The 57,671-nt window shown below is 68.0% G+C and carries 47 protein-coding genes (1 of these 47 only partly in view); 17 read left to right on the forward strand and 30 right to left on the reverse strand.

All coding sequences use genetic code 11. The features are described 5' to 3' along the window. The first annotated feature begins 157 nt into the window (after positions 1-157). From AB0J95_RS46200 to AB0J95_RS46215, 4 genes are all read left to right on the forward strand, one after another. Positions 158-1,243 carry an FAD-dependent oxidoreductase gene (locus AB0J95_RS46200; protein ID WP_364772544.1) on the forward strand — a complete coding sequence of 362 codons (1,086 nt, stop codon included), beginning with the start codon at positions 158-160 and terminating at the stop codon, positions 1,241-1,243. A gap of 76 nt (positions 1,244-1,319) precedes the next feature. Then, complete coding sequence (locus AB0J95_RS46205; protein WP_364772547.1) at positions 1,320-1,682, forward strand: hypothetical protein; 363 nt, start codon at positions 1,320-1,322, stop codon at positions 1,680-1,682. A gap of 19 nt (positions 1,683-1,701) precedes the next feature. Next, complete coding sequence (locus tag AB0J95_RS46210; protein ID WP_364772548.1) at positions 1,702-2,712, forward strand: LLM class flavin-dependent oxidoreductase; 1,011 nt, start codon at positions 1,702-1,704, stop codon at positions 2,710-2,712. Positions 2,713-2,779: 67 nt separating this feature from the next. Next, a complete protein-coding gene (locus AB0J95_RS46215) occupies positions 2,780-3,562 on the forward strand; it encodes an MBL fold metallo-hydrolase (RefSeq protein ID WP_364772550.1) in 783 nt (260 codons plus the stop codon). A 167-nt stretch (positions 3,563-3,729) separates the two neighbouring features. On the opposite strand, the gene AB0J95_RS46220 is transcribed toward AB0J95_RS46215, so the two are convergent. The 5 genes from AB0J95_RS46220 to AB0J95_RS46240 form a co-directional block, all read right to left on the reverse strand. Beyond that, positions 3,730-6,486: a hypothetical protein gene (locus AB0J95_RS46220; protein WP_364772552.1), complete on the reverse strand. Its 2,757-nt coding sequence runs from the start codon at positions 6,484-6,486 to the stop codon at positions 3,730-3,732. Then, positions 6,486-9,662 carry a tubulin-like doman-containing protein gene (locus AB0J95_RS46225; protein ID WP_364772554.1) on the reverse strand — a complete coding sequence of 1,059 codons (3,177 nt, stop codon included), beginning with the start codon at positions 9,660-9,662 and terminating at the stop codon, positions 6,486-6,488. The genes AB0J95_RS46220 and AB0J95_RS46225 overlap by 1 nt, the downstream gene beginning before the upstream one ends. A 10-nt stretch (positions 9,663-9,672) precedes the next feature. Beyond that, positions 9,673-12,078, reverse strand: coding sequence for a vWA domain-containing protein (locus AB0J95_RS46230; RefSeq protein ID WP_364772555.1), 2,406 nt, complete (start codon positions 12,076-12,078; stop codon positions 9,673-9,675). Then, positions 12,075-12,413, reverse strand: coding sequence for a hypothetical protein (locus AB0J95_RS46235; protein ID WP_364772556.1), 339 nt, complete (start codon positions 12,411-12,413; stop codon positions 12,075-12,077). The genes AB0J95_RS46230 and AB0J95_RS46235 overlap by 4 nt, the downstream gene beginning before the upstream one ends. Positions 12,414-12,532: 119 nt before the next feature. Next, on the reverse strand, positions 12,533-12,961 hold the full coding sequence (locus AB0J95_RS46240) for a hypothetical protein (protein WP_364772557.1): 429 nt from the start codon (positions 12,959-12,961) through the stop codon (positions 12,533-12,535). On the opposite strand from AB0J95_RS46240, the gene AB0J95_RS46245 reads away from it, so the two are divergent. From AB0J95_RS46245 to AB0J95_RS46255, 3 genes are read left to right on the forward strand one after another with little or no spacing between them, the layout of a single operon-like run. Continuing rightward, entirely contained in the window at positions 12,953-16,627 is a 3,675-nt protein-coding gene (locus AB0J95_RS46245) for a WD40 repeat domain-containing protein (protein WP_364772558.1), read from the forward strand. The genes AB0J95_RS46240 and AB0J95_RS46245 overlap by 9 nt on opposite strands. Next, positions 16,627-17,430 carry a serine peptidase gene (locus AB0J95_RS46250; RefSeq protein ID WP_364772560.1) on the forward strand — a complete coding sequence of 268 codons (804 nt, stop codon included), beginning with the start codon at positions 16,627-16,629 and terminating at the stop codon, positions 17,428-17,430. Before AB0J95_RS46245 ends, AB0J95_RS46250 begins: the two co-directional genes overlap by 1 nt. Positions 17,431-17,465: 35 nt before the next feature. Then, entirely contained in the window at positions 17,466-18,350 is an 885-nt protein-coding gene (locus AB0J95_RS46255) for an alpha/beta hydrolase (RefSeq protein WP_364772561.1), read from the forward strand. Here AB0J95_RS46255 and AB0J95_RS46260 read toward each other — a convergent pair. The 4 genes from AB0J95_RS46260 to AB0J95_RS46275 all read right to left on the reverse strand — a co-directional run bounded on the left by AB0J95_RS46260 (position 18,313) and on the right by AB0J95_RS46275 (position 24,186). After that, positions 18,313-19,215, reverse strand: coding sequence for a glycosyltransferase (locus AB0J95_RS46260; protein ID WP_364772563.1), 903 nt, complete (start codon positions 19,213-19,215; stop codon positions 18,313-18,315). The two genes, AB0J95_RS46255 and AB0J95_RS46260, sit on opposite strands and share 38 nt — an antisense overlap. Next, positions 19,212-20,840 (reverse strand): glycosyltransferase, encoded by a 1,629-nt coding sequence (locus AB0J95_RS46265; protein ID WP_364772565.1) that lies wholly within the window; start codon positions 20,838-20,840, stop codon positions 19,212-19,214. Before AB0J95_RS46265 ends, AB0J95_RS46260 begins: the two co-directional genes overlap by 4 nt. Positions 20,841-20,944: 104 nt before the next feature. Continuing rightward, on the reverse strand, positions 20,945-22,876 hold the full coding sequence (locus AB0J95_RS46270; protein WP_364772567.1) for a DUF6541 family protein: 1,932 nt from the start codon (positions 22,874-22,876) through the stop codon (positions 20,945-20,947). Positions 22,877-22,944: 68 nt separating this feature from the next. Then, entirely contained in the window at positions 22,945-24,186 is a 1,242-nt protein-coding gene (locus tag AB0J95_RS46275) for an acyltransferase (protein ID WP_364772568.1), read from the reverse strand. A gap of 106 nt (positions 24,187-24,292) precedes the next feature. Here AB0J95_RS46275 and AB0J95_RS46280 point away from each other — a divergent pair, with 106 nt between their 5' ends. Continuing rightward, positions 24,293-25,276: a lysylphosphatidylglycerol synthase domain-containing protein gene (locus AB0J95_RS46280; protein WP_364772570.1), complete on the forward strand. Its 984-nt coding sequence runs from the start codon at positions 24,293-24,295 to the stop codon at positions 25,274-25,276. A gap of 16 nt (positions 25,277-25,292) precedes the next feature. Continuing rightward, positions 25,293-26,453 carry a glycosyltransferase gene (locus tag AB0J95_RS46285; RefSeq protein WP_364772571.1) on the forward strand — a complete coding sequence of 387 codons (1,161 nt, stop codon included), beginning with the start codon at positions 25,293-25,295 and terminating at the stop codon, positions 26,451-26,453. A 59-nt stretch (positions 26,454-26,512) separates the two neighbouring features. Here AB0J95_RS46285 and AB0J95_RS46290 read toward each other — a convergent pair whose 3' ends face one another. Continuing rightward, a complete protein-coding gene (locus AB0J95_RS46290; protein ID WP_364772573.1) occupies positions 26,513-27,238 on the reverse strand; it encodes a hypothetical protein in 726 nt (241 codons plus the stop codon). Positions 27,239-27,398: 160 nt separating this feature from the next. Between AB0J95_RS46290 and AB0J95_RS46295 the strand changes: the two genes are divergently transcribed. From AB0J95_RS46295 to AB0J95_RS46305, 3 genes are all read left to right on the forward strand, one after another. After that, positions 27,399-28,622, forward strand: a complete 1,224-nt coding sequence (locus AB0J95_RS46295; RefSeq protein WP_364772575.1) for a glycosyltransferase family 2 protein — start codon at positions 27,399-27,401, stop codon at positions 28,620-28,622. Between the two features lie 154 nt (positions 28,623-28,776). Continuing rightward, complete coding sequence (locus AB0J95_RS46300; RefSeq protein WP_364772576.1) at positions 28,777-29,223, forward strand: winged helix-turn-helix domain-containing protein; 447 nt, start codon at positions 28,777-28,779, stop codon at positions 29,221-29,223. 16 nt (positions 29,224-29,239) lie between these two features. Continuing rightward, complete coding sequence (locus AB0J95_RS46305) at positions 29,240-29,842, forward strand: DsbA family protein (protein ID WP_364772578.1); 603 nt, start codon at positions 29,240-29,242, stop codon at positions 29,840-29,842. 9 nt (positions 29,843-29,851) lie between these two features. Here the strand turns inward: AB0J95_RS46305 and AB0J95_RS46310 are convergent, their stop codons facing one another. Then, complete coding sequence (locus AB0J95_RS46310) at positions 29,852-30,250, reverse strand: hypothetical protein (RefSeq protein WP_364772580.1); 399 nt, start codon at positions 30,248-30,250, stop codon at positions 29,852-29,854. A gap of 40 nt (positions 30,251-30,290) precedes the next feature. Beyond that, positions 30,291-30,635 (reverse strand): STAS domain-containing protein, encoded by a 345-nt coding sequence (locus tag AB0J95_RS46315; RefSeq protein WP_364772581.1) that lies wholly within the window; start codon positions 30,633-30,635, stop codon positions 30,291-30,293. Between the two features lie 363 nt (positions 30,636-30,998). On the opposite strand from AB0J95_RS46315, the gene AB0J95_RS46320 reads away from it, so the two are divergent. Further along, the gene (locus AB0J95_RS46320; RefSeq protein ID WP_364772582.1) at positions 30,999-31,919 is read left to right on the forward strand and encodes an acetoacetate decarboxylase family protein; all 921 of its coding nucleotides are present in this window, start codon (positions 30,999-31,001) and stop codon (positions 31,917-31,919) included. Here the strand turns inward: AB0J95_RS46320 and AB0J95_RS46325 are convergent. The 5 genes from AB0J95_RS46325 to AB0J95_RS46345 all read right to left on the reverse strand — a co-directional run bounded on the left by AB0J95_RS46325 (position 31,879) and on the right by AB0J95_RS46345 (position 37,116). Further along, positions 31,879-32,730, reverse strand: a complete 852-nt coding sequence (locus AB0J95_RS46325; protein ID WP_364772583.1) for a helix-turn-helix transcriptional regulator — start codon at positions 32,728-32,730, stop codon at positions 31,879-31,881. The genes AB0J95_RS46320 and AB0J95_RS46325 overlap by 41 nt on opposite strands. Positions 32,731-32,835: 105 nt before the next feature. Then, the gene (locus AB0J95_RS46330) at positions 32,836-33,336 is read right to left on the reverse strand and encodes a thioesterase domain-containing protein (protein ID WP_364772584.1); all 501 of its coding nucleotides are present in this window, start codon (positions 33,334-33,336) and stop codon (positions 32,836-32,838) included. Then, positions 33,333-34,694: a lipopolysaccharide biosynthesis protein RfbH gene (gene rfbH, locus AB0J95_RS46335; protein WP_364772585.1), complete on the reverse strand. Its 1,362-nt coding sequence runs from the start codon at positions 34,692-34,694 to the stop codon at positions 33,333-33,335. Before rfbH ends, AB0J95_RS46330 begins: the two co-directional genes overlap by 4 nt. Continuing rightward, positions 34,636-36,066, reverse strand: a complete 1,431-nt coding sequence (locus AB0J95_RS46340; protein WP_364772587.1) for a nucleotide disphospho-sugar-binding domain-containing protein — start codon at positions 36,064-36,066, stop codon at positions 34,636-34,638. The genes rfbH and AB0J95_RS46340 overlap by 59 nt, the downstream gene beginning before the upstream one ends. Positions 36,067-36,225: 159 nt before the next feature. Next, positions 36,226-37,116: a PTS transporter subunit EIIC gene (locus tag AB0J95_RS46345; protein ID WP_364772588.1), complete on the reverse strand. Its 891-nt coding sequence runs from the start codon at positions 37,114-37,116 to the stop codon at positions 36,226-36,228. A gap of 105 nt (positions 37,117-37,221) precedes the next feature. Between AB0J95_RS46345 and AB0J95_RS46350 the strand changes: the two genes are divergently transcribed. Further along, a complete protein-coding gene (locus tag AB0J95_RS46350) occupies positions 37,222-37,797 on the forward strand; it encodes a DUF742 domain-containing protein (protein WP_364772590.1) in 576 nt (191 codons plus the stop codon). Here AB0J95_RS46350 and AB0J95_RS46355 read toward each other — a convergent pair. Genes AB0J95_RS46355 through AB0J95_RS46375 form a run of 5 tightly spaced genes read right to left on the reverse strand, consistent with a single transcriptional unit; the run spans position 37,750 to position 42,849 of the window. Next, the gene (locus AB0J95_RS46355; protein WP_364772592.1) at positions 37,750-38,922 is read right to left on the reverse strand and encodes an MFS transporter; all 1,173 of its coding nucleotides are present in this window, start codon (positions 38,920-38,922) and stop codon (positions 37,750-37,752) included. The genes AB0J95_RS46350 and AB0J95_RS46355 overlap by 48 nt on opposite strands. Then, entirely contained in the window at positions 38,909-39,397 is a 489-nt protein-coding gene (locus AB0J95_RS46360) for a GNAT family N-acetyltransferase (RefSeq protein ID WP_364772593.1), read from the reverse strand. Before AB0J95_RS46360 ends, AB0J95_RS46355 begins: the two co-directional genes overlap by 14 nt. Next, positions 39,394-40,566: a type III PLP-dependent enzyme gene (locus tag AB0J95_RS46365; RefSeq protein WP_364772595.1), complete on the reverse strand. Its 1,173-nt coding sequence runs from the start codon at positions 40,564-40,566 to the stop codon at positions 39,394-39,396. Before AB0J95_RS46365 ends, AB0J95_RS46360 begins: the two co-directional genes overlap by 4 nt. Continuing rightward, the gene (locus AB0J95_RS46370; RefSeq protein WP_364772596.1) at positions 40,566-41,831 is read right to left on the reverse strand and encodes a DUF6271 family protein; all 1,266 of its coding nucleotides are present in this window, start codon (positions 41,829-41,831) and stop codon (positions 40,566-40,568) included. The genes AB0J95_RS46365 and AB0J95_RS46370 overlap by 1 nt, the downstream gene beginning before the upstream one ends. Before the next feature lie 4 nt (positions 41,832-41,835). Then, on the reverse strand, positions 41,836-42,849 hold the full coding sequence (locus AB0J95_RS46375; RefSeq protein ID WP_364772597.1) for a phytanoyl-CoA dioxygenase family protein: 1,014 nt from the start codon (positions 42,847-42,849) through the stop codon (positions 41,836-41,838). A 585-nt stretch (positions 42,850-43,434) separates the two neighbouring features. Here AB0J95_RS46375 and AB0J95_RS46380 point away from each other — a divergent pair. Beyond that, on the forward strand, positions 43,435-46,965 hold the full coding sequence (locus AB0J95_RS46380) for a BTAD domain-containing putative transcriptional regulator (protein ID WP_364772598.1): 3,531 nt from the start codon (positions 43,435-43,437) through the stop codon (positions 46,963-46,965). Here AB0J95_RS46380 and AB0J95_RS46385 read toward each other — a convergent pair. Next, positions 46,958-47,578, reverse strand: coding sequence for a response regulator transcription factor (locus AB0J95_RS46385; RefSeq protein ID WP_364772600.1), 621 nt, complete (start codon positions 47,576-47,578; stop codon positions 46,958-46,960). The two genes, AB0J95_RS46380 and AB0J95_RS46385, sit on opposite strands and share 8 nt — an antisense overlap. Before the next feature lie 276 nt (positions 47,579-47,854). Between AB0J95_RS46385 and AB0J95_RS46390 the strand changes: the two genes are divergently transcribed. Beyond that, positions 47,855-50,764: a BTAD domain-containing putative transcriptional regulator gene (locus AB0J95_RS46390; protein WP_364772601.1), complete on the forward strand. Its 2,910-nt coding sequence runs from the start codon at positions 47,855-47,857 to the stop codon at positions 50,762-50,764. On the opposite strand, the gene AB0J95_RS46395 is transcribed toward AB0J95_RS46390, so the two are convergent. From AB0J95_RS46395 to AB0J95_RS46420, 6 genes are all read right to left on the reverse strand, one after another. After that, a complete protein-coding gene (locus tag AB0J95_RS46395; RefSeq protein ID WP_364772602.1) occupies positions 50,744-52,903 on the reverse strand; it encodes a heavy metal translocating P-type ATPase in 2,160 nt (719 codons plus the stop codon). The two genes, AB0J95_RS46390 and AB0J95_RS46395, sit on opposite strands and share 21 nt — an antisense overlap. After that, entirely contained in the window at positions 52,903-53,706 is an 804-nt protein-coding gene (locus AB0J95_RS46400; protein ID WP_364772604.1) for a hypothetical protein, read from the reverse strand. Before AB0J95_RS46400 ends, AB0J95_RS46395 begins: the two co-directional genes overlap by 1 nt. After that, positions 53,703-53,912, reverse strand: coding sequence for a heavy metal-associated domain-containing protein (locus AB0J95_RS46405; RefSeq protein ID WP_364772607.1), 210 nt, complete (start codon positions 53,910-53,912; stop codon positions 53,703-53,705). Before AB0J95_RS46405 ends, AB0J95_RS46400 begins: the two co-directional genes overlap by 4 nt. Positions 53,913-54,088: 176 nt before the next feature. Further along, entirely contained in the window at positions 54,089-54,292 is a 204-nt protein-coding gene (locus AB0J95_RS46410; protein WP_364772608.1) for a DUF6186 family protein, read from the reverse strand. Further along, positions 54,289-54,861 (reverse strand): hypothetical protein, encoded by a 573-nt coding sequence (locus tag AB0J95_RS46415; RefSeq protein WP_364772609.1) that lies wholly within the window; start codon positions 54,859-54,861, stop codon positions 54,289-54,291. Before AB0J95_RS46415 ends, AB0J95_RS46410 begins: the two co-directional genes overlap by 4 nt. A 220-nt stretch (positions 54,862-55,081) precedes the next feature. Beyond that, complete coding sequence (locus tag AB0J95_RS46420; protein ID WP_364772610.1) at positions 55,082-56,425, reverse strand: MFS transporter; 1,344 nt, start codon at positions 56,423-56,425, stop codon at positions 55,082-55,084. 313 nt (positions 56,426-56,738) lie between these two features. On the opposite strand from AB0J95_RS46420, the gene AB0J95_RS46425 reads away from it, so the two are divergent. After that, entirely contained in the window at positions 56,739-57,536 is a 798-nt protein-coding gene (locus AB0J95_RS46425) for a hypothetical protein (protein WP_364772612.1), read from the forward strand. Between the two features lie 47 nt (positions 57,537-57,583). Here the strand turns inward: AB0J95_RS46425 and AB0J95_RS46430 are convergent, their stop codons facing one another. Further along, positions 57,584-57,671 carry the final stretch of a peptidylprolyl isomerase gene (locus AB0J95_RS46430; protein ID WP_364772614.1) on the reverse strand. The gene runs 755 nt beyond the window's last position, so only the last 88 of its 843 coding nucleotides appear in the window; its start codon lies off the right edge, out of view; its stop codon occupies positions 57,584-57,586.

Consider the following 57,671-nt stretch of genomic DNA (forward strand, 5'->3'; position numbering starts at 1 on the left):
CCGATTCAAGATGAATACAAGGTTTCTCCATGATGGCACGGACACACTGGACACCGGCGGGAAATACCCGTTTCGGCGGGCCTCGTGAGTTTGCGCTGGGGGTACTCACGGGGACACCCGCTGGCGCTCTCGCTGCGGGCACGGCAAGGTGAATGCCATGCGTGTGATCGTGGTCGGTGCCGGGATCGTGGGTGCGGTGACCGGGTACCGCCTCGCCGCCGAGGGCGCTGAGGTGCTGGTGGTGGACGCCGACCGGCAGGGACAGGCCACCGCGGCAGGGGCGGGGGTCGTGTTCCCCTGGCCGGTCGGCCCCACCGGCACCGGGGCGAAGGAGTTCTGGTGGGCGGCCGCGGCCCGCTATCCGGTTCTGCTTTCCCAGCTGGCCGCCGACGGTGAGCCGGACGCGGGATATGCGCGGGTCGGCGCGATGACCGTGACGACCGAGGAAAGCGGGCTGGACCCGAGAATTCTTCATGAAGCGCGTGACCGTGATCCGTCGGTGGGCGAAATCGAAGTGCTTCCCGCCGGTGAACCCGCCCGGCGCTTTCCCGGATTGCGGGATGATCTGGCCGGGGTGTTCGTCAGTGGCGCCGGCCGGGTCGATGGGCGTTTGATGCAGTCCGCATTACTGCGGGCGGCCGAACGTTATGGCGCTCGGCAGATTGGTGGGGATGCGTCACTGGTCACCGCGGGTACTCGCGTGACGGGGGTGGAAATCGACGGTGAGGTCATTGGCGCGCATGCGGTCGTCGTCGCGGCGGGTGCCTGGACCAACGACTTGTGCGGGCCGTTGGGGATCGCTGTTCCGGTCGAACCGCAGCGCGGTCAGATCGCGCACCTGTCCCTGTCCAATGTGGACACTTCTGCCGTGCCGGTGGTCCGGACCTTCAGTGACCACTACATGTTGGCTTTCCCTGGTGGGAAGGTCGTTGTCGGGGCGACTCGGGAGACCGGGGCTGGGTTCGCGTACCACAAGACAGCCGGTGGCGTGCGCAAGATCCTGGACGACGCGTTGAGTGTGGCTCCGGGGCTGGCCGACGCGGTGCTGGAGGACGTGCGGATCGGGTTCCGGCCGCTGAGCACGACCGGCAAGCCCATCCTGTGCTCGCCGCGAAACGGCCTGGTGATCGCCACCGGACTGGGCGCGAGTGGCCTCACGTTGGCGCCGTTGGCGGGCACTGTGGCCGCCGATCTCGCCTTGGGGCGTACGCCTTCGGTGGACATCTCGGCGTTCGGGCTGTGAAAGTTCCGTGGCAGCACGGTGAAAGGACCGGCCGATAGTGTCCTTCGTGGACTGATCTCCACGAGAGGACTGAGGAATGGCCAAGTTCGGCGTCCGGATCATCACCAGCGTGGTGGCGGCCGTGGCCTTGGGGGCCTCGCTGCTCACGGGCACTGCGTCCGCCACCACCGACAGCTACGCCAACTGCCCGTACGGGCGGGCGTGCCTGTTCAGCGGCACCAACGGAAGCGGCGGGATGTGGTACCCACTCGGTTGCGGGACCGTGGACCTGCGCAACTACGGGGTCGGTGACTGGGCCCGGTCATACCGCACCTACGGCAACAGGATCCGGTTGTCCTCGTATGGTGACACCGTGGGCTACGAGTACCCGGCTTGGAGCCAGAACAACTTCGGCACGGCCCAGCAGGCGGTTTTCGATTTCATGACCGTGGTCTGCTGATTCGCGTAGCCTCGCTGGTGTGCGGATCTCGGTGCTGGACCAGTCGCCCCTGGTCTCCGGGGGAACACCGGCGGACGCGCTGCGCAACACGATCGACCTCGCCCGGCACGCCGACCGGCTCGGTTACCACCGCTACTGGGTGGCCGGGCACCATTCGATGGTGTCCCACGGCAGTCCGGCCCCAGAGATCCTGGTGGGGCGCCTGGCGATGGAGACCAGCGGGATCCGCGTGGGCTCCGGGGGAGTCCTGCTTTCGCTGTACCAGCCGCTGAAGGTCGCCGAGGTCTTCCGGACCCTGCACGTGTTGTACCCGGACCGGGTCGATCTCGGGATCGGGCGGTCACCCGGTGGGCTGCCGTTGGCTGCCAAGGCTCTCGGCCAGCAGCGGCTGCCCACCGAGGCGGAGTTCCAGGCCAAACTCGGCGACCTGCTGGGCTTCCTGCTTGGTTTCCCCCCGGAGCACGAGTTCGCGGATGTCGACGTGATGCCATCCTCACCGGGGGCTCCGCCGGTGTGGTTGCTCGGGTCCAGCACCCAGAGCGCTCTTATGGCTGCTGCCAACGGGTTGCCGTACTCGTACGCGCATTTCATCAACCCTGGCGGGACTGTTGAGGCGATCACTGCGTATCGGTCGTCGTTCCGGCCGTCGGTGTACGCGTCTTCGCCCCAGGTGATCCTGGGCATTGGGGTGTACTGCGCCGAGACCTCCGCGGAGGCGCAGCGGATTTTCGCCACTCAGCGGCTGTTCCGGCGGTGGGCCGTGGAGAACCATCTCAGTCGGCTGCCGAGCCCCGCTGAGGCTTTGGAAGCGTTGACGACCGGCGCGGATCCTTTGGCAGACGAGCATTTTCCGTGGCCTCGGTATGCTGTTGGGGCGCCGGATGAGGTGCATGCCCAGATCTCGGCTATGGCTTCTTCTTTGGAGGTCGACGAGGTCATCGCGATGGCGAGTATTCACGATCACAAGGCTCGCGTTCGTTCGTATGAACTACTTGCTGAGGTTTTTCGGTTGCCTGCTATGAAGTTCTGAGCTGTTGTCTGGTGGCGACCGGAGAATATAACCGGCTACCTGGACACAGAACCACTGGGGTCCGCGCATGCATCCTGACAGGCTGGACCGCGGCCATCCGTTCCGGCAGTGGAAGACGTGGCGGATCCCCGGTACTTCGGTGACCCTCACCGGCTACTCCCGCGCCAACGACAAAACCTTCTTCCACGTTCCCGAACTCCGGTGCGCCCTGGATGCGGATCTGGTCGAAGGCAGACAGGTGGACACCGTCCTACTCACCCATACCCACCACGACCACGTGAAAGACTTGGACTTCCTGGCCGCCAAAGCAGGTACAGACATCTACCTTCCGGCCGCGGCCCTTTCGGACACGCGCGCCTACCTGGACGCATCCTTGCGGCTCAACCACGGTGCTGCCTACGACCCTGGACTTGTCGGCTACCGCCTCCATGGTGTCGGGCAGGGAGATGAGTTCCAGCTCGGGCGGCATCGCGTTCGGGTGGCCGAGTGCCGGCACAAGGTTCCGTGTGTCGGCTATGCCCTTTCAGAAGTCGGGAAGGTGCTGCTGCCCGAGCACGCCACACTCAAGGATTCTTTGCCGGCCAAGGAGTTCGGTAAACTCATGGCGGAGAAGCGCAAGGCGGGTGTTCCGATCGACCAGGAGGTGCGGCGGCCCCTGTTCGCCTTCCTCGGCGACACCCATCCAAGCGTGTTCTACCGGAATGACTGGCTGTTCGACTATCCGGTCATCATCACCGAGGGCACCTACCTGCATGACACCGAACTTGAACGCGCCGAGCGAGTGGGCCACACGGTGTGGAGCAAGCTCAGGCCGTATGTCGAACAAACCCGAACACTCTGTTCGTGCTGACCCACTTCAGTCTCCGGCATTCCGACCGCGAAGTCCTCGAGTTCTTCAAGGATCACGCCCCTGGCAACGTCCTGGCCTGGGCTCACCCGGAAAGCCATCTCCCCAGAGAGGATCAGAGATGACGAGCCCGGCCTGCGGACTACAGGCCGGGCTCGTGGCGCCGCGCGTCAGCTGGGGAACACCAGGTCGCTCTCGTCGCAACCGTCGGAGACATCCAGACGGATCAACGAGAACAAGTAGTCGCGGTTTTCCGGTGATGACGACAGGGACTGATCCGGATGGACGTGCAGCCGGCTGTTCGGCGGCGTGGCGAGCTCAAGATGGTCGGTCCTGCCCCAGAGGTGCACGTTGGCCACGACCTCGCGGTTGCCGATCCGGCCCGCATCGCTGAACACGGTGGCAGCCAGCCGGGAGGCGGGCCCGTTCTCCTTCGGCAGGATGTCGGTGAAGAACCTGTCGGCGGGGATGCCAGTCCCTTGAGCGTCCTTGTCCAGCCGGACTTTTGCGAACAGCTGCTCTGGTGGGATGCCCAACAGGGTGGTGTGGATCGCGGTCCGGAAGTGCGACCGGGCGTGCCCCTCGTGGACGTCTGTACGGAACGCGAAGAGCAGACGGTCCCGCGCGTGCGCGGGGCGCCTATCCGGCTTCCGATCCTTGTCCGGGAAAGGGCCGTCGCCTTCGGTGACCCGGTCATCCTCCTGTGGTGTCTCATCTTCCGCCAGATTCGGGTCGTCCTCGTAGCGGGGCGGGCTGGGCGAGTAGTCCGGGTCGTTCATGGCGTCGGGGGTCATGGTCGGGCCACGACCAGGCACGACGGCGTTGAGAATGATGTCGTAGAGTCGGCCGATCCAGCCTTTGGTGAACACATCCCGGACGACCGTGACCGCCACCTGGTCGAACTGCTCGATCGAGATCTCGGCGGCACCGAGTTTGAACGCCTCAGGACGTTGTGGCTTCGTCTCCGCGTCGTTGTCGTGGCGAGCCGCGCCAGTCGCCCCGAAGGGTTGGTGCAGCAGGTAACCGATGATCTCGCCCCAGTCGAGCAGGACCTCGTACAGCCCGCCGAGCCTTTGGGTCTCCGTCGGCCATTGCCGGACCGCGGCCACGGTGTCCTTCCGTCGCTCCTCGATGTTATCCAGTTCCTGCTCCAGCGCGGTCGCCTCGGCGGCCACCGTGGACAGGAACGCAAGCCACACAAGGCCGGCAGCCGTCGTGGCGGTGGTCAGCAGGGAGAAGATCACCGGCCCGCCGATGAGCGCCAACGTCAACCAGCCGACAGAGCTCATGGCGAGCAGGACGAGCAGGCCGATCTGGCGCCAGAGCCTGTTCGTGATCCGGTCGAGGGCGGCCAGGGTCTGCTGGTAGTTCTTGTTCTCCTCGTCGTAGTCCTCGCCGCGTCTCTTCAGTGCCTTGCGGGCGATGTCGAGTTGGCCATCAACGTGCTTGACCAGCTGTCCGACCAGGGACTTGTCCGCGTGGGTAGTGGTCTTCCACGTGCCGAGCCGCTCCCGGCAGTCGGCAAGCGTCTTTCTCTCCTCTTTGGATAGTCCGGCTTCGCTGTGTTCCGCCTTGTCGAGCCTGGATTCCAGGCGGGTGGCCGCGCCACTGTCGCCTGGGCGGATGTCGTGGTTCGGCAGTCCCTTGCCGTGCAGGATCGCCTTCTCGTCCGCGCTCAGCTTGAACCGTTCGTCAGGTGAGGCGGCGATCGCGCCGGCGTCGCCCACGGTGGGGCTCAGCGCCGCCAGGTCCTCGCGCAGTTCCATGGGCAGCGGGCCACCGTCCACCAGGCCGAAGCACAGCTGCCGCAAGGGTGGCCACAGACGAGGGTAGACCGGTGGCACCATGGGCACGGCCGGGTTGACCCGCATGTCCGGCGCTTCGGCGGCGATCTTGCGAAGTTCGTCCGACATCATCGGTTCCGCCGAGGCGGTCATGGCAGGCGCCTGGGCGAACAGCCAGCTCTCCGCTTCCGGTTCCAGGTGCAGCACGGGCTTTTCCCGCCACTCCAGCAGCTTGATCCTCGTCATGTGCGCGAAGAAGCGCATGAGCATGCCGAATGTCTTGGGCAGCGCGTATTTCGGCGGTTCGCGCCGTTGTCGTTCCGGTTCTCGGTACGACAAGGCCTTCTCGTCGAACTCACGGAACCAGTTGGCCGCCATGGCGGCCAGCCGTTCGTCCTGGAACACCTGGTTCGGATCGGTCTGCTGGTATTTGGCGAGCGAGCTGGTGCCTCCGTCCAGCAACCGGTTGATGATCTCGTCCGGCAGGTGTCTTCCGTCGATCACGCGAGCGCTCGACCTGGTCACCACCGTCCCGCCCCGGCGGCCCGCGCGCATGTCGTCAGGCTGGTCGAACGCACCGGTATCGGCCGGCCGCCACAAGGCCCCGACGGTGGCGCAGGCGAGTGCGCTATGCGCCTCGTACAGGGTGGCGCGGTCCAGCCCGTGGTTGATGGCGCTCTCGTGCGGCCGGTCCTCCGGTGAGACAACGACGTTCAGGTCGCAGTTGGGTTCGAGGACGCTCTTGGCCCTAATGTTGTTGTCGTTGGGAATGACCAGGTTGATCCGTTGCAGGACGGTGGCCTGTGCGAGGTGACCGGTCAGCCGGTCGGCGAAGTCCCACAGACCGCGCACCAGCTCACCCGCTTCACCGCCGGTGTCGTCGACCACCTGCTGGACGGCCATGACCCGGACCAGGCTGACGGCCGCATCGCCGAAAACCTCGCGCAGTTCGGTATCGTCCGCGCGGCCGTGTGGTCCGATCACCTGCACCGGCATGCCCATCACCGTCGGGCTCTCGTCCAGCCGGCTGGGATCCACCCACACGGACGGCCGCAATAGACCTTGCCCGGTCCAGTACCCGATGGTCGACTGGAGCACGTCCGGGTCCGGCGTCGCGATGATCGTGATCCTGGAATCGGCCATCACGACAGCTCCCGCAGCCGGCCTTTGAGGACGGTCAGTGCGTCGAGGATGTCCTCGCGCAGGTCCCAGACCCGGTCCGCGCCGGGTGGGGGCAGCATGGGTAGGCGTCCCTCGGCGTCCCTGGCCAGCGTCTCCAGCTTGTCGCGCACGGCTTCGTCCTTGAGCAACTGGCCCATCTCGTCCAGCCCGAGGAGGTACGCGTATGCCGCGATCGCGGGCGAGTCCTCAATGGTCTGTTCGATCAGCAGCAGTGGGAGGGACTCCAGCACTGCGGCGAGTGTGTCGAAGGCGTCGTCCGTCCGTGGCCGGGAGCCGAGCAGCGGGAATCTGTGCGGGGGATCCAACGGTGTCTGTACCTCCAGGTACTGGCCCTCGTCGGTGATCGACAGCTCGCCCGCCGCAAACGCCACCAGCCAGCCGCGCACCATCTGCTGACGGACCACCCGTGGCAGTGGCACCGCCCGTGGCAGCGGCCGTGCCCTGCGCCATCTGCTGAACGCCGCTCGCCGGTTGGCGTGACCGCGCTTCTCCTGCCAGTCGGACTGGATTGGCCGGGTCAGCGAGGTGAACGCGATCGGATGACAGGGGACGTTGAGGAAACTGGTGAACTCGATCTCGCTGGAGCCGCCTGCGTTGAACTGCCCCGCGATCTTCTCCTCGGCCAGACCGGTGTGCTCGAGCAACAGGTCCGTGGTCACCTGGTAGGCGACCGATCCCGGTTCCAGCGGGATGGGGCTGATCAGTGGCTGGACTGCGGTATCGCCATCCATGTGGAGGTCGAGGTAGCCCGCGTCCAGGCGGATGAGCGGCGACGAGGCCTCGATCGCCTGCTCGAACTGTGAGGCGTACCGGGTGAGCCGCTGCTGCTGGTCCAGTGTGGGTTGTGCGCCGCCGAGCGCCTCGGCGAGCGTCTGCCGCAGGTAGGAGCCGAACCCGGAGGCCTGCGCCAGCCATGCCTCGCATCGGCGGAGCAGTTGATCGGCGGACACGTTGAGGGTGAACGCCGCCGACTGCGCGACCCGCTCCAGGTTGGTCCAGTCCCGCACCGCCTCCGGCTGCCAGGAACTGGGTTGCTCCACGAGATGGACCGTGGCGCCTTGGTACTCCCAGTCGTCGATGAGGATCTGGCGGATCGCCTGGGCGACAGCGTCGGTGACACCGGCCTCGGTGGCGTTGACCGCGCGCCCCAGCAACTCGGTGAACTTGGCCGGGTAGTCCTCGAAGTAGTCCACCACGAACTGCGTCAAACCCGGCCGGAGGTCCAACGGCACTGCGTAGGCCGGGCCCTGCGGCCAACGGCTGATCAGCGAGGGTTTGCCGTCGCCGGGGGACACGGCGTCCTGCCGCAGCGTGCTGATGGCACGGTCCAGTTCCACCAGCAACGGCCGGAGCAGGTTGTCGGCGAAGTCACCGAGCAGTTGGGCACACAGCCGCCGTACTTCCGCGTCCCACGCCCGGCCGCACCCCGCCTCGACGCCCCTCTCGACGGCGTTGGTGACGCGTTCGTGCGTGGCTGGGAACAGGCGTTTGCGCCTCAGCAGACCGCCCGGTTCGGCGCCGAGGGCGGTGGCGATCTCGTTCGGGAACGCACGGCCGAACTCTCCGTCCTGCAGGGCCTCCCCGCTCAGCCCAGGCGTCTCCTCCTTCTTGAGGAACTCGATCGTGGCGTGCACGAGCTTCCTCGTCACCACCAGGCCGTCGGCGGCCACCGACCGGCGGAGTTCGCCGTGCACGACATCCTTGATCGTCCGCAGCCACAGCTCGGATCGTTGCTGGACGTCCTTGCGCCGGGCCGCCAGGAATGTTCGCTGTTCCTCGGCGATCGTCGCGATCAGCAGCCGTCCCCACTCGCCGATCGACCGGTCACCGGGCGTCGCCTCGTGGACGTTGTCACGCGATGCTTGCAGGACAAGAGCCCGGCCCGCGGAGAACTTGTGGTAGAGCGTGCGGGTGGACTCGCCGGCCACACCGAGGATCGCCTCGGTGAACTCCTTGCGGCGCCTGCGGACGACCGCGTCGATATCGGCACTGGCCACCGTGTCGTCGACCTGGGCACCCGACGGTCCGTACAGCAGCCGCTCCGCGGTCGCCCGGGCGAGGCACTGGGCGGCATAGCGGCCGAAGAGATCGCGTCCAAGGCTGACGTTCGCGTAACCGAGCGAGGAGAACGGCATGTCCACCGGTGTGGGGATCAGCTCGAGCGGGTCCGCCCGGTCCGCGCCCTGCTGCCAGTTGCTCTGAACATACGACGAGAACTGCTTCTGGATGGCCGCGCTTGTCGCCCAGGCGGCGATTGTGCGGGCGACAACCGAGAAGACGTCCTGCTGATCGGTGAACGTCAGCCTTCCGTTGGTGGTTCCGACCAGGAACGAGTACGCGGGCCCGCTGCGGCGCATGTCCCGGAAGACAGCACCTGCCTCCTCGTGCACCGGATCCGGGCCTGGATCGGCCAGCCAGTGCCCGGCGAGCAGTTCGGACACCGTGGCCAACGCGTTCGCCTGCACACCGCGCCTCAGGTCGTCCTTCAGGCTGTCGAACACATCCGGCGCGTAGAGCACCGCCACCGAGTTGTTGGTCCAGGTCCGGTCCAGGCCGCGGAGGAGGTCGCACACGTCCATGAACGTTCCCGAGCCGGTGCCGCCCGCCAGCGAGGAGAACACGATCACGACCGGGTTCGGCGCCCGGCCGCCGGACGACTCGCCGGTCATGGCGAAGTTCAGGTCGGCCAGGTCGGCCTGTGATCGCCCGTGCTCCACCCGTTCCACGGCCTCACGGAGTTTGGCGTTGACATCCGCCAGGCGGGCGACCGTCACCGCCCGTCCGATCGCCCGGAACTGGCCGGCGCCTTCCTCGATGGCGACATGCACGAGCTCGGGATCCGGACGCCAGCCCACACACGCCGAACGCACCCGGTTCGGCTGGCGGTTCATGTAGCGGGCGATGGTCTGGTAGCTGACATTGCGGCCCGCCAAGCCGTAGTACGACCCGCGCGGCAGCGGTGGCAGGTCGTCGGAGTGCTCCTCGGTCGCCCGGCTGTCGATGTGCAGGAACTGCCAGCCCGCCGGCATCCGGCTCCAGCCGGCGCGCCGGACGCGCTGGTCCAGGTCCCGGTAGAGGTGCCGCAGGGTGTCACCACCGGAACCGCCGACACCGATGAAAAGGAATGGTTGCAGCACTGGGATCTCCTCACACTTCGGTGGTTCTGACGGGTTGCCCGGCGAGCACGACGAGCCGCTCGGCGGCGGCGTGAACGTCGCGCCGGAGCTGGTTCCGCCTCTCGTCCCCGGTGGACCGCCGGGAGGTGTCCTGCACGTAGACCACCGTGGCCTGGAACCGGCCCGGGCCCCGGGTCGCTTCGGCGATGACGGCGACGGTGCCGGGCAGGTAGGTGGGCAGACCGTCAAGCTTGTGCGCCGGTCCTGCGGTGGGCGTCGCCACGCAACGTCCTCTGGGGACGGTTATTCGGGTCCGCGGTGCCGCGAACGGCTGCCGGAGCAGGAAGTGGGCCTTGAACGACAGTTCGCCCACAATGAGCTTGTTCCGCGACACCCGGCTGGGCGCCTTCAGGCGCAGTTCGTCCGTCCAGTCGGTCGCATTCACCGCGGACTCGATGTCGACGCCGCTGCCGTTCGGTGTCACGTCGATCTTGACCGAAGCCGTCCGCAGGTCACGGCGGCGCTCGATTTTGGCCAGCCCCAGCCAGTTCACCAGGAAGAGCAGCAGCAGCGGTGAGATCGTCGCGATGACGACACCGGCGAGTGACTTGCGGAACAAGGTCACATCCGGCGCGGCGACCATCCGGAACGAGACCTTGACCGTCTGTTCGGTCGCCGTGCCACCGTCCTCTTTGAGCATCAGCGGCACAGTTCCGGTCACGGAGCCGCTCCAGCCGTGCTCTGGCTTGAAGGTGATATCCAGCGTGTCCGCGGTGTGCGGGGCCAGCCGGACGCAGTTCTCCTCGTTTGTGGCCTCCGGGTGGTCCGTAGTGATCGTCATCGGTTCCTGGACGTAGTTCAGGACGATGTCGCCGGCCAGCCAGAAACATCCGGCCTTGTCGGTCGCGGTGATCGTGAGCGTCGCACCGGTTCTCGCCCGCCCGCGGATCGATGGCAGGTCTTCCAGGCTGGTGGGTGTAACCCGCAGCCGTGCGTCCACCGAGATGTTCCGGATCGCCGCCGCCGGGCTGATGTCCACACCGGACGGTGTGCGCAACGACAGCTTGATCTTGACGGTGACCTCCGACGCGTGCCACGAACCGGGCGCGCTGAAGGTGAGATCGGCTTCGCCGCGGCCGGCGATCGGGTTCATTTGCGCGGGTCGCTCGTCGGCGCCGTCCGTCACGGTCGCGCTGTACTCGGGACGCAGCTGGGCGAGATCCACGGGGGCGCCCAGGCTGCTGACCTCGGCCCGGAGTGTCCACTGCTGGCCACGGGTGAACCGGGGTTCGCCGGTGATCTGGAGTTTGAGGTTGCCGTACAACCAGATCCGGCCGCTGCGCGCCGCCGTGGGCACGAGCACCTCCCAGGTGCCGGACCACTGGCCCGTGGTGTTCGCGGGAAGATCACCGCTCACCCGGACCGTTTCGTGGTCGAACCACTCCCAGGACAGGGCGGCGCCCGCGACCGGTTGGCGCGCGACGGGATCGTTCAGCCGCACGGTTTCACCGCCGGGTGATCGCAGCGACACCTGGGCGTCGGGCTGGCTGGTGTGGATGATCACGTAGAAGCTCCGCATGGAGCGTTCCAGGGTGAAGGTGCAGGCGTTCCTGCCGGCTTCGCACAGCGATTGGGGCGGTGTGGGCTGGAGCAGGTCCGCGAAGGCGTCGGCGAGGTCGTCGGCGCCGGCCGACAGATAACGGGCCCCGCCGGCCGATGTCACCGTGCCGCAGCCCGGGCTGACGCCGGTGATCTGGCCCAGCAGGTCCTTTTCCGGCTGCAGCAGGTTGCCGTTGAGCCCGACCGTGAGCCACGTGGCATCGGTGCCGCGCAACCGGTCCACCACACCGCCCTGGCGGCACAGTTCCTGCTGGGCGCGGTCGGTGTCGGCTTTGGTGGTGGCGAGTCCGTTGGGTTCGTTCTTGCCGTCGGTGAACCAGATGAGCGCCTGGCACGCCTTCCGGTCGCCGTTCACGGCCTGGTCCGCCAGCATCTCCCTGGCCCCGTTGAGCGCCGCGATGTAGTCGGTCGCGTAGGTCTGGTTCTTGCCGCGGAAGGCCTCGATGTCGGCTGTGACCTGCGCTGCCGAGGTGTTCAGGTCCCGCCACGGGCCACCGTCCACCTTGTTCGCGAAACCGGCCAGTGCCACCTGAACGGTGACCTCCTTATCGCCGCTCACGAGCCGGTGCAGGTTGTCCACGGCGAGCCGCGCGGCAAGCACCCGCTTGTTGTCGCGGTCGGTGGAGTTCAGACTGTGGGAGGTATCCATGAGCAGCAGCACAGCGAGCGAGTGCCGGTTCTGCACGCACCCGGCGAGGTCGGTCCTGGCAGTGTCCGGTTGCGAGCTGGCAGCCGGCAGAGGGACGGCAGGCGCCATGCCCGCCGCGGCCGACAGGCCGATGCACAACAGGACCAGAACCGTGGCGAGGCTTCTCATGACGCCATCCATTCGGCCGCCAACCAGCCGTGATAACCGCCGATCGCGAGTCCCAGAACGGTGAGCACCGCCAGTATCCAGCCGCTGTGGGCTCTTCTCGTGTAATTCCTACTCTTTCGTAGTCTGCGGTCGTGCAGCCGGTATCCGATGACGAACCAGATCGGCAGAAAAGAACCGCATGCCCAGCCCGTTATGTGTGAGATCAACGTGCCGCTGATGAGCCGCGGATCCAGGGCGAGCGCTACCGAACAACCGACTGTCAGTAATGTCAGAGCAAAAGGCCAGGTTGGCGGTGTTGGGCCGGCTGAATATCGCGGTTCGATCGCGCCGATCACGTCATTACCCCGATGCTGATCACGGTGTGCACTGGATGGTGGACTTCGGTCGGGGTGTCGTCCTCACGATCGGTTCGTGCCCCGGCTCTCGGGTTCGTTCGAATGGTGTGGACGGCCTGTTACATGTCCGCTGAATGGTTGGTCCGAAAGTGTGAATACGTTGTCAGGCCGAGTAACGGTTGAACCCTCTCTGTCGACACCTCGGCTGGCTCGGTTGCCGGGCAATACGGCAATAGTGAGCCATCCAGGGAGGCGTCATGGCGAGGCAGACGGCGGTGATCGTCGACATCACCACATTCGGTTCGGATCGACCCGCCTTCCGTCCGGAAAATGATCTTGACTTTCGCTACGAACACCTGAGACCACTGCCTTTCCGGTCTGAGGTCGACCGGCTCGCCGCCATGCTCGAACGTTTCGGATACGGGATAGACCGAGCCCGCGAGCGTCCCGAGGGCAGTCTCAGGACGGCAGAAATAACGCCATATATCAAGAAGGCGATCGGCCTGCACGGCAAAGACGATGTGATGATCGTGCACGTCATGAGTCATGGCGTGACCTCCGAGGACGTCGGTTCCGTGCGGGTGCTGGGAACCGATGGCGACGCGGACGTCAGAGCGGATGTCACGGAATGGTTGCTGTACTGTCTCGGCAAGCCCGACGGCCCCTATGTTCTGTTCCTGCTGGACATCTGCCATGCTGGCGTCGCAGTCGACATGCAACGTTTCCTGGAACCATCCGCCGGCCGAGTGTGGGTGATCGCGGCCGCCGAACCGCAACGGTCTGCCTACAGCGCCAGATTCACGACTGCCGTGACAAATGTGCTGACCGGGGTACAGGAGGATCGCGACCATCTCGACCTGCGCCCTGATCAGCGGTTCGTCCCGCTGAACATTCTGGCGCAACGAGTCGACGCCGAGATCAAGCGACTTTCTGGGCCGCACCAGGTGGTGACCGGGACGAATATCTCGCTGACTACGGATCTGTCGGAACTGCCTTTCTTCATCAATCCCTGGCGGCGCCGCTTGGACTCCGAACCGGACGTGCGGCACTTCGACCAGCGAGAGGCCGGATACTTCCTGCGCGCGGCCGGCTGTCTCGACGGCATGAGCGACTTCACCGGACGGCAGGCCGGACTGGCCAGGCTCACCGAGTGGGCCGGTGGCCAGAACGTACTGCCGGCTTCGTCGCTGCATGTGGTCACGGGCCGCGCCGGCACAGGCAAGTCCGCTTTGATCGGCGTGCTCGCCAGCACGCTGCACCCTCAACTGGCCGTGCGGGCAAGGCAGGCATTGCGGCATCTGGCCATCCCACGAGCCGGTACGCCCAAGTGGTTCGCCGCCGTCCATGCGCGACACCGCGACACCGACGACTTCGTCAAGTCGTTCGCTTCCCAGTTGTTCAACACGAACGGCCTCACGGCGGACGCACTGGTCGCGCGAGTCGAACGGCTGGGCGAGCCGGTGGTCCTCGTCGTCGACGCGATGGACCAGGCCGCCGATCCGGCGGCGGTGTGCGAGAACCTGATCCTTCCGCTTGCCCGCACAAGGAACTGCCGGATCCTGGTCGCGGTACGCGCGGGCGACCCAGTCGGGGACAAGCTCATCCCGCAGGCGGGTGATGCAGTCACCGACCTCGACGACGTACCTGCGGCGGAACTCATGGAGGACATCAGGTCCTTTGTGGATAGTCTGCTGTTCCAGTCGAAGTACCGCAATCAGCGGGCCCGGACGAGTGCGATGGCCGATGCGGTCGCGAGGGTGCTGGCCGGTCCGCAGGCCAGACCGCAACTTGGCGAGTTTCTCGCCGCACGGCTGTACACCCAGGACGTGATCGAAAACGAACGGCTTCCGCAAGACGCTGTCGCAGCGGGCGAACTCGGTGCGAAGGTGCCGACGACGATCACCGGCGTCTTCGAGCTGGACATGCGGTCACGGAAGGGACATGAGCTCGCTCGTCCAGTGGTCGCCGCACTGGCGTTCGCCCGCGGTGAGGGCATGCCGGCCGAGGTGGTCCCCATCGTGGCCGCGGCGTGCGCCAAGGCGGGGGTGGTCGTGCCCGATCAGGATGTCGCCGGAGTGCTCGACGAGATCGACGGGTACCTGACCATCGGGCAGGACGAGGCCGGGGTCGCGGTGTACCGGCTCTTCCACGAGGATCTGGCCGACCATGTACGCGCCCACCCGTTCGGGCCGGACGATCACAACGCGGTCGATGAGGGCACGGTGTACAAAGCGTTGGTCGACACCGTTCCCAAACGGGCGGGACGGTGGCTGTGGGACCGGGCCACTCCCTACGTCCGGCGGCACGTGCTCACCCATGCGTGCACCGTCGAGCAGATGGCGGACACGCTGTCCGATCCGGATTATGTCCTCTCCGCGTACCCGGAGCCGAAGGCGGCCGTGAGCGAGCTGGCAGGCCATCCCGACGTGGGTGCCATGGCCGCCGCCGCGCACGCGGTGATTGTCGAAAGCCGCAGTCTGGACCGCGAACTGTCCGAAGCGGACAAGATGATGCGGCTGGCGGTGACCGCTGTGCGCACCGGCGGCGCACGACTGGCCTGGGCCATCACGGACCATCTCCAGGCGGCCTGCCGTCCGGTGTTCGCGGCCACGCTGCCACCGCCACGGCGCGGAGACCAGTCCGGCCCACATGAGAATCCCGTGCTGCTGACCGTGGACGATTCGCAGTTCTTGCAGTTCTACGACCTCGCTTCACCGGACCCGAGGCCTCCGGTGCGGGTTTCCAGCCAGGCGACAGCGATCGAGGTGTTCAAGTACGACGGGCGGACCGAGATGCTCGTGGGTTACCGCGACGGGACGGCACGGGTTCTGACCACTGGCGTCGATGCGCGTCAGCGGCTGCTGCTGACCGGACACCTGGGAGCCGTTCGTGCGGTGACCGTCGGTGGTGCGTCGGAGGGACAGCAGGTCCTGATGACTGCCGACGACGAAGCCCTGCAACTGTGGGATGTGCGTACGGGGGAACGGTTGAAGTGGTTGTCTTGGGGGGACAGCCGGATCAACGACCTGCAGCCCATCGCGTTGCCGCACGGTACGGACGGCGTGATCGTGAAGTCCGAGAAGTACCTGTCGGTGCTCGACCTCGCGGAGTCCGCGAGCTACCGGGTCTTCCCGCTCGGGTCAGGCCACTGCCACACCAGCCGGATGGGATCGGCGACCATCGCCGTGCTGTGGGCTCCGGACGGTCTGATGACCGCTGTCGACATGGTCAGCAGGGTGGTGATCAACAGGCGGCAGGGGCCTGCGACGCAGGTCTGCGCCGCGACCACGGTCGCCGGTACGGACACCACTGACATGACCAAGCTCGTCTTCGTCACCGGCGACCGGAGCGGGAACCTTTTGGTCCGCACCCTGGACGGGGTCGGCGCGTCCACCTTCAGGGAGATGCCCAGCGGGATCACGACTTTGACCTCGTGCATGCTCAACGGCCGGCCGGTCATCGTCTGCGCGACACGTGACGGCAAGATCACGGTGCTCGACTATCCCTCCGGTTCGACGCTGAAGACATTTCAGGCCCCGCTGGCGGTTCGCGCGTTCGGGCACATGATCTCGGCCAAGCCGGCCAGAAAGCCCGCCCCGCGAGTGGCAGCAGGCCCCGGGTTCGGCGGTGTCATCGTCGCGGCTGGTGCGGGGCATGGCAGGTTGAACCTGCACCACGTCCCGTTGTCGGGTGGCCCGGCCACGATTCATGTGGACGCCGGCCGCCCGTTGGCGGAAGTCGTGGTGCTGTCCCGGGACACATGGGCTGTGGTCCGGGCGAAGGACGAAGACGGTGGGGTGCATCTGTGGCATCCGCTGACCGGTACCGAACTCGGCGGGGCGCCGGCCGATCTCGACTGGGGCGAACCCCTGCAAGGCAAGCAGTTCACGGTGCGCGACGACGGTCTTGTCGTCCTGAACGGACAGGCCGATGGCACCGTCCACGTTCACGTGCTGTCCGAGCACGGCACGCGCGAGCACACCATCGAAGCGCATTCCGGTGCCGTCAAGGTCGTATCGGCGCTCGGTGATGTCGCCCTGAGCCTGGGGGACGACAGCGAGATCAGTTTCTGGGACCTTCCATCGCTCCGCAAGGTCGGGTCGCTCGCCTTGCCTGGCCTCCGTGGGGTGGTCGCGATCCCGCCGCGCGGCTTCGTCGTCGAGACCGCTGACGACGTCGTCGTTTTCCGTTACATGTCAGGAGAAGATGCGTAGTGGCACGAATCGTCGGTGTTCACGGAGTCCGGAACTACCAGGAGTTGCTCACCCCCGAGATGGCAGCGTCCGCGCTTGCGGACAATTGGTCCAGGGCGTTGGGAACGGGTGACGACCTGGTCATGGCGTACTACGCCCATCATCTGCAGGACGCGGTCGCGCAAGGACCCGGCACACCTGAGGATCTGGACGAGGAAGCCACCGAGATGCTGTACGCCTGGGCGAACGCTCTTGCCGACGAGCCGAAGTTCAAGCAAGGCAACCTGATGAGGGGGCCGAGGTACCTCATCGAGCGCATGACCGGTAACCCGTTCACCGGCCTCGTGAACCAGCTCTTCATCCTGATCTTCATTCGGGAAGTCCAGCTATACCTCGGAAAGCGGCACCGGCAACGGCGCCTCAACGCACGGGACGAGGTTGCCAGGACGATCCGGCGGCACAACCCGCGGGTGGTGATCGCGCACTCGCTCGGATCCGTTGTCGCATATGAGGCTTTGTGGTCGGATCCGGCCCTGGAAGTCGACCTGTTGGTCACCATGGGTTCCCCGCTCGCGATGCCTCGTGCGATCTATCACCGTCTGGAACCGGCGCCACCGGCCAACGGCACGCTCACGCCTCGCCCTCCAGGTGTCCGCCGATGGGTGAATCTCGCGGATCCGGGGGACGTCTGCGCGGTGCCCAGGTGGTTGAAGCGGTTCTTCGCGGTGGATGACGACCGAGAGCACTCGATCGGAGTTCTCGCCTTCCACGACGCACTCAGCTATCTGGCCAGCGAGGGACTTGCTGAGATCCTGTACAGCTGAGGCCTTCCACCGCGACCGGCGGATAGGTTGGGAGTATGGACTTCGAAGAGATCGTCATCGAGACCGACCGGCTGGACTTCCCCGCGCTGGCCGCGGGTGAGGGGCCTGTTGTTGTTTGCTGGCACGGGTTTCCGGACCATCCGCGGACGTTTGGGCCGTTGGCCGAACACCTTGTCGCGGCTGGTCGGCGGGTTGTGGCTCCGTACTTGAGGGGGCACCATCCCGCGACCGCGGACGCGATGACCTATGCGGATGGGCTCACGCTGGCCAAGGACGCGGCGGCGGTGGCCGAGGCGCTCGATCCCGGTGGTGTGGACATGATCGGGCACGACATCGGGGCCGGGATGGTGGGCAGGGTTGCCGCCGCGTGGCCGGAACTGGTCCGCGGGGCGGTGACCATGGCGGTGCCGCCGCCCGCTGCCCTGCCGCCGATTCTGGCGGATCCCGAGCAGCAGAAGCGGTTCTTCTACGTGTGGCTGTTCCAGCTGCCGATCGGCGAGGCGATGCTCACGCCGGACCTCGTTGAGTACCTGTGGAAGACGTGGTCACCGAGCCTCGACGCCGGGGAACACGTGGCGCGGGCCAAGGAGTTCTACGCCGATGCGGCTGTGAAGACCAACGCGTTGCGGATCTACCGCGGCAACTTCGACACCAGCCTGCACGACCCCGCGCTCGCCGAACTGGCCCAGAAAACCGAAGCGCCCGCGAGCATCCCGATGCTGGTGCTCGCGGGCGACGAAGACGGCTGCGTCCCGGCCGGCAAGTTCACCGGCGACGGGCTGGCCGAAGGAAGCCACGTGGATATCGTGAAAAACGCGGGCCACTTCATCCACCTCGACCGTCCCGACGAAGTGGCCCGCAAGGCCTTGGACTGGTTCAGGTTCAGAGCACCGAGCGCGGGAACTCCGGCTTCGGGTTGAACTTGATGCCCTCGACCAGCTTCTTGAACAGCTTCGCCTGCAGGCCCAGGGGCACCCGCCCCTGGCGCAGGCCCTGCGCCAGGCGCACGACGAACTTGGCCGCCGCCACCGGGTTCTCGTGGTGCAGCCGGAACGAGGTCTCGTTGCGCACCCCGTACTCGAACTTCCACAGGTTCGACTCGTTCACGTCGGCGAAGTTCACGCCGCGGTTGGTGCCGAGGTCGTGCACGACGGTACTGGTCAGCACCTGCACGCCGGGACCGGCCTGGGTGACCCGGAGGGTGTACTCCTGGTCGTCGAACCAGATGAAGTAGTCCTTCAGCGGCAGGCCGAACCGGGTCAGCGTCCACCGCGGGAACAGCACCGAGACGAACGAGCAGTGCGTCACCAGGACGTTCTGCTGACCCTTGGCGATCAGCCTGCCCCAGTCCCAGGTGGTGCCCGGGTTGTTCATCTCGCAGATGCTGCCGTCGACCCATTTGACCAGGGAGCAGGCGTAGGGAAGCTTCATGCCCATCGACTCCTCGGCCTTGCCCAGGCCGTTGACCAGCTCCTCGAGCGCGGTCCGGTCGGCGTAGCAGTCGTCGTCCATGATCCAGACGAAGTCCGCGCCGAGCTCGTAGCCGCGGGCCATGCCGGCGGCGAACCCGCCCGCGCCGCCGGTGTTCTCGGCGAGCGAGACCAGCACGACCTCGGGGTGCTCCTTGGCGAACTCGGCCAGGTACTCACCGGTGCCGTCCGTGGACGCGTTGTCCACCACCACCAGCCACGTCGGCCGCAGTGACTGGTCGAGGGCGTGGTCGAGCACCTTGACCAGCTTGTCCTTGCGGTTGTAGGTGACTACGACGGCTGCGACGTCGTTCACGAATTCCATCCCTTGTAGAGGTCCTGGGTCCACGATCTGGCGTCTGGCAACTTAGCGAACGCCTCGGCCTTGGCCGCCTGCTGGGTCAGCCATTCCTGACGGCGGGCCGGAGAGGCCGCCATGGCCGCGATGCGGGCCGAGGCGGCACGGATGAACGGGTACGGGTGGCGCGGGCAGAGCAGCTCGTCGGCCACCAGCGAGGCCTGTGAGCCGACGTCGGTGGAGATCACCGGCACGCCAGCGGCGGTCGCCTCGAACGAGGTCAGCGTGAGGCCCTCGTTGTCCGAGGAGATCACCAGCACGTCCGCGTCGGTCAGCGTCCGGCCGACCGGCTGGTCCGGGCCGCGCAGCTCGAGCACCTCGGCCAGGCCGAGCCGGGCGCGCAGGCCGCGCACCTCGTCGGCCAGCTCGCCGTCGCCGTGCATGATGAACCTCACCGGCAGCTGGCCCTTGAGCTTGGCCGCCAGCTTGAGGAACAGGTAGGGCCGCTTCTGCTGGGTGAACCGGCCGACGAAGGCCACCGTGAACGGGCCCTCGCCCTTCTCGGCGACCGACTTCTCGATGCCGGTGACCGTCAGGTTCGCCAGTGTGGCCAGCTTGACCTTGGACTCCGGGATGTTCTGCCGGCCCACGAGGTAGTCGCGCAGCTGCGGCGAGATCACGTGGTGCACGTCGATCATGTTCGACATCCGCACGGCGACGTCCACGAACCCGCCGTTGCGCCACTCCAGCACGTGCAGCGAGTCGACCACCGGCATGTCCGGGCGGACCGACCGGATCCACGGCAGCCGCTGGTAGAGCCAGCTGCAGTGGTGCACGTGCACACCGCGCACGTCGAACGCCGACAGGATGCCGTTGAGGAACGCGGCCTCCTGCTCCTGCAGCAGCGGCTGGGTCAGCGGCACGACGACGGCACCGTCCAGCTCCGGCCGGGTGATCCACTGGTGGGTGGAGTCGCGGTCGGTGATCACGATCGGGGTCAGGCCGGCGTCCTTGGCCATCTTCACCGACTCGAGCGCCCAGCGCTCGGCGCCGCCCATCTCCAGCCAGTGCATGCCGAACAGCACCGCGGGCGTCTTGCCCATCGGCACCGCCGAGGCGCCGCGGTCGAGCCGGACCGGGCTGTGCCGGGGCACGTCCTTGGCGCGGTAGCGCTTCTCGGTGACGTCGGTGCGCAGCTGGCGCAGGGCGTCGAACTGGACCGGCACGGTGAACCGCACCGCCCGCCGCGCCGCGCCGAGCACGCCCGGCAGCCGGTGGTACCCGGACATGACCTGCGCGCGCCCGCCCACGTCGACCGCGAGGTCGATCAGCCCGTCGGTGTCCGAGAACGCCGACGTGGTGTGCACCAGGCTGCGGAACACCATCGAACCGACGACCTCGCGGTCGTCGTCCCACTCGATGCCGTGCACCTCCTCGTCGGTCAGCGACGGGAAGGTGCCCTCCGGCCCGCGCAGCACGGTGAACCGGAAGGTGCGCCCGGGGGAGGCCAGCGAGTGGAAGTTCGCCGCGCCCACCACCAGCCGGCGCTCGCGCTCGTCGAGCAGGCCGTCGCCGGTCAGGCCGACGCCGCTTTCGTCGAGCAGCTCGAACGTCAGATGCGGCTGCAGTTCTCCTGAAGTCATGTCCCTCAGTGGTCTCACGGAAGTCGAATGGCTGGCAGTCTATTTCATCGCCGATTTCGGTTAACCGGCATATGGAGTTGTGAAAAATGTCGGGCCGGAATAACTCACAGCTGGACCCTGTACACCCGGACGTCCGCATTCTCGTAGACCAGGCGCAGCGACCGCACGCCGTCGAGGGCCGCCAGGCCCGGCGCCCGCTTGACGGTCGGGCTGGCGAAGCCGCTTCCAACATATACGAACTGGATGTTGGCGGCACGTACGAGCGCACGCACCTCGGCATTGGTGTCCAGCTGGTCGAATTTCTCGTAGAGCATGGTCCGGTCCGGGCCGATCACCGGGAACTCGTCCGGCGCGACGAGCGGGTAGCCGAACAGCGGCCGGACGCCGTCCAGGGCCCACATCCAGGGCGAACCGTCGACCGGGTCGTTCATCACCGTGGCGCCCGGGGGAACCAGGGTGCGCAGCTCGGCCATCCCGACCCGTTCCTCGCTGGTCACGGTGGGGCCGTTGCTGTAGGCCCGCTTGATCGCGTCGGCGTTGCGCTTGGCGTAGAGCCCGTGGCCCAGCAGGGCGATCACCAGGCCGACCGCGACCAGTACCCCGCCGCGGGCCAGGGTCGTGCTGCTCAACCGTGGCCGGAGCTTGCCGATCCAGCCGGCGACGGTGTCCCGGACGACCACGATGCCGTGCCCGATCAGCACCACCTGGGCGATGGTGACCAGGGCGGCGAACCGCCAGGCGTCGTTCCACCACGGGTTGGTCAGCAGTGACACGAGCCAGCCCTTGTAGCTGGCCGCCAGCACGAACAGGAACGCGAAGAACAGGCCCCCGCCCATCAGCCAGCGCAGGCCGGTCAGCTTGCGGATCCCGACCAGACCCACCAGGGCGGCGGCCACGAGCAGCCACTGCGGCTCGGTCACGTAGTTGAAGAACAACAGCTGGCCCAGGGTCTGCCCTGGGGTGCCGATCACCGGCCAGGACACGTTCAGCACGTCCGCGGCCTTGGTGGCGGCCAGGTACTGCGGGATCGCGTACAGACCGGCCAGCACGCCCAGCAGCACCAGCGTGCGCAGCTCGTTGAGCGGCACCCGGCGCAGCGAGATCCAGCGGAACACCAGGTAGAAGAAGCAGAACACGCCGGTGGCCAGCGCCGCGCTCGGGTGCAGCGCGGCCATCCCGATCGCCGCGAGCGCGGTCAGCACGATCAGCTCGGCCCGGCGGCTGCGCACGGTCGCGACGAACACGGCCAGGAAGCCCGGCACCATCACCACACCAGCGCCAAACGGCCACAACGGGCCGAAGAACAGCAGTCCGTACGGCATGGCCGCCGCCGCAGCAGCGGCCACCGCGCTCGCCGCCGCCAGTGCCGGGCGCCCGTTCGCGACCCGGACCAGACCGGCGATCAGCAGCGCGAAGAACCCGGCGTACAGGCCGCCGTAGATGTTCACCAGCTCGTTGACCGGCAGCTCGTGCAGCTGCAGCACGGTCGCGCCGACGACGTGGTAGCCGTTGGGGTAGAAGAAGTCCTTCTTGCCCGGGGCGTTCAGCGCGGACAGCGCGCTCGGCGCGGACTGGCCGGAGTCGGCGATGTAGCGGGTCGCGTTGCTGTGGATCATCGCGTCCCAGAACTGGTGCACGCCGGTGAACGACTCGGTCGCCTTCGACATCACCAGCAGGCCGAGGCCCGCGGCGAACAGCACAGCCGCGGCCACACCCACGTGGTGCTGCCAGCGCCACGGCAGGCCCGGCAGTTCAACGGGCTCCTGGGCGCGGCCGAACCAGCGTTGCGCGGCCAGCCGGACCAGGAACACGACCACGCCGAGCACCACGGCGGAGCCCAGCAGGACCCACACCGACCAGCGCGCGAACAGGCCGGGCACCAGCGGCGAGGCCAGGCCTACGACGCCGAACGTGAGTACGGGCGCGGCACTGGCCAGCAGCCAGCCACGCAGGCCGCCGGCGGCGCCGACGATCAGTCCGGGCACCATCAGCACCAGGACGAAGAGCACAACTGTCACCAGTTGGGTCGCTGTCATCTAACCGGGTCCTTCCAGCACGGTCATCTGGCCAGCAACTTCGGGACAGGGTGCCGGCCGGCACGAGGTCAGGCGGGTTCGTGCACCGGGGTGGGCACGTCCATGGCGGTCGGCTTCGCCGAGTTGTCGATCTGCGGCGTCGGGCGGACCGGGGGCTTGGTCATGGCGCGCATCGCCTTGCGCGCCGGCTCCTCCACGAAGCGCCACATGAGGTAGGCCGCGACCAGCGCGATCACCGGCAGGCCAAGGAAGATCGCCTTGGTCTGCCAGGTGTGCACCGGGAACACGTCCGGCCACTCGTTCTGGATCCACCAGACCGGCTCGATCAGCAGCATGTGCACCAGGTAGAGGCTGTAGGAGATGTACCCGCCGAGCACGAACGCGCGGGTGGAGAACAGCCGCGAGACGCCGCGGTCGGAGATCGACAGCGCGATCAGCAGCGGCGTGAACAGGAAGCTCGCCAGCACGTAGTACCGCTCGTGGCCGCTGTACCAGGCGCCGTACAGGATCCCCAGGATGGCCACGATGAACAGGGCCGAGCACCAGGTGGCGATGGTGTCGTTGCGCGAGGACTTGGCGATCCGCCGGGCCAGCAGGCAGGCGATCCCGCCGGCCACGAACGAGCCGAGCAGCCGCAGCACCCACAGGTACGGCGAGTACAGCGAGCCGGTGACCATGGCCAGCAGCACCGCGGGCAGCAGGGCGATGACGCCCATCACGACCAGGTGGCGGATCCGCAGCACCCAGGTCAGCCGCAGCAGCAGCAGCGCGATGAACGGGAACAGCAGGTAGACCAGCCACTCGCAGCTGATCGACCAGGCCGGGCCGTTCCAGGTGACCCGGTCGGAGTCCGGCTCGTTCCACATCACGACCATGAACACCTGGCGCAGGTAGCTCAGCGCGGAGAAGTCCTCCGGCTTGACCGGGTCGGTCGAGCCGCGCAGGGCCAGCAGGCCGTGCCAGATCAGCGCGATGTTCAGGGTGACGAAGTAGACCGGCCAGACACGGGCCAGGCGCGCCCAGACGAACTTCGTCATGGCACTGCGCTTGAGCCGGTCGCCCATCCGGTCGACGTAGTTGAGCGTCAGCACGAACCCGCTGAGCGCGAAGAACAGGTCGACACCGAGGTCGCCGTGCGTCAGGACCGGCCCGAACACGTCACGCAGCCACGGGAACTCGGTTTCCAGGTTGCCCCGGATGTGGAACATGACCACCCAGAGCGCCGCGATGATACGCACGCCGGTGAGTGGGAGAATCTCCCCGGTACGGCTGGTGTTGTGGGGCGTGCCCACCTCGGTGCGATCCGACACGAGCGTGACTGTAACGTCCATTTCCGACGCCGTTGACGCCGTCCCCGTCAACACTGTCCGGCAGCGGACGGCTATATGAGCATCATCAGTCCATGAAAGGCCCACGATGACCACAGACCCCGCGGTGCCCGAGGCCGCTCCGAAGGCGAGCAGGCGCGCGGTCATCATGACGTGGCTCAAGCGCGTGCTGCTGGTCGTCGTGCTCGCGGTGGCCGTGTACCAGCTGGTCAAGCAGTGGCCAGAGGTGTCGCACACGCTTTCGCAGCTGCCCTGGCCGTCCGTGGTCCTGTCGTTCCTGGCCGCCCTGCTCGGCATTCTGCTCGGCCCGATGGCCTGGCGGGTCATCCTGGCCGACCTGGGCACCCCGGTGCGCCGCACGGACGCCTCGATGATCTTCCTGGTCGGCCAGCTCGGGAAGTACATCCCCGGCTCGGTCTGGGCCTTCCTGCTGCAGATGGAGCTCGGCAAGTCCGCCGGGATCACCCGGATGAGGGCGTTCACCGCCTCCCTGATCACCACCGGCCTGGGCATCGTGGCCTCGCTGGTCGCCGGGTTCCTGGCGATGCCGGTCATCCTGGACGGCCACCGCGAGCTGCTCTGGGTGTTCGCGCCGCTGCCGCTGGGCCTGATCCTGCTGCACCCGCGCCTGCTGACCTGGATCGTGTCCAGGATCCTGCGGGTGCTGCGCCGCCCGCCGCTGCCACACCCGCTCAGCGGCAAGGCGATCCTGCGCAACGTCGGCTGGGCGCTGAGCGCGAACCTGCTGCTCGGCCTGCACCTGTGGCTGCTGGCCGACGCGCTCGGCTCGCCCGGGTTCAGCACGTTCCTGCTGTGCACCGGCGCGATGGCGCTGGCGATGACCACCGGCGTGCTGGCGTTCTTCCTGCCGTCGGGCATAGGCGCGCGTGAGGTCGTGCTGGTCGCCACGCTGACCACGGTCATGCCGAGCGGGTCCGCGCTGGCCCTCGCGCTGGTGTCCCGGGTGATGTTCACCGTCGTCGACCTCGTCTCCGCCGGTGGCGCGGCGCTGCTGGCCCGGGCGCACAAGCCGCAGCCCGCCCCCGACGTCACCGACCCGGCCAACGCCTGACCTGGAGGATTTCCCGTTGCGCATCGCCGTCGCGTACGACTGCCTGTTCCCGTTCTCCAAGGGCGGAGGTGAGCGGCAGTACCGGGTGTTCGCCGAGGAGTTCGCCGCGGCCGGTCACCAGGTGACCTATCTCACCCGCAAGCAGTGGGACTCCGCCGCGCCGCAGGTCGACGGGCTGGACATCGAGGTGATCAGCACCGAACGCGAGCTGTACGACGCCCAGGGCAACCGCAAGCTCGGCCCGGCCGTCAAGTTCGCCACCGGCCTGTTCGCGCACCTTGCGCGCAACCGGGGCCGGTATGACGCCGTCCTGGTCAGTGCCACTCCCGCGACCAACGTCCCGGCCGCGCGGGCCGCGCTGCTGGGCACCAGGACAGTGCTCGCGGTCGACTGGCTGGAGGTGTGGCGGCCCGAGCAGTGGCTGGAGTACTCCGGGCCGGTCGCCGGGCGGGTCGCCAACGTCATCCAGTGGCTCGCGGTGAAGTCCAGCTCGCTGGCCAGCTGCCACTCCCAGCTCAACGCCCGGCGCCTGGTCGAGCTGCGCCTGCGCTCGGCGCCGATCGTCAGCCCCGGCCTGATCGACGGCCAGGGCGGCGGCGAGCCGTCGCTCACCGCGGGCGAGCCGCCGACCGTCGTGTACGTGGGCCGCCACATCCCGGACAAGCGGGTCGAGGCGCTGCCCGCGGCCATCGCGCACGCCCGCAAGAGCATTCCCGACCTGAAGTGCACGATCTTCGGCGAGGGCCAGACGAGCGCGGCCATACAGGCCGAGATCGCGCGGCTGGGCCTGCAGGAGGTCATCGCCACGCCCGGGTTCGTCGACCAGGCGGTGCTCGACGAGGGCATGCGGTCGGCCGCGGTGCTGGTCAACCCGTCGCAGCGGGAGGGCTACGGCCTGGTCGTGGTCGAGTCCTGCGCGCTGGGCACGCCGGTCGTGCTGGTGAACGGCGAGGACAACGCGTCCGTCGAGCTCGTCGAGGACGGGGTCAACGGCAAGGTCGCCGCGTCCGTGCGGCCCGAGGTGCTGGGCGAGGCGATCGTCGAGGTCGTCTCGGCGGGTGCGCCGCTGCGCAAGACCACCGCCGAGTGGTTCGACGAGGCCCGCCGCACCAAGACCGTCCGCGCGGCCGCCGCGCAGATCCTCGGCCGGATCGAACAGGCCGTCGCCAAGGCGTAGACACGGAAAGAGGCCCTGAAGGCGATCGCCTTCAGGGCCTCTTCGCGTTCCGGTGCCGGTCAGGCGTTCATAGTGCCGACGTAGACCGCGTTGGCGTTGCGGAACGGGCGGCCGTACTCGCGGCTGAGCGCCTCGTCCTTGGTCGCCTCGCGCCACTCGTTGCGCTTGGCGGTGCGCACCAGCCAGGTCTCCTCGTCGAACTTGATCCGCCCGCTGCGCAGGCCGCCGTCGAGCGCCTTGTTGTGCCCGATCGGGCAGGTGACCAGCAGTTTCCCACCGGGGGCGACGTAGCTGCGGACGGCCTCGAACGCGGCGAACACCTTCTCCGGCTCGCGCGGCGTCTCGTCCCAGCCGACGTGCTCGAGGGTCGACACGGCGAGCACGGTGTCGAACTTCTGCTCGGGCGTCCAGTCGACGATGTCCTCGTTGATCACGCCGGGCACGGTCTCGTACTTGTCCAGCACGGTCTGGCCGGTCAGGCCGTAGTGGGCGAGCACGTTGCCGATCTCCAGGATCCGGCCGTTGGGCTCACGGGTGAGGAACCAGCGCGCGATGGAGATCTCGACGGTGCGCTCGTTGCGGTACGCGTTGTTGTAGCGGTGCAACGTGTACGGGAGTTCCTCGCCACGGAAGAGAAAGCGCTCGTTCTGCCGCATCGCCTTGGTGACCGGGAAGGTGAGCTGACCCACGGCGGTCGCGGCGACCAGGTTGGCCGTCGCGCCGAGACCCTTCTCCTTGACCGAGTCACGCACCGCGGTGACCCCTCGGCTAATCTCGATGCGCACGACATCCAGTCCGGGCACGTGGGTTCCTCCTGGTTCCAATGGGACAGCTGGCAGGTTTGATCTGTGAGGGGAGGCGCTAGCGGCTCCGAATGTCGGTGAGGCTAGCATTTTGTCCCGGAAGTCATTCCCCGACCGTCAGTTTGCCAGCGAACGGAAAAGCATGGATCAGCCCAACGAGACCCTTGAGCTGTCGATTGTGATGCCCTGTCTCAACGAGGCGGAGACACTGGCCACCTGCATCAACAAGGCCATGGGTTATCTGGAACGGTCCGGCGTGGCCGGCGAGGTCGTGATCGCCGACAACGGCAGCACCGACGGCTCCCAGCAGATCGCGCGCGACCTGGGCGCGCGCGTCGTCGACGTCGAGGCCAAGGGCTACGGCAACGCCCTGATGGGCGGCATCAAGGCCAGCCGCGGCACGTACGTGATCATGGGCGACGCCGACGACAGCTACGACTTCTCCAGCCTGGACGCGTTCGTCGAGAAGCTGCGCGAGGGCGCGGACGTGGTGATGGGCAACCGGTTCAAGGGCGGTATCGAGCCCGGTGCCATGCCCCCGCTGCACAAGTACCTCGGCAATCCGGTCCTCTCGTTCATCGGCAAGCTGTTCTTCAAGGCCCCGGTCGGCGACTTCCACTGTGGCCTGCGCGGTTTCCGCCGCGACTCGATCATGCGGATCGGCCTGCACACCTCGGGCATGGAGTTCGCCAGCGAGGTCGTGGTCAAGTCCTGCCTGTCCGGGCTGAAGATGACCGAGGTGCCGACCACCCTGAAGAAGGACGGCCGCAGCCGCCCGCCGCACCTGCGCAGCTGGCGCGACGGCTGGCGCCACCTGCGGTTCCTGCTGGTCTACAGCCCGCGCTGGCTGTTCCTGTACCCGGGCCTGGCCGCGCTGGCCGTCGGCCTGGTCGCCACCATGGCGCTGCTGGTCGGTCCGATCAAGATCGGCTCGGTCGGCTTCGACGTGGCCACCATGCTCTACACCGCGGGCTTCGCCGTGCTGGGCTACCAGGCGGTGCTGTTCTCGGTGATGGTGAAGCTGTTCGCGGCCCGTGAGGGGCTGCTGCCGATGAGCCAGCGCTATCGCCAGCTGGTGGAGCGGTTCACCATCGAACGCGGGCTCATCCTGGGCCTGCTGATCTTCGTGGTCGGCATCGTGGCCGCGATCCTGCAGGTCACCCGCTGGGGCGGCACCGGCTTCGGCGCCCTGGACACCGCGCAGAACATCCGCACCGCGATCCCCGCGGTGCTGGGCCTGATCCTGGGCTTCCAGACGATCATGTTCAGCATGTTCTGCGGCGTGCTGAGCATCCCGACCGCCGCGAACACCCTGAGCGACGACGCCGTGAAGGCGGAGACCAAGACGGACGCCCTGGTCGGCTGAGTTTTTCTGGTCCAGAAGGCCGCATGTCCCTCGGGCATGCGGCCTTCTTGTGTGTCCAGCCCGTCTCAGCATGTGACGGTTTGGGACGCCTTGACCGGCGTGTTCGCCGCTGACGAGACTCCGTGCGGTCCCAGGGTGAACAGGAGCCGAGGCGATGACCGACAACCGGGTGCGTGTGCTGACCACCGGACGGCCGCAGGAGCCGCAGCTGGTTGTGCTGGCACAGGCCGGAACCCAGATGTCCGCGGGCCGGCTGGCCGCCATGCTCCGGGAACTGGCCGACTCACTGGCCGCACCACTCACTTTGGTCCCACCGGTCGCACCGATCGTGCTCGATGAAGAGGCACACCGGGTCTACGTCGACGGCACCGAGATCTCCTTGACCTACCAGGAGTTCCGGCTGCTCGCGTACCTGCACCGGCACGCCGGCCGCGCGATCAGCCGCGACGAACTGCACAGCGAGGTGTGGCGCCAGCCCCCGGAGCTGATCACCCGGACCGTGGATGTCCACATCAGACGGTTGCGGGTCAAGCTCGGCCCGCAAGCGCGGATGATCGAGACCATCCGCCAGGTCGGCTACCGGTTCACGGTCCGGAAATGAAGGTACGGTCCCAGATATGACAACCGTATTCGCTGTGACGTGGGACTACCGCTGCCCGTTCGCGCGGAACGCTCACGAGCATGTGCTGGCCGGTCTGGCCGCCGGGGCGGACTGGGAGGTGCGGTTCCTGCCGTTCTCGCTGGGGCAGGCGCACGTCGAGGAGGGCCACCCGAGCGTCTGGGAGAAACCGGAGCAGGACAGCGGGATTCTGGCCCTGCAGGCGGGTGTGGTCGTGCGCGACGAGTTCGCCGACCGGTTCCACGCCGTCCACAAGGCGTTGTTCGCCGCCCGGCACGACGAGGGACTGCACCTCGAGGACCGGGCGGTGGTCGAGCGGGTGCTGGCCGCGCACGACGTGCCTGCGGCGGAGGTGTTCGAGCGGATCGATTCCGGTGCGGTGCTGGCGAAGGTGCGGGCCGAGCATGAGCAGTTCGTTGAGTCGCACAACGTCTGGGGTGTGCCGACGTTCATCAACGGGGACCGCGCGGTGTTCGTGCGGTTGATGAACCGGGCGTCCGACGACGCCGGGGTGTCGGTGCGGGCGATCGAGCGGACCGTGGACCTGCTGACCGGGTGGGCCGAGCTGAACGAGTTCAAGCACACATCGATCCCGCGCTGAGGCCCAGGCTCAGGCGAGGGCGTTGAGGACCTCGTCCACCTGGTGCTTGAGGTGCTGGACGTCCTCGTTGAACCGCTCGGTGTCCGCGTCCTGGCGGCGCGACCAGCGGTTCACGAACAGCCGGCAGGTCACCGCCGCGACCAGGGCCGCGTCGACGACCTCGCTGGTGTGCCTGCGCACCATGGGGTCGGCTTCCAGCGCGCGGTCGATGTGGTCGGCCAGGCGCCGGACGTTGTTCGTCACCAGGTGCACGTGGCGGGGGCGGTCCAGGCCGGCCGCCACGATCGGCACGATGGTGGGACGGCTGGCGAGCCACTCGGTCTGCATGATGACCGTCAGGGCGATGTCGACGGCACGCTGACGGACATCAACGCGTGCCGTGCCGACATTCGGTGGACGGTCGTACATGTCTTTGGCCGTACCCCGTTTCGCCGTGGGTCAAACATCATCACGCGGTGCGAGCCTGCTCCAGCGTCTCGTACACGGAGAGCACCTCGTGCACACCGGATATCTCGAAAGCCCGCCGGGCAATCCCCCCGCCGTGCGCGATCCTGACCTGCCGGTCGACCTGCCGGTGTGCCTCGATCAGCACCTGGATGCCCACGGAGCCGATGAACGAGACGTTCGTGAGGTCGATCACAATCAGGTCGGTGGGTGCGCTCCTCGCCTTGTCGATCGCGGCCGCGAACGCGGGCCGCGTGCCGAGGTCGATCTCGCCGGTCAGATGCACGATGGTGGCGTCCCTGGCCGGCTCGACGTGCCAGCGCAGGAGTGGCATGTCTGCTTCAGTCAACGGTCGGTCTCCTTCCGGTGCGCCGCACTCACCCTAACCGACCAACCCGGCCTCGTCCGAACGGTCTACCCGAATGACCGTCTACTTAGGACTTTATGGGCCCTGCAACTGGATGTATGGGTCACGACGCGCAGGCAACCGCACCCCATGGGGCTCCGGCACCGACTTCGGCGATTTCCGGTCCCGCGCACCAGCGCCACGCATGGACCAGGTCTGCGGGCCCGTCGTTCGAACGTAGTGGACAGTCGTGGCTTTTTGTTGCCGTGCTTGAAGGTCTGACTGTTGAGGGGTGGCTCGGGGCGGTGTTGAAACGATGAAATTGGTTTGAGGGAAACAGGATTCTGCTGAAGGGGAGATGGACAAGTGAGCGAGATCGGGAGACGCAGTCTGTTCGCCGGCGGACTGGCTGCGGTGACCGCGACCGCGATAACGGCACCAGCCAACGCGGACACAGGGGCGCCCAACACAACAGCGCCAACCGAGCGGCTGCAGGGCTACAGCCTGCCGTTGAGCCCGAAGGGCACCGCGAACCTCGTGCCCGCGCCGCCGTGGCACTATGTCGGCGACGCGGTGGGCGTGGAGTTCTGGACCACACCCGAGGCCGCGGAGGCCTCGCTGCCCACCGGGTTGTCGCCGGACCCGAACAACCCGGGCCACGGCTTCGCGGTGTTCATCGACTGGCAGACCTCCGGCGAGCACCAGGAGTACCTGGATCCGGTGCGCAGCCAGTACTCCGAGTTCCTGATCCTGCTGGACGCGCAGTACCAGACCACTCCGGTGGCCTGGTGCCCGTACATCTGGGTCGACAACGACGCCGCACTGGCCCGCGGCTGGTTCCAGGGCTTTCCGAAGAAGATGGGTCAGATCAACCAGACCAGGGCGTTCGGCATCGCGAGCCAGGCCGCACCGGTTGTGGGGCCGGGCGGGACGTACGGCGCCGCCGTGTCCACCAACGGGCGGCGGCTGGCCGAGGCGAAGCTCACACTGCAGCAGACCTCGCCGAACCTGCCCGCGCTGACCCGGCCGATCGTCAACCTGCGGCACTTCCCGACGCTGAAAGCCGGGCAGTACAACAACCCCGCCGTGCACGAGCTGACACTGTCCGTTTTGGACAATCTCGTGGTGGGCAACAACTGGGTCGGCAGCGGGAACCTGAGCTTCTTCCCGGCTCCCGGTGAGGAGCTGGCCGACCTGCGGATCGTGCGGTGCGGTGTCGGGTTCAAGGGGTCGCTGTCCTACACGGTCACCGACCTGCGGATCCTGACCGGACCAAATGCCGGCTGAGTGACTCCAGCCGTTCCAGCGTGGGGGTTCCGGGCTGCGGCCGGAACAGCACGAGCTGCTGCCCGGAACTCACGCTCATCACCGGCTCGCACTCGAAGTCCAGCTCGCCGACCAACCGGTTGAGCACGATTTTCCTGGTCGTGCGCACCACGTTCACGTTGTGCTCGGCCCAGATCGCGCGGAACTGGGCGCTGGTGCGGTGCAGGCCCTCGACGAGTGTGGTGGACGCCTCGTCCTTGTTGCGCCGCGCCATCCCCGCCCGCAGCCGGGCCACGTACTTGTGCCCGAGATCGTCGATGTAGTCCGGGTGCACGGTCCGCTCGCGCCACTCCAGATCGGTGAAATACCGCCACAGCAGGTTGTTGTCGGGCGCGGGCAGCTCGGCGAACGCGCCCATCAGCTCCACGGCCAGCGCGTTCTGCTGCAGGATCGTGCTCAGGTCATCGGACACGAACGCGGGAACGCTGGGGGACAACGCTTCCATCACGTGCCGCAGCCCAGGATCGATCGTCCCGTCCGGCGGCGCCACCGGCACGCTTTGATCGGCGACGGTGTACAAATAGGCGCGTTCATCGTCGGTCAGCCGCATCGCGCGGGCCAGGCCGGCCAGCAGCGCCGCCGACGGGCGCGGACCGGTGGCCAGCTCCAGCCGCTCGTAGTAGTTCGTGGACATGTTGGCCAGCCGGGCGACCTCGTCGCGCCGCAACCCGGGCACGCGCCGCCGCCCCGCGCCCGGCAGGCCGACGTCGTCCGGCCGCAGGGCCTTGCGTTTGGTACGCAGGAACTCACCGAGCTCGGCTTTCAGCACCACGCCCACCAGGATGCAGCAAACGATCTCCGGTTCGCGTGGGCATGGCAACTACCAGCCGCCCGTGTACCGGCGAACGGGAGGTGGGGGCGCGGGTGCGCCCCCACCTCAGAACATCGTCAGGTACCGGCGGGAGGTGCTCACCCAGCGGGCCATCCGGTCGATCTCGTGGTTCACCACGGCCACGTAGTCGTTCACCGAGAACTCGGCGTCGGCGAACACCTTGAGCCGGAACGCGCCCAGGGTGCCTGCCCGCCAGGTCTCGTCCATCGCGGACTTCGGGCTGCCGGTGACAACGGAGATCGGGGACCGCAACGGTCCACTGGGTGGGCATTGGTAGTTGGTCAACAGCACCAGCGAATAGGGCCCCGGAGTCGTCGTCTCCAGCAGGCGGACGGTCTCGAACGCGAGCGGCGCGCCTCGGGCGTGTCCGAAGAAGACGGTCGGCCGTTCGCCGAGGGACAGCACTTCCCGGGCGATCCGGTCGGGAAGGCGGTCACCCCGGTACTGCACGGCCAGCACTTCGACATCCGGGGAGTAGGGCAGCGGGTGGAGCCGGCTCGGTGACCCACCCGCGTCCGGGAAGAAGATCAGGCGTACTCCCGTCATGACAGCGACTGGAGCATCTTCTCGGCGGTCCTGCCGTACACAAAGGACCGCACCGACCCGGCCATGTAGTCGACCATCTCGTCGGTCAGTCCGGGGTGGACACCGATCCAGAAGGTGTTCTCCGTGATGATGTCGCTGTTCGTCAGCTCGCCCACCACCCGGTAGTTCGCGTTCTGGTACGCGGGATGCCGGGTGAGGTTGCCGGCGAACAGCTGCCGGGTGCCGATCTTGCGGTCCTCGAGGAACGCCACCAGCTCGCGTTTGGTGAACCCGGCGTCCGGCAGGACGGTGAGCACGAAGCCGAACCAGCTGGGTTCGCTGTTCGCCGTCGCAGAGGGCAGCAGCAGCCCGGGCACGCCTTCCAGCGCTGCCCGCATCCGCCGCCAGTTCCGCCTGCGGGACTTGACGAAGTCACGCAGTTTGTCCAATTGGGTCAGTCCCAGGGCGGCCTGGGTGTCGGTGGCTTTGAGGTTGTAGCCGACGTGCGAGTAGATGTACTTGTGGTCGAAGCCCTCCGGCAACGTCCCCATCTGCCAGCCGAACCGCTTGGCGCACCGGTCGTCCTCCCCGGGATGGCACCAGCAGTCGCGGCCCCAGTCCCGCAGGGACTCGACGATCCGGGCCAGCCGGATGTCGTTGGTGGACACCACTCCGCCCTCGCCCATGGTGATGTGGTGCGCCGGGTAACAGCTCAACGTCGAGATGTCCCCGAAGGTGCCGGTGTTGCGACCGTCGTATGTGGACCCGAGCGCGTCGCAGTTGTCCTCCACCAGCCACAGCCCACGAGCCTTGGCGAGCTCAGCCATCTCCTTGACAGCGTAAGGGTTTCCGAGCGTGTGGGCGAGCACGATGGCCCGGGTCCTCGGCCCGATCGCCGAGGCGATCTGGTCCACCGACGCGTTGTACGTGCCCAGTTCCACGTCCACGAAGACCGGCACGAGCCCGTTCTGCAGCACCGGGTTGACCGTGGTCGGGAACCCCGCGGCCACGGTGACGACCTCGTCACCGGGCCGCAGGCGCCGGTCACCCAGCTGCGGTGAGGTGAGCGCGCTCACCGCGAGCAGGTTGGCCGACGAGCCCGAGTTGACCAGGTGCGACTTGCGCACCCCCAAAGTCCTGGCGAACCGGCTCTCGAACCGCCTGGCCGACTTCGCCGCCACCACCCGCATGTCCAGCGCGGCCTCCACCAGCGCCATCCGGTCGTGCTGGTCGTAGACCGGGCCGGAGGAGTACAGCGGGGTCACACCTGGCTGGAACGTCCGGTGTTGCGCGGCCGCCCAGTGGTAGTCGCGTACCGCCTCAAGCAACTGTGCCTTGCGCTCGGTGAGGGTAGTCAGCGACTGGGTGGCTGCTGTCACGGCTGGCTCCTATCGACATGACGAGCGACTGCTGTTGCCGCTTGGCCGCGGCCGCCGTGGCGTTCGCGATCGCCTGGCGGCGACTGGTCACGCTGAGCGGCATCGACATGCTCGTCGAGCTGGACGGGTGCAGAAGCGGCGTGGTGAACGGCTCCGGCTTCATCCGCACCGAGGCACGATGCGTGCCCTTGTAGGGGGTGCTTCCCGATCGCGGCTCGGGAATGCCGGCTGGCGCGGGCTTGCTGACGAACGCGCTCTCCAGCAGTTGCACCACCTGGTCCAGCCGCGGCCGCGAGGCGTTCTCCACCTGCAGCCGCCGCACCGTGGCCCGCATGCACTTGTCCTCGAGCAACGCCTCTACCGAGGCGGTGATCGCCTCGACGGTGGCGTGCTCGGGGTGCAGCACCAGACCCGCGCCCACCTCGGCGATCCGGTCGGCGTGCTGGTACTGCACGCACATCTGCGGCAGGCCCAGCTGCGGCACGCCGGCGATGGTCGCCGCCATGACGCTGCCCGCGCCGCCGTGGTGGATCACCGCGTCGCACGTGGGGACCACATGCGACAGTGGCAGGCCGCGGATCAGCCTGGTGCGGCGCGGAACCTCGCCGAGCTGGTCGACGCTCAGGTGGTCGCCCGCGGCGATGACCACCTCGATGTCGAACGGCAGCAGGGCCTGGATGGTGCGCCGCAGCACGTGCGCGTGGTCGCCCTTGATCGGCACGTTGCCCAGGGTCACCAGCACCCTCGGCACCTCGGACTTGTGGAACAGCCACGGTTCCATCGCGCCCGAGCCGTTGTACGGCACGTACCGGCTGGCGATGGCGTTGTCCGGTGGAGTCGTCCACTGCAGGCTCGGCGGGCAGTTGTCGATGGTGCGCCAGTGCTCGGGCGCGCCGTTGTTCAGGCCCCACTCGTGGTGGACCGGGGCGAGCGCGTCCGCGATCGGCTGCTTGAGCTCGGGCTGGGCGAGCATGCCCCAGCCGTGCAGCACGGTCGGGATACCGAGCAGGGCGGCCGCGATCGGGCCGGAGTACTCCCAGTCGGTGCACATCACCATGTCCGGCCGCCAGGTCTCGGCCAGGTCGACCGTCTTCTGCACGGTCAGCTTGGTCGCCGGGACGTAGTAGTCGATGACGTGGTCGATCAGGTCGCCGGTCGAGGCCCCTTGGCTGGCTTTCTTCGCGCCCAGGTCACCGAGGTAGAAGTCGTCGGCGATGGACGTCGCGGGCAGGCCCGCGGCCACGGCCACCTGTGCGAACCGGTCCGGCAAGGCGACGAGGACGTCGTGGCCGGCGTTGCGCAGGGCCCAGAGGGTCGGCAGCATCGGAAACAGGTGCCCCTGGTTGGGGCAGCTGGTAGCCAGGATCTTCATTGGATCACCCGTATTTTTTATCGCACGCGCTGATCTTTCTGCGATTGGGAAGCAATTCCAAGCTACGGGTGGCCGTCCTCGGCTACAACGCCTATTCCAGATACGCAGATGGGGGTAGCCATCCGGCTACGGGAAATCCGGGTCCATTGACTGGGGATCCTACCAACCGGATCTCGCTACAATGGGTGCGCTCACTTTACCGCGTGTCGCGGCACCATTTCCTCCTCGTCGGAGTTCCGGCCGAACTTCAGCAGGATCGAGGAGATGATGAAGGAAACGGCGGTCGCCACTGTGATACCCGCCAGCACCGGGACATAACCCCCGGCCGAACAGGGTCAGCGCGAGCAGGATGCCGAAACCGGGCCCCGGGTTGGTCTCCAGCAGGAAGTGGATGGCCTTGCCGGTGGTCTCCGCGTCGTTCACGCCCAGCGGCCCGAGCACGCCGTGGTTGATCGCGTTGTGCAGGAACAGCACCTTGGCCGGTTCGATGATCACCGAGACCAGCGGGAGCAGGCCGTTGTCCAGCAGGGTGTTCACCCCGCTGCCCAGCCACCGGGTGACCGCCTCGACCGCCGGCCCGACGCCGAGCATGCCCAGGATCGCCACGCTGCCGCCGATGATGCCCGCGCTGAAGTTGTCCACCAGCATCTTGAAGCCGGGGGCCACGTGGTCGCCGACGTACTTGTCGAACAGCTTCACCAGGTAGGCGGCGAACGGGCCGATGATCATCGCGCCGAGGAACACCGGGATGGACGCGCCGACCGCGATGCCCATCACCGCGACCGCGGCCACCACGCCACCGCGCTGGCCGTGCACCCGCCGCCCGCCGGTGTAGCCGATCAGCACCGGCAGCAGGATCTTGATCATCGGCTCGACGACCACCGCGAGCCGGGCGTCAGGAATCCAGCCGTTCGGGATGAACAGCGCGGTGATCAGGCCCCATGCGATGAAGGCGCCGATATTCGGCATCACCATCGCGGCCAGCGATGAGCCGAATTTCTGTGCCGAGAGGCGGATCGACTGTCCCCGGGTGAGCGTTTCGTTCGTCATCGGACTTCGTGGTCCCATTCGACGGCGGCTGAGGAGCGGGCGCGGGACTGGTTGTCTCGCTAGTTCGATCTCCGTACGCTCCTCTGCCAGGGCGGTGATGACCTGGTGAAAGTTCACTTCAGGCCCCTCCAGTTCGGTGGCTGGGGCAGCTATCAGGAATGGGTCGACCACGACTTCATGTCCCGCCCGGGATTCGACGGGACCGTGGCCGAGGAGGAGCCCGAGCCCGCGCCGGAAACGCCCGAGCCGCAACCCGTTGCCGCGGTGGAGATTCCCGGCGACAGTGACGACACCGTCGATCTCGGCGACGCCGAGGTGCTCGAATACGAGGACGAGCTCGTCATCCGGCCCTATGTCCGCACCGGCGGCCGTGCTTCCACGAACTACGATCTTCGCCTGGAGACGATGCTCGTCAGCCGGATTCCCTGGCACCAGCTGACCGACGAGCACCGCCCGTCCCAGTTCTCCGACGTCGGCCGGATCTGCACCCTGTGCGAGTCGCCGCTGTCGGTCGCCGAGCTGTCCGCCTACCTGCGCGCCCCGCTCGGTGTCGTCCGCATCCTCATCGGCGATGCCCTGGCCCAGGGCCTGGTGCTGATGCACGAGAACGCGGACGACGCCACCGGCCGTCCGTCACTGGACATTCTCCGCCGTGTCCACGAAGGACTGTTGCGGCTGTAGCCGTACCTGTGCCACGCAGAGCGACACGAGCAACGCCGACACAGCCACCGTTGCCATGCCCCACACCAGGCTGCTGGCATTGGTGACGAAGCCGATCACCGGCGGACCGGCGAGCAGACCCGTCGTGCCCATCGCGGCCACCAACGTGAGCGCGTTCGGCCCTTCAGCCGCGGCAGCGACATAAAGAACCGGTGTCACCGCGGCCATGCCCAGTCCGACGCACGCGAACCCGATCAGTGCCGGGACCACGCCACCGGCCAACACTGCCAGCCCCAGGCCGCAGCCCGCGACCGACGCTCCGATGAGGACGATCCGGCGGTCGCCCCACCGGTCGCGCCAGCCGTCGGCGAACAGCCGGGCCAGCACCATCATCGCCGACACCACCGCGATGCCCATCGGCGCCAGCTCCGGCGCGGCGTGCGCGATGTCCTTGAGGTAGAGCGCCGACCAGTCGTTCATCGCGCCCTCGGTGACCGTGCCGAACACCATCGCCAGACCGAGGAACGCGGTTGTCTTCGACGGCAGAGCCAGCCGGCCGCCGCTCTTGCGCTCCGGCGCGGGCAGGTCGGTCGTCAGCAATCCCGGCCGGGCGTAGCCGAGCAGCGCGACCAGAATTGCGGCCGCCACGGCGAAATGTGCGATCAGGGTCGGCGTGACCGCTGTGACCAGCGATGCGATCAGAGCCGCGACCAGATTGCCGCCGCTGAAGGTGGCGTGCAGTTTCGCCATTGTCGTGCGTTCGTACCGGGCCTCCAGCGCGGCGCCCTGGGCGTTCATCGCGACATTCAGGCAGGCCACCGCGACCCCGTCGCAGAACATCACCGCGAGCGCGGCCGGATAGTTCGGCACGACGGCCAATGCCAGCAGGATCACCACCAGCACGAGCGCCGACACCGACGACAGGTTCCTGCTGCCCATGCGTCGCATCAGCGTCGCCACGAGCGGGAACGACACAGCCGCACCCACGCCGGTGGCGAGCAGCAGCACGCCCAGCTCACTGGGCGTCAGGTCCAGTTTGGTCTTGAGCAACGGCAGCCGCGCCGCCCAGGACGAGTACTGGAAGCCGAGAAAGCAGAACAGGGCCGCGATCGCCAGCTGGGATCGCCGGAAGTCATTGCCTGGCAAGGTGAGCGGCCTCCTTGGACATGTACATGGCGTCGTTGCCATAACTGCTCGGCAGCGCGACCTCGGGGAACGCGGTGAACCCGGCCGACGCCCAGAACCCCTGGCTGCCCTGGACCGAGATCAGCGAGATCCGCTCGTGGCCCGTGCCGGCCTCCAGGTGGGCCAGCAGGCGGCGGGCCCAGCCCCGGCCGCGGAAGTCCTTGCCGATGACCAGGTCGTGCAGGTGCAGGTTCGCCGCCTCGTGCACGGTGTCCTCGGGCTTGTGCAGGTCCGGGTACCGGAACAGGGGATACGGCAACGCGAGCAGGTAGCCCGCGAGCCGCGTCCCGGTGTCCAGCACGAAACACGTGCCGGGCGAGGAGCGGGCCCGGGACTCCAGGTGGGCCCGCTCCTCGGACAGCTCGGGATACGCGCCGGCCTCCAGCTCGGTGATGGCGTCCCAGTCGCCGGGCGCGATGTGCCGGATGTGCGTCACGCGCACTCGACCTTCGCGTCCCGGCTGCGGATGAACGCCGTTGTCAACGGGCGGAACCCGTTGAACGCCAACGTGGTGTAGCTGGTGGCGTACGCACCGCAGGACAGGATCCACACCGGGTCACCGGAAGCGACCGCCCTGGGCACCTGCGCACGCCCGAAGCTGTCGTCGCTGTCGCAGGTCGGCCCGGCGAGGACGGCAGGCACGTACTCCCCGCCTGCGTGGTTGGGGAACACGAGCCGGTACTGCAGCTGGTCGGTCTCGTAGAGGCCGTTGAACTTGCCACAGCTCAGGTACAGCCACTGTTCGCGGTCGCCGTCGAGCTGCTGCCTGGTCGACAGCCGGGAGACATGCGCCCGGATCGCCCCATGGTCGGCGACCAGGTGACGGCCCGGCTCCAGCACGAAGTCCAGGTGGCTCCTGGAGATCAGCCGGAGTCGTTGCATGCCGGCCCGGATCGCCGCGAAGATCCGGTCCACCGGTGGCCGCAGCGCACGGCCGTCCTTGTCCAGGTACCCGAACGCGGGCAGGCCACCGCCGAGGTTGATGTGGTCCAGGGAGATCTCGTTGTCGTCCAACGCGGCGAGCGCGTCCGCCAGGTTGTCGAACGCCCGGTGCCACGCCTCCGCGGTCATCTGCTGCGATCCAACGTGGACGGACAGGCCGGCGGTCCGCAAGCCCATTGCCTTGGCCGCCTTGAGAACGGTGACCGCGTCCGCCGGGGAACAGCCGCACTTGCGGCTGAGCCCCCACAACGCGCCATCGCCGTCGGTGGCGATCCGGCAGAACACCCTCGCCCGCGGCGCGTACATGGCGATCGCCGTGACGTCCTCCAGGCTGTCCGTGGCGAAGTCGCGGACACCAAGGCGGTACGCGTCGATGATGTTCTGGTCGGACTTGATCGTGTTGCCGTAGTGGACCTTGCTGACAGGGACCCCGGTCAGCAAGGCCTGCTCGATCTCGTTCGGGCTGGCCGCGTCGAATCCGGATCCCTTGCCGGCCAGTGCGACTAGCACCTCGTCCACCGGGCAGGACTTCATCGCGAACCGGATCTCGGTCCCCGGCAGCTGCCGGGTCAGTTCGTCGTACTGGGCCTCGATTCCGTTCAGGTCGAAGATGATCTGGTCGGTGGCGGCGGCCGCGAGCGCGGCGCGGAGGCTGGTGTGCATCAGGTCCCGACTGTTCTGCTGGCCTGGACAAGGGGCGCCCATGCGTCGATGAGCACGGCGAAGTCCTCGATGTCCTGCCTGGCCTCCGCGAGCAGACGCTGCCGTTGCGGCATCAGCAGGTCTGCGAACTCGGCGTACTTCCCGCCGAGCCTGCGGTAGGCGGCTTCGAGCCGATCCAGCCGCCGAACGTTCTCGTCCGTGCCCAGCCAGGCGCTTTCCCTGGCCAGTTCGGCGATCACGTCGGCCTTGACCCGGTTGTCCTTGTCCAGCAACGGGGTCTCGGCCATCTTGGCGTAGATGAAGTGCAGGTACAGCATGGACAGCAGGAACTTCGTGTACCGCAGCTGGTACGCCGTGAAGCCGGTGCCGGTCTTGCGTTCCGGCGTGTGGAAGTTGACGATGTTGCGGTTGTGCAGGACGCCGGGCAGCCCGGCGTTGCGCACCACGTGCAGCAGGAAGTAGTCGCTGCCGATGGTGTCTGTCATCGGCGGCAGCGGGACGTCCTCGTGCACCTGGTGGAAGCTGATGTTGCACATGTCCACCCGCATCGGGTCCACAATGGTCAGCAGCGAGTGGTCGCCGTGGAACGGTTCGGTTCCCGCGCCCCGGAAGGACTCCCCGACCAGGTCGCGGCGCTGCTCGTCGTCCCAGTCGCCGGGCGCCCACAGGCCGACGACCTCCTGGTAGACATCGGGATCCTGGTCGAGGATCTCGCCGATGTCGACCGACAGCTCGCCGATGAACGAGCTGCCCACCAGCACCACGGGTTTGCCGGCGTGCTCAGGGCCGAGGTCGGACGCTGTTGTCCTGGCGTCGGCGGCTTTCCGGCCGAGGGACATCAGCTCGTGGTGGACCGGGTAGACTTTCTGTCCGTTGTGGACCTGGTAGCCGCTGTCGGAGTCCCTGCGGTGCACCGAGTCGCAGCCGAGCGCGGCGGCGATCAGGAACGCACGGTTGGTGCAGGCGCCGTAGGACAGCTTGTCCGGCAGCATCAGGTCAAGGATCAGGTCGGGCTTGGCGACGTTCGCCCGCTGGATCACCTCGCGCAGGAACCGTTCCTGCGCGGGTTCGTCCAGATGGCGGATGCTCAGGGCGTCCGGAGCCTGGCGGACCGCTTCGGCATGCCCTGGTTCGCTCGCGGAGTCCAGGATCAGCACCTCGACGTCGACGTCGAAGGTGTCCTGGGCGTACCGCGCTTCGGCGATGAGATCCTGGATGGCGGCGACGCTCTGCCGGTTGGTCGGCAGGCACAAGCAGATCTTCAACGCATCAGCTCCAGCTGTCGAGTCCGAGGAGCTTGCGGCCCAGGTCGGTCAGGGTCGCGGTGGAGTAGCGCAGCGACTCGTGCCGGAACGCATCGCCTACCAGAGTGCGGTTCCAGGTCGGCGTGCTGAGCGTCCGCCAAGAGTCCACACGGGACTTGACGAGCTCCTCGTGGGTCTCCAGGGCGGGCATCATGGACAGGTACTGCACCGACCGCACGCCGTTCGCCGAGGTGTTCGGCGCGACGCCGTGCGCCAGCAAACCGTTGAATATCAACAGGTCTCCGGCTTTGAGCTGCGGCCGCACGACGGGCAGCTCGGTGCGGTCGATGCGCGGCCGGATCGGGTCGCGGCCCGCCGGCTGCATCGCCTTCCACTGGTCGAACCGCTTGAACAGCTCCGGCGCGCACTGGAAGCCACCGTGGTCGTCCTCGGTGTCGGTCAGCGCGATGATGCCCTGAACCCGTTGCGGCGGAACGCTCAGCGTGCTGTCGACGTCCCAGTGCAGGTCGATGTCGAAGCCGGTCTCGGTGGCCGGGATCTGCTTGCGGTCCCGGTTGCCCCGGTTGGGCGGGTTGAGGTTGAGCCGGTCCAGCGTGACCCAGAGCTCCTCGCAGTCCCAGACGTCCACGAACGCGTCGTAGACCCGTTGCGCCTGGCGGCTGTCCCAGATCAGCTGGTGGTGGTAGGCCTCCACGAAACCGTAGATGTAGAGGTCCCGGTCCAGCTCGTCGCGGAACCCGCGCTGCGGGTACCAAGTGGACTGGTCGTGCGGGTCCATCCCCTGGAAGTCCCAGGTGAACTCCAGCAGCCGCTGGGCCTGCTCGCGCGGGATGGCCTCCGGAACCACTACGTAGCCGTAGGATTGCCAGAAGTCGAAGTCCTCTTTGGACAGGACACGCAGCTGCCTGGTCTTGCGCAGGTCGCGCAGCGGCGTCTCGGCGAGGTAAGTCTCGGCGTCGGAACTGAAGTACGGCACGGGTGACGCAGATCGATACAGATAACGCTCAAGAGTTGTCATGGTTCTCCCACCTCGGTGGCCCACTCGGCCCCTCGTGAGCGCCTCCCCGCGCCCAGCCCCGAGTGGTTCAGACCATTACAGACTAGCCACACTGATCGGCCCCGGCGACAGGGGGCGCATCCCACCCGGCCGGGAAACCTTCCCGGCGAATGCGGGACGGTCCACTTGGAGCGGCGGGTTCCTCGCTTTCGGCGGTCCTGGGCGAGGCGGGCGCGATGGCGAGTTTTCGGCGGTGAGAGCGTGCTCGCGGCGTCCGGTCAGCCGATGATCAACTGGTCCGAATGGTTCGGACGGGACCTTAAGCGGCCGGTGCCCGATGCGGGCGGCCCGCCCGGTTGTCCGCCCATCCGGTCAGTGGTCCAGACCTCACCGAACTTCGCGAAACGGCGTGCGGGACCGGTGGTGGCAAGTTCGTGCCATATTCCCCGGTCTGGGCCGGAGTCACCGGGCGTGGTTGACTCGGTGCCGATCGACGCCGGTCGGCACGGTGCGGTCGACTCTGGGGCACGGGTTCGAGAGGGGAAGACGCTGAACAGGGGTCGCGCTGGGATACGGGCACGGGTACTCGGCCCGGTCTCCGCCGAGGTGGACGGGACGGAGATCGCGCTGGGACCGTCGCGGCAACGCGCCGTGTTCGCGGTACTGGCCATCCGCGCGGGTCAGGTCGTCTCGCGCGATGAGCTGATCGAGGCGGTGTGGGGCCAGAGCCCGCCGCCGAGTGCCGCGAGCGCGGTCTACCTGTACATCTCCGGCCTGCGCCGGGCGTTGGGCGAGGCCAGGGAGGCGCTCGCGTCCACCGGGCCCGGCTACACGCTGACGGTCGACGAGCTCGACGCGACGGTGTTCGAGGATCTGTGCGCGCGGGCTTCGGCGGCCGTGGACAGCAAGCTCGCCGCCGAGGCCTGGGGTGCGGCTTTGGCGTTGTGGCACGGCGAAGCGTTGTCCGGGGTACCCGGGCCGTTCGCCGACGAGCGGCGCACGATGCTGGCCGAGGCCCGGATGCGCGCGGTGGAGGGGTCCGCCGCGGCCCGGCTCGAGCTGGGCGCGCACGTGGAGCTGGCCGCGGAGCTGGGCTCCTTGGTACAGGACCACCCGTTGCGCGAATCGTTGCGGGAACTGCTGATGCTGGCGTTGTCCCGCAGCGGCAGGCCCGCGGAGGCGTTGGAGGTCTTCCAGGACACTCGCCGCACGTTCATAGCGGAACTGGGCGCCGAACCCGGCCCGGCGTTGCGGGAGCTGCAATCCCGGATTCTGGCCGGGGACGAGCAGAAACACGCGCCGCTGTCCGTGATGCCCGCCCACGTCGCCGCGATCGCGCAGAGTGCGAAACGCCTGTTCGTCGGGCGAGCAGGCGAGGTCGCCGAGCTGCGTGACTGGGTGGCCGACGTGCTGACCGGGCGGGGCGGGGCGGTCTGGATCGAAGGTGTCCCGGGAATCGGGAAGTCCGAGCTGCTCATCGAGGCGCTCGGCGACGTGGAGGAGCGCGGCTGCCAGCTCGGCTGGGCCATCGCCGACGAGCCGGACGTGCGGTTCCCGTTGCGGCTCATCCTGGGATGCCTCGACATCGACCCCAACTCACCGGACCCGGACCGCGCGGAGCTGGCGCGGCAGCTTCGGTCGGACAGCGCGACCGACGACAACGACCCGATCTCGCGGGCGGTCGACCGGATGCTCGCACTCGTCGACCAGATGTGCGCCCGGGGCCCGATGGTGCTGGTCATCGACGACCTGCAGTGGGCGGACGAGGCGAGCGTGTTCGTGTGGCGCCGGTTGTCCGCCGCGACCCGTCAGCTGCCGTTGCTGCTGGTCACCTGTTCGCGGACCGGGCATGGCCGGCCGGAGCTCGACCAGGTCCGCGCCCGCTCGGTCGTCATGCCGCTGGAACCACTGCCGCCCAACGATGTCGAGTCGCTGACGCAGAACCTGGTCGGCGGCAGGCCGGGACGGCACCTGCGCAAGGTCACCGACCGGGCCGGCGGGAACCCGTTGTACCTGCGGGAAATGGTCAGCGCCCTGGTCCGCGGCGAGGCGGTCGACCTGGTCGACGGGGTCGCGCACATCGACCAGGCGCAGGTGAACGCGGCGCCGCGATCCCTTGCCGCGGCGGTGGAACGCACGTGCGGGGCGCTGCCCCAGCAGACCCTCGAAGTGCTCCGCTGGGTGGCGGTGCTCGGTCCCGAGGCCACGATGGACAAGATCTCCACGCTGACCGGGTGGGACGAGGCGCAGCTGCGGGACGCGCTGGTGGAGGCCGTCGAGGTCAACGTGATCTTCGACGAGGGCCCGCGGCTGATGTTCCGGCACCCGCTCATGCGGGAGGCCATCCTGGGCATGATCCCGGCCCCGGCCCGGGCCGTGCTGCACCGTGAGGCGGCGAAAGCCCTTGCCAACGCCGGTGTTGTGCCGATCCGGGTCGCCGAGCAGCTGACCGCCGCCCTGCCCGACCTCGAACCATGGGTTGCGCGCTGGCTGGCCACGCATGCCGCCGAGATCGCGAACAACGCGCCGCTGATCGCCGCGGACCTGCTGGAGAACGTGCTGACCCGCGTCGGCCCGCGCGATCCCGCCCGTGAGGTGCTGCTCGCTTTCCTGACCAGGACCCTGTTCCGGCTCACCCGGGACACCGAAGCCCAGGCGCGCCAGGCCCTCGCGGCCGCGACCGAGCCGGTCCGCGCGGAGGAGATGCGGCAGATCCTCGCCGCGTCCATCTACCGCAACGGCCGCCGCGGCGACTCGATCCGGACGCTGACCGACGTCCCGGTGTCCGACGACATTCCCGAGGCCTGGCGGGTCCGGCGGAAACTCCTGCTGGCGCACCTGGTCCGGGACGTCACGGACGTCGATGCCGCCGAGGTCAGCGCGAAAGCCGCCTACGCCACGGCGTTGGCCGAACAGGACGACTACCTGATCGCGCACGCCCTGCAGACCCGCTGGATCGTCGACACCGTGCGGCGGGACCACGTCACCGCGCTGCGGCACGTCGACGCAGCCATCGATGTGGTGCGGGGCAAGGCGGATCACGCGGGGATGCACTTCAACCTGTTGGACAACAAGCTCTTCACGTTGCAGAACCTGGACCGGCTCGCCGACGCCGACGCGGCCCTGCGCACCGCGACCGACCTCGTGGCCGAGCACAAGCTCCCGGTCGGGCCGCAGGTCGCGGCCGCGGTTCACTACTACTGGACCGGGCAGTGGGACGACGCCCTGCTCGAACTGGACACCGTGGCCGAGGACGGGCCCGCCATCACCTACGCGGGTCTGATGGACGCCGGGCCGTCCGGGTTGCTGCTGCACGGCGTGCTGGCGTTGATCGCCGGTCACCGGGACGACCGCGCCACCTTCGCGGCCAACCTCGACGCGGCCGACAAGTACGTGCTGGTCACCGATTCCGAACGGGAGAGCTGCGACTTCCTGCTGGCCGCCCGGGCGCTCGCCGCCCGGCAACGCGGGGACCTCGCGGGTGCGCTCACCGAGTACGGGCCGGTGCTGGACCCGGCCTACGCCGAGATGATGTTGCGGCACCAGTGGCTGCCCAACGTGATCCAGCTGGCCGTCGAGGTCGGCGACACCGGACGCGCGGAGGCCGCGCTGGCTGTCGCCGAGCTGGAGGCCGGCCGGGAACTGGTGCCCGCGCGGGCTTTCGCCGCGCTGCACCGGTGCAAGGCCTTGGTCAGCGGGGATCCCGAGCCGGCGATGGTCGCCGTCGAGCACTACCGGTCCGTCGGGCGTCCGGTCGAGCTGGCCTACGCGCTCGAGGACGCCGCGGTTCTGTTCGCCGCCAAGGGGTTCCGCGACGAGGCCGGCGCCGCGTACGGCGAGGCGCTGCGGATGTTCGCCAAGTGGGGTGCGCGCTGGGACCAGGCCAGTGCCGCCGCGCGGCTGGCCAGGTTCGGCATCGACGACCCCGGCGATGCCCTGCCCGGCGGCGGTCACCTCAGCGGCTGGGCCACGCTGACCGAGCCGGAGCGGCGGATCGCCGAGCTGGTCGCGAGTGGACTGTCCAACCCGGACATCGCGGACCGGCTGTCCGTGCCGCGGCGCATGGTTCAGGCTCATGTGGTTCGCATCATGGAGAAGCTCGGCGTCACGTCCAGGGCGGAGATCCGGCCTAGATGACCCCCGCGCGCAGCGCGTAGGCCACTGCATGGGCCCGGTTGCGCAGGTGCAGCCGGGTGGTGAGGTTGTAGAGGACGTTCTTGACCGTGCGTTCCGAGTAGCGCAGCTCGTTGGCGATCTCCTCGGTGCCGTGGCCGTCGGCCATCAGCCGGAGGATGTGCACCTCACGCGGCTGCAGGCCGGAGGCGTTCAGGCCGTTGGGCGCGAGCACCTCGCGCTGCAGCGCCTCCACCTGCCGCAGCAGCTGCCCCAGCACGTCCGGCGGCATGATGCCGTCGCCGCGTGCGGCCGCCATGACGCTGTCGACAAGCTCCTCGCCGGTGACCGAGTGCTTGGGCAGGATGGCGACGACGTGGTGCTCGACGATGGTCAACAGCGTTGACTCGCTGAGGTCGCCGGTCACCAGCACGGTCGGCCTGCCGAGGTCCTCGGCGGTCTTGCGCAGGCGGTTGACCGCCTCCGAGTCCAGCCGGTCGGTGGCGAACAGGACGACTTCGGGCTGGTCGCTGCGCCCGGTCGCCACGCGCAGCTGGCGCTGGGACGAGAGGTAGCTCTTCAGTCCCAGGTAGGTCATGGGGTCCGTGGCCTGGATGGCCACACACACGGTGTCCATCGGACTCCTCCGCAGGCAGGGTCGGTGGTCGCTGCGGAGTCTGCGCGAGGCGTCTTAATGAAGACTTGAGGATCCTTGAATCGGGCATATCGGCACGGCTCATTGTCAAGCTAACCCGGTGTTCCGCCGGTGCGCCAGTCAAACCCGCAGGTAGGAGACTTTCGGCGGACAAAGGCTGCCCGATGTGACACCTCCCGCTGGATCCATTCCGGCACTGTTAGTTAAGGTCTTGAATCAAGGCTTGACCGGTACAGCCGGCATGGAGAGACCATCGACTTGGACGGAACCCTGCGCGTCCGGTTACTGGGCACGGTGGCCGCGTGGCGTGGTGACGCCGAGGTGGAGCTCGGCGCCAGCCGTCAACGCGCGGTGTTCGCCGTCCTGGCGATGAACGCCGGTCAGGTGGTCTCCCGCGAGACGGTGATCGACGCCGTCTGGGGCGAGCAGGCCCCGGCCACAGCGGGTAACACCTTGCAGACCTATATCTCCCGGCTGCGCCGTGCCTTGGAGCCCGACCGGACGCGCTGGAAGGACGGTCAGGTCCTGGTCTCCGCGGGGGCCGGCTACCAGCTGCGGGTCGACTCGCTGGACGTCCGCGAGTTCGACCGGCTCCGGCACGAGGCCGACCGGGCCTGGGCCCGTCAGGACATCGCCGCCGCCCGGGCCTTTCTGGACGAGGCGCTCGCGTTGCAGGCCGGCGAGCCCCTTGGCGAGGTCGACTCGCCGTTCGCCACTCTGCACCGCAAGCGTTTGGCTGAGCTGCGGCTGGCCGCTCTGGAACGCCGGGCCGAGACGATGATCGCTGTCAATGACCCGGCGGCCGTGGCCGAACTGCAGCGGCTGACCGACGCTTATCCCTTGCGAGAGTCGCTGGTCGGGCTGTTGATGACGGCGTTGTCGCAGGCCGGGCGCGATGTCGAGGCCGTAGGGCTGTTCCGGGAGACCGAAGAGCGCCTGGTGGCGGAGCTGGGCATCGAGCCGGGGGCGCCGCTGCGGCGGATCCTCGACCAGATCGTCGCCGCTCGTCCCGCCGAACACTCACCATTGCCGGGCGCGCCCCAGGTGCTGGTGGGACGGTCGTCTGAACTCGCCGTTCTGCGGAGCCGGATCGCCGATCTGAGCCGTGGCCTGGGGGCGACGATCTGGATCGAGGGCGGGGACGGGGTCGGCAAGACCGCGCTTTTGGCCACGGCATTCGCGTCGACGGAACATGTGTACTGGGCGGCGGCCGACGAGTCCGACCGGCCGTTGGGACTGATGCTGTCCGCGCTCGGGGTGAGCCGGTTCGAGCTGGCCGAGGGTGTGGCGGGGGCGAACGCCGAGGGGTTCGCGGCGGTCGACTGGCTCGCCGAGTACGTCGACCGGCTGGCCTCCGGCGGTCCGGTGGTGCTGGTGCTGGAGGACCTGCAGTGGGCCGACGACGCCAGCGCGCTGGTCTGGCACCGGCTGGCCAAGATCGCCCGGGTGTCGGCGTTGTTGCTGGTCGGGACCTGCCGGCCGGTGCCCCGGCGGACCGAGGTCGACCGGATGCGCGCGGCCGTGCTGTCGGGCGGCGAGCTGATCCGGCTTGGTTCGCTGGATCCGAAACAGAGCGCCGAGCTGACGGCGGTGCTGCTCGACTCGGCTCCGGGGCCGGAGCTGACAGTTATTACTGAGTGCGCTGCGGGCAACCCGCTGTTCCTGCACGAGGTGGTCGACGCCCTGGTACACGATGGGCTGATCTCGGACGGCGAACTCGCCGAATCGGCTGATCAGATCACCGACTTGTGCCCGCCGGCGCTACGGTCCGTCGTCACCAAACGGCTGGGCACCTTGAGCGAGACCACCCGGGAGGCCTTGCGCTGGGCGGCCGTCCTGGGCTCGTCGTTCGACCTCGGCGACCTGGCCACGGTGACCGGCCGGTCGGCGTACGCGCTGATCACGGTGACCGAGGAGGCGACGAGCGCGGGCGTGCTGGTCGAGGCGGGGGTGCGGCTGGCGTTCCGGCATCCGTTGGTGCGGCGGGTGCTGTACACGTCGATGCCGCTGAGCGTGCGGCTGGCGTTGCACCGGCAGGCCGCCGAGATGCTGGACGCGGCGGACGCCTCGGTGGAACGGGTGGCGGAGCAGTTGCTGGCCGCTCCCGCCAGCGCGGATGCCTGGATGACGCAATGGTTGCTGGCCAACGTGAACTCGGTCGCCGGCCGGTCGCCTTCGGTCGCCACGGATCTGTTGCGCCGCTCGGCGGAGAGCCGCGGGCCGGTGCGCGAGGTCCTGATGACCCGGTTGGTGCGGCTCATGTTCTGGCTCGGCGAGCACCCCGAGGCGGAGGCGCGGGCGGTGCTCGCGATGACCGAGGACTCTGACTTGGCTGCGGAAATGCGCCTGGTACTGGCGTATTTCGAGACGCCGCAAGTGTTGTTCGACCGGCCGCCGCAGTCCCAGGTGCAGCTGAGCCTGTTGAGCGAGGAGGTCTTCAAGCTGCACAGTCTGGATCTGCTCGCCGACGCGGACCGGATCGTGACGCCCGCCGGTCGCCAGGGTCTGCACGTTCCCGCTGCTGTGCACTACTTCTGGCTGGGGCGGTGGGACGAGGCTCTGTCCGAAGTGGACGCCGTGGTGCAGGACGGCCCACCGATCACGTTCCACGGCCTCAACGAACGCCGGTTGATCCACCTGCTGCACGGCACGGCCGCGTTGATCAGCGCGCATCGGGAGGAGCCGTACCGGTCGGCCGGGCTGCGGGGGGAGTTCCTGCTCGTCGCCGACTCTGTTGTGGCCGAACAAGAAGGGCGGCCCGACGAGGCTTTGGCCTTGCTGCGGCCATTGGTGGAGCAGGGAGCTTATCAGTGGCTTCCGGGGGTTGCCCGGTTGGCGCTGGACTTGGGGGATGTGGCCACGGCGTCGGCTGCTTCCGCCGCTTGTGAGGCCGCTTCTTCGCCCAGGGCAAAGGTTTCGGCGCGGTGGTGTCGCGGCCTGCTCGACCGTGACACCACCGCGTTGCTGGACGTCGCCAAGCACTTCGACGAGATCGGTCGCAAGATCGAGTACGCGATGGCCGCCGAGGACGCGGCCGTGCTGCTCGAGTCTCCCGGTGACGCCCAGCGGGCATTTCTCAACGCTCAAGCGGTGTACACCGAGCTGGGCGCCACCTGGGACCTGCGCCGGGCCGCGACCCGGCTGGCCTCAGCGAAGAAAACCGCGTAGCCGCAGGCTGTTGCCGACCACGAACACCGACGAGAACGCCATCGCGGCCCCGGCGATCATCGGGTTGAGCAGACCCAGGGCGGCCAGCGGCAGGGCGGCCACGTTGTACGCGAACGCCCAGAACAGATTGCCCCTGATCGTGCCGAAGGTCCTGCGGGACAACCGGATCGCGTCCACCGCGGTGCGCAGGTCGCCGCGCACCAGCGTGAGGTCGCTGGCCTCGATGGCGACATCAGTGCCCGTGCCCATCGCGAGCCCGAGATCCGCCTGGGCGAGGGCAGCGGCGTCGTTCACCCCGTCGCCGACCATCGCGACTCGGTGTCCTTCGCCTTGCAAGCGTTTCACAACGTCCACTTTGTCCTGGGGCAGGACTTCGGCGATGACCTCGTCGATCCCGACCTCCGCGGCGACCGTCCGGGCCGCGGCTTCGTTGTCGCCGGTGAGCAGGACCGGGTTCAATCCGAGTTTCCTCAGACCACGGATGGCTTCCGCGGACGTGGGTTTCACCGTGTCCGCCACCGACAGCACGGCCTTTGCCTCACCGTCCCAGGCGACGAGGACCGCCGTGTACCCCTTCTGTTCCGCGGTCTCCTTGGCCCGCAGAAGGTCTTCGTCGGTCTGGACGGCCCAGTCCTCGATGAGCCGGGCCCGGCCGACGACGACCGCTTTGCCCTCAACGACTCCTTGGACGCCGAGCCCTTCGGTGCTGTGGAAGTCACTGACCTCAGGGAGTTTTTCGTGTTCGGCCGCGGCCGCGCTGATGGCCTTGGCGATCGGGTGATCGGACGCGTGCTCCAACGCACCCGCCAGACGCAGCGCATCGGGGTCGCCGTAGCTGTCGACCAGGCTCATCCGGCCGGTCGTCACGGTTCCGGTCTTGTCGAGCAGGATCATGTCCACTTTCCGGGTGGACTCCAGCACTTCCGGGCCCTTGATCAGAATCCCGAGCTGCGCGCCGCGACCCGTGCCGACCAGCAGCGCGGTCGGCGTGGCCAGGCCGAGCGCGCACGGGCATGCGATGATCAGGACCGCCACCGCGGCGGTGAACGCGGCCGCCGCCCCGGCGCCCGCGCCTGCCCAGAACGCGAGCGTGCCCACGGCGAGCGCGAGCACGACCGGCACGAACACCGCCGCGATCCGGTCCGCCAGCCGCTGCACGGCCGCCTTGCCGTTCTGGGCGTCCTCCACCAGTTTCGCCATCTGGGCGAGCTGAGTGTCTTTGCCGACACGGGTTGCGCGGACCACGAGCCGCCCGCCCGCGTTCACCGTCGCGCCGATCACCGTGTCGCCCGTCGAGACCTCGACCGGCACCGACTCGCCGGTGAGCATGCTGGCGTCCACCGCCGAGCTGCCTTCGACGATCACGCCATCGGTCGCGACCTTCTCGCCCGGGCGGACCACGAACTCGTCGCCGGTCTTCAGCTGGCCGACCGGGATTCGCTGTTCCCGGCCGTCCTTGCGGACCGCGACGTCCTTCGCGCCCAGTTCCAGCAACGCCTTGAGCGCCGCGCCCGCGCGTCGCTTGGACCTGGCCTCGAAGTACCGGCCCGCCAGGATGAACGTCGTGACCCCGGCGGCGACCTCCAGGTAGAGGTTGTCGGTGCCGGAGGTGCGCTCGATGGTGAGCTCGAAGGCATGGGTCATGCCCGGAACGCCTGCGGTGCCCCAGAACAGCGCATACAGGGACCACAGGAAGGCTGCGCCGGTGCCGAGGGAGATCAGCGTGTCCATTGTGGCCGTCGCGTGTTTCAGGTTCGTCCACGTCGCCTTGTGGAACGGCCACGCACCCCAGACCACGACCGGCCCGGCCAGCGCGAGCGAAAGCCATTGCCAGTAGGTGAACTGCAGTGCCGGGATCATCGCGAGCGCGATTACTGGTACAGACAGGACGATCGACGCGATGAGCCGTTGCTTGAGCGGGTCTTGTTGCCGCGGGGCGGGGAGTTCGGCCGTGTAGCCGGTTTTCTCCACGACGGCCACGATGTCCTTTTCGGACATGGTGCCGGGGAAGGTCACCTTCGCCTTCTCGGTGGCGTAGTTGACCGTCGCCTGGACGCCGTCGACCTTGTTCAGCTTGCGTTCGATCCGGGCGGCGCAGGAGGCGCACGTCATTCCGCCGATCGAGAGCTCTACTTGCATCAGTGTGCCTCCTTCCCATGTGTGTCCACAGTGAACTGTGCGGTGCGCACCTTGCCGTTGTGCTGGAAGTCCAGGTACAGGCGGTAGCGGCCGTCGGTGGGGACCTCGACCGCGAACCTGATCTGTGGTCCGGTGTTCTCCAACGGGTGCACGTGCAGGTAGCCGAGGTCCGTCGCGCGGAGGGCGACCAGGTGTCCTTGCGCGCCCAGGTAGGGCTGCAAATCGGTCACCGGCCGGCCGTCCTTGCTGATGGTCGCCGTGACCGTCTCGGTCTTCCCGGCTTCGAGGTCCCCGGTCAGGTCGACCTGGTAGCCGTCTGTGGTGGCGGTCGTGTTCGGTGTGTCCGTCGCCGGTTCGTACTGGCCGGGGACCTGGATGTCGGTGCCGAGGGTGGTCTTGATACCCCCGGAGGGTTTGAAGTCGGCGAACACCCGGTAGCTGCCCGCCTGGGTGAGCGTGAGCGGGACGGTCCAGGTGCCGTCCGCGGCCATCGTCGGGTGCAGGTGCTGGTAGCCGGCGCCGTCGCGGCGGACCACGATGAAGTGCAGGCGCTTCTCGTGTTCGACGTCGAAGGCCGTGATCGGCTTGTTGGCGTCGCCGAGGATGCGGAACTGGGATCCTTGCAGGTCAAGGCGATAGCCGTTGTCCGCGGCGGCCAGGCCAGGCAGGCGCATGTCCACGTGCGTCTCGGCCATGACGTGCGCTTCCTGCTGCGGCTTGGCTATCGGTCCTGCCGCTGCTCCGGCTACCCAGGCGCCGCTGAAAATCACGCCGAGGACCAGCATGTACGCGATGAGTTTCACTGGGTCACCGCCAGCTGGTAGCCGGCCTCGCTGACCGCCTCGCGCACTTCGTGTTCGGGCAGGTCACGGTCGCTGGTCACGGTGACCTGGCCGGTCGCGAGGTCGACCCGGACCTCGCGGACGCCGTCGAGCCGTTGGATCTCGTCGCTGACCGAACCCGCGCAGTGGCCGCAGGTCATGCCGGTGACGGTGTAGGTGGTGGTCATGGTTCTCGCCTTTTCGCTGGTCGCGGGGTGAGAAGCGGACCAGTGCGGGCGCGATGCCGCAGGTGTGCGTACTCCGGTGTTCCGGTCTGCCGCGCGGCCGGCTGGTGCCAGGGGAGCGGCGGACGCCTACCCCCTTTATACCCTAGGGGGGTAGGCTATACGCAACCGATCATTCCCTAGTGGCCGACGAAGAAGTGCCAGCCGACCCACCACCACGCCACGATGAGCGCGATCCGGGTGGTGCGGCGGCGCATGACGACCGCGAGCACGCTGGTCAACGGCGGGATGCGGCGGGGGACGAGGTGGCTGGCGACGGCGAGGCCGATGCCGGCCAGGACGATGACCGCGAACCCCAGCTCGGTGATCAGGCGGCTGGTCATTGCCGTCTCGCAGCGGCCACAGCGCGCAGCATCGCCAGCCCCGCGGTGAGCCAGGCGGTGATCGCGACGGCCTGGACGACCCGGTTGGTGAGCATCGGTTCGATCAGGTCGCTCATGGTCGGGTGTGTGGTCGAGTAACCGCCCTCCGACTGCTCATAGACGAACGCGATCAGTTCCCACCCACACCACCCCACCCCCACGACGGCCCACACCCACGCATGCCGGGGCACCGGACGGTCCAGGGGCAGGGACGGTTCGCGCAGCTCGGAGTTCAACACCAGCAAGCCGATCCCCGAGATCACCACACCCACCGGCAGGCTGTCGCGTCCGAACGCGAGCACCAGCAACCCCACCGCCGCAACCGCGATGCCCGGCACACGCAACGGCCGGGCGGGACTGGTAGCGCCGCGCAACTCGGCGAGAACAAGCAGGAGCGTCACCGCGACGAAGATGATCGCGTCCACCGGCGCCCCGCGAATCCAGTGCGCGAGGGCGGCCACCGGCAGCGCCACCACCGCGAGGTCGACGGTCAGCCTGCCGGTCCAGCGTCCTGGGAAGCCGAAAGCCATGCGCAGCTCCTTCGCGTCAGGTAACTACTGTCCTAACAGCCAAGGTCACCTCCGGCCAAGCACATTCCCGGATGTAACGGGTGGATGCGAACCCCGGAGGGGGCGGTCTGATGCAGGCGTTCTCGGACGCCGTCGTCACGTTCCTGCCGTCCGAGGCACGATTGTCTGGTGATCGCGGAGTCGTCCATCGCCGCGTCGATCGGGCGGCTCGTCACGGCGATCACTGGCTCGATCGCACAACACTCGTAGCCGGTTCCTTGGCAGGTTGCGTGGTGCGGCGCCGGAGGCCGTGGTGGATGAGCAGGACGCTGATCAGGGTGAGGGCCACGTCGAGGGTGAGGGCGGGGTGGAGGGGGAGGGTGCTCAGCAGGGGGATGCCGATGGTGATGGCGACCTGCTGGGTCATGGAGGTGAGGCCGGTGGCGAGGCCCTGTTCGGTGTCGGGCAGGCCGGAGGTGGCCGTGACGGTGTAGGCGACGATGGCGGTGACGTGGCCGAAGAAGCCGATGAACAGGGCGGGGATCACCAGCAGCAGGGCGAGGCGGTCGGTGCCGGTGAACACCAGCGGGAGGGTGGCGAGGCCCTGGACGGCGAGACCGGTGGTGAGCACCTTGTGGCTGCCGAAGCGGCCGATGAACCGGCCGGCGATCACCCCGGCGGCGACGGAGGCGAGACCGGGGATGCCGAAGATCAGGCCCGTCGCCAGCGGGGCGAAGCCGAGAACCTGTTGCAGGTACAGGGTCAGCAGGAAGATCATCGCCGGTTCCATTGTGAACACGATGAGTCCCGCGTAGTTGCCCCACTTCACGGTGGGGCGCTTGAGGATCCGCACCGGGGCGAGTGGCGCGGGCGACCTCAGCTCGATCAGCCAGAAGGCGGCGAGCAGCGCCACTCCGATGATGGCGGCGATGAGATCCTTCTCGACCGCCGCGTAGATCACCGCCAGCAGGCCGCCGGTGACGGTGACCGCGCCGGGGATGTCCAGGTTCGCCTTCCTCGACCGAGCCGTTTCGACGACCAGGAACGGGGTGAAGGCGAGGATCGTCAGTGCGACAGGGACATTGATGAAGAACGCGGCCCGCCAGCCCAACAAGCTCACCAGTGCGCCGCCGACAAGAGCACCGACGGTGAAGCCGCCGGAGAGCAGAGCGCCGTTGAGGCCAAGGGCGCGATCACGCTGCGCGCCTTCGGTGAAAGTCGTTGTGAGCAAGGACAAGGCGGCGGGGGTGGCCATGGCTGTGGCGAAACCCTGCAGGGCACGCGCGGTCAGGAGAACCGAAGGTGTGGTGGCGAACCCTCCCAGGAGCGAGGCGCCCGCGAGCAGGGCGACTCCGGCCATGAACAACCGCCGCCGGCCGATCACGTCGGCTAACCGTCCAAAGAGGAGGGTGAACCCCGCGGCCGGGAGGGCGTAGGCGGTGGTGATCCAGGCGACCTTGCCCAGGCCGACTCCCGCTCCGGCCTCGGGCAGGGCCACGTTCAGGATCGAGAAGTCGACGGCGAACATGAAGCTCGCGCCGAGGAGCAACAGCAGGATCACTCGTTGCCTTGTGGTGAAGGGCATGCGGAACTCCTTGGTGGAGAAGTGGCCGATGTGCAACCCTAGAGTTGCACATCATGGAGGCGAACGCAACCCGCGGGTTGCACTAACGAGGAGTCGGGCATATTGCTCGGATGAATATGTGCTGGTGATGCCGCCCATGATCCGTGAGGCGTCGACGAAGTAGCCCCGGATTTGGGAACTCTTCGTTGACACGGCCCCGCGCTCGTCCTACCTTCTTGCTGTAAGACATCGGATGTTCTGGTGCAGCGACGCCAGGACATCCGCCGCCCGATGTGTGCCCCTGTCGCCCGCCGCCAGGAAGGACACACTCACAATGCCTGCACCCCGTAGGGCAGCCCTGCGCTCATTGGCTGTCTGTGCCCTCGCAGTGCCCGTGCTGTTCAGCCCGGTCGCACCGGTGACGGCGGCAACCCCGCTGTGGCATCCCAACCCCGCCACCGATGGTCTGAAGGCCTTCGAGGGCATCGAGGCCGACCGCGGCAACCACCACCCGGACCGCAAGTACGTCGTCGTCGAAGGCGGCGACCACTACCGGTTCAACATCTGGAAGGACGACCGGGACACCACTGGCGGGGGCGACCGCCAGCGCACCGAGTCCAAAGGCATGGTGCAGAACGGCACCGCGCTGAAGATGCACAACGGTGAGACGTGGACGATCTCCTACGAGATGTACATGCCGTCATCCCTGCACGGCACCAGCAAGTTCACGCACATCTTCCAGACCAAGACCCCGTCAACCAACGGTGGCCCATGGGTCACCCTGGACCTCGGCCGCAGCGGCAGCAAGGAGACGCTGCGGGCCCGGGCCTACGCCAACTCCGGCTCACCGGACATCGCGTCGACCGACCTCGCCCCGCTGCGCGACAAGTGGATCACCATCCAGTGGACGCTCACCCCGGGCAGCAAGGGCAAGGCGGCCTTCGTGGTGCGCAATGGAACCGGCTCGGGCGCGCCGATCGCGGCGCAGGGCAGCATGTCCAATGTGAACATTCCCGACCAGGGCGACTACGTGCGCCCGAAGTGGGGGATCTACCGTTCGGTGGAGAGCGCTTCCTCGGACATCCTGGACACGTACCTGCTCTTCCGTAACTACTCGGCTGCCAAGCAGTAGTGACGGGAACGTGCGGCGGGGCCCCGACACCCCGCCGCACGGCCGGGTCAGCCGGTGACGACCTGCTGGATGGTGACCTTGGTCTTCGGCGCGCCGTCACCTTCGGCCAGGCTGGACTCGGTCTGCGCGACGCCG

Origin of the sequence: Actinocrispum sp. NPDC049592 (assembly GCF_040675465.1) — a bacterium.
GTDB lineage: Bacteria > Actinomycetota > Actinomycetes > Mycobacteriales > Pseudonocardiaceae > Kibdelosporangium.

Coding starts and splice junctions, on each gene's coding strand:
- AB0J95_RS46385 (WP_364772600.1), bottom strand. CDS start 47,578: ATGGACACCGTGTGTGTGGCCATCCAGGCCACGGACCCCATGACCTAC.
- AB0J95_RS46420 (WP_364772610.1), bottom strand. CDS start 56,425: ATGCCCTTCACCACAAGGCAACGAGTGATCCTGCTGTTGCTCCTCGGC.
- AB0J95_RS46270 (WP_364772567.1), bottom strand. CDS start 22,876: ATGACAGCGACCCAACTGGTGACAGTTGTGCTCTTCGTCCTGGTGCTG.
- AB0J95_RS46240 (WP_364772557.1), bottom strand. CDS start 12,961: ATGACTCATGACGTGCACGATCATCACATCGTCTTTGCCGTGCAGGCC.
- AB0J95_RS46245 (WP_364772558.1), top strand. CDS start 12,953: ATGAGTCATGGCGTGACCTCCGAGGACGTCGGTTCCGTGCGGGTGCTG.
- AB0J95_RS46375 (WP_364772597.1), bottom strand. CDS start 42,849: ATGACAACTCTTGAGCGTTATCTGTATCGATCTGCGTCACCCGTGCCG.
- AB0J95_RS46230 (WP_364772555.1), bottom strand. CDS start 12,078: ATGAGAAGCCTCGCCACGGTTCTGGTCCTGTTGTGCATCGGCCTGTCG.
- AB0J95_RS46395 (WP_364772602.1), bottom strand. CDS start 52,903: ATGCAAGTAGAGCTCTCGATCGGCGGAATGACGTGCGCCTCCTGCGCC.
- AB0J95_RS46425 (WP_364772612.1), top strand. CDS start 56,739: ATGCCTGCACCCCGTAGGGCAGCCCTGCGCTCATTGGCTGTCTGTGCC.
- AB0J95_RS46295 (WP_364772575.1), top strand. CDS start 27,399: ATGGATCAGCCCAACGAGACCCTTGAGCTGTCGATTGTGATGCCCTGT.
- AB0J95_RS46300 (WP_364772576.1), top strand. CDS start 28,777: ATGACCGACAACCGGGTGCGTGTGCTGACCACCGGACGGCCGCAGGAG.
- AB0J95_RS46220 (WP_364772552.1), bottom strand. CDS start 6,486: ATGGCCGATTCCAGGATCACGATCATCGCGACGCCGGACCCGGACGTG.
- AB0J95_RS46340 (WP_364772587.1), bottom strand. CDS start 36,066: ATGAAGATCCTGGCTACCAGCTGCCCCAACCAGGGGCACCTGTTTCCG.
- AB0J95_RS46405 (WP_364772607.1), bottom strand. CDS start 53,912: ATGACCACCACCTACACCGTCACCGGCATGACCTGCGGCCACTGCGCG.
- AB0J95_RS46310 (WP_364772580.1), bottom strand. CDS start 30,250: ATGTACGACCGTCCACCGAATGTCGGCACGGCACGCGTTGATGTCCGT.
- AB0J95_RS46345 (WP_364772588.1), bottom strand. CDS start 37,116: ATGACGAACGAAACGCTCACCCGGGGACAGTCGATCCGCCTCTCGGCA.
- AB0J95_RS46365 (WP_364772595.1), bottom strand. CDS start 40,566: ATGCACACCAGCCTCCGCGCCGCGCTCGCGGCCGCCGCCACCGACCAG.
- AB0J95_RS46305 (WP_364772578.1), top strand. CDS start 29,240: ATGACAACCGTATTCGCTGTGACGTGGGACTACCGCTGCCCGTTCGCG.
- AB0J95_RS46280 (WP_364772570.1), top strand. CDS start 24,293: ATGACCACAGACCCCGCGGTGCCCGAGGCCGCTCCGAAGGCGAGCAGG.
- AB0J95_RS46205 (WP_364772547.1), top strand. CDS start 1,320: ATGGCCAAGTTCGGCGTCCGGATCATCACCAGCGTGGTGGCGGCCGTG.
- AB0J95_RS46215 (WP_364772550.1), top strand. CDS start 2,780: ATGCATCCTGACAGGCTGGACCGCGGCCATCCGTTCCGGCAGTGGAAG.
- AB0J95_RS46255 (WP_364772561.1), top strand. CDS start 17,466: ATGGACTTCGAAGAGATCGTCATCGAGACCGACCGGCTGGACTTCCCC.
- AB0J95_RS46200 (WP_364772544.1), top strand. CDS start 158: ATGCGTGTGATCGTGGTCGGTGCCGGGATCGTGGGTGCGGTGACCGGG.
- AB0J95_RS46415 (WP_364772609.1), bottom strand. CDS start 54,861: ATGGCTTTCGGCTTCCCAGGACGCTGGACCGGCAGGCTGACCGTCGAC.
- AB0J95_RS46410 (WP_364772608.1), bottom strand. CDS start 54,292: ATGACCAGCCGCCTGATCACCGAGCTGGGGTTCGCGGTCATCGTCCTG.
- AB0J95_RS46265 (WP_364772565.1), bottom strand. CDS start 20,840: ATGACTTCAGGAGAACTGCAGCCGCATCTGACGTTCGAGCTGCTCGAC.
- AB0J95_RS46330 (WP_364772584.1), bottom strand. CDS start 33,336: ATGACGGGAGTACGCCTGATCTTCTTCCCGGACGCGGGTGGGTCACCG.